This window comes from Acidovorax sp. NB1 (assembly GCF_005405905.1).
Lineage (GTDB): Bacteria > Pseudomonadota > Gammaproteobacteria > Burkholderiales > Burkholderiaceae_C > Acidovorax.
The window spans coordinates 165,143-222,149 of the sequence record NZ_BJHU01000057.1 but is presented as its reverse complement, the minus strand read 5'-3'; the positions used below and the strand labels follow the sequence as shown (position 1 = coordinate 222,149).

General features: G+C 66.0%; 49 protein-coding genes (2 of these 49 cut by a window edge). 23 read left to right on the top strand and 26 right to left on the bottom strand.

What is annotated here, in order from left to right; genetic code table 11:
- Positions 1 to 346: the 3' portion of a hypothetical protein gene (locus AvAM_RS23750; protein ID WP_249368352.1), read on the top strand. It extends 86 nt beyond the left edge of the window; only the last 346 of its 432 coding nucleotides appear in the window; its start codon lies off the left edge, out of view; the stop codon is at positions 344 to 346.
- 75 nt (positions 347 to 421) lie between these two features.
- Here the strand turns inward: AvAM_RS23750 and AvAM_RS23745 are convergent, their stop codons facing one another.
- Entirely contained in the window at positions 422 to 2,479 is a 2,058-nt protein-coding gene (locus tag AvAM_RS23745) for a DUF3482 domain-containing protein (RefSeq protein WP_137749366.1), read from the bottom strand.
- Between the two features lie 63 nt (positions 2,480 to 2,542).
- The gene (locus AvAM_RS23740) at positions 2,543 to 3,751 is read right to left on the bottom strand and encodes a murein transglycosylase A (RefSeq protein ID WP_375708169.1); all 1,209 of its coding nucleotides are present in this window, start codon (positions 3,749 to 3,751) and stop codon (positions 2,543 to 2,545) included.
- Here AvAM_RS23740 and AvAM_RS26080 point away from each other — a divergent pair.
- Complete coding sequence (locus AvAM_RS26080; RefSeq protein ID WP_283202047.1) at positions 3,699 to 3,827, top strand: hypothetical protein; 129 nt, start codon at positions 3,699 to 3,701, stop codon at positions 3,825 to 3,827. The genes AvAM_RS23740 and AvAM_RS26080 overlap by 53 nt on opposite strands.
- 86 nt (positions 3,828 to 3,913) lie before the next feature.
- Here the strand turns inward: AvAM_RS26080 and AvAM_RS23735 are convergent, their stop codons facing one another.
- The 4 genes from AvAM_RS23735 to AvAM_RS23720 are packed head-to-tail and all read right to left on the bottom strand — an operon-like array spanning position 3,914 to position 11,602.
- A complete protein-coding gene (locus AvAM_RS23735; RefSeq protein ID WP_137749364.1) occupies positions 3,914 to 4,543 on the bottom strand; it encodes a response regulator transcription factor in 630 nt (209 codons plus the stop codon).
- The gene (locus AvAM_RS23730; RefSeq protein WP_137749363.1) at positions 4,543 to 6,642 is read right to left on the bottom strand and encodes a nitrogen regulation protein NR(II); all 2,100 of its coding nucleotides are present in this window, start codon (positions 6,640 to 6,642) and stop codon (positions 4,543 to 4,545) included. The genes AvAM_RS23735 and AvAM_RS23730 overlap by 1 nt, the downstream gene beginning before the upstream one ends.
- On the bottom strand, positions 6,639 to 7,457 hold the full coding sequence (locus tag AvAM_RS23725) for a carbon-nitrogen hydrolase family protein (protein ID WP_137749362.1): 819 nt from the start codon (positions 7,455 to 7,457) through the stop codon (positions 6,639 to 6,641). Before AvAM_RS23725 ends, AvAM_RS23730 begins: the two co-directional genes overlap by 4 nt.
- A complete protein-coding gene (locus AvAM_RS23720; protein ID WP_137749361.1) occupies positions 7,454 to 11,602 on the bottom strand; it encodes a YhdP family protein in 4,149 nt (1,382 codons plus the stop codon). The genes AvAM_RS23725 and AvAM_RS23720 overlap by 4 nt, the downstream gene beginning before the upstream one ends.
- A 98-nt stretch (positions 11,603 to 11,700) precedes the next feature.
- On the opposite strand from AvAM_RS23720, the gene glnE reads away from it, so the two are divergent.
- From glnE to AvAM_RS23645, 15 genes are all read left to right on the top strand, one after another.
- Positions 11,701 to 14,457 carry a bifunctional [glutamate--ammonia ligase]-adenylyl-L-tyrosine phosphorylase/[glutamate--ammonia-ligase] adenylyltransferase gene (gene glnE, locus AvAM_RS23715; protein ID WP_137749360.1) on the top strand — a complete coding sequence of 919 codons (2,757 nt, stop codon included), beginning with the start codon at positions 11,701 to 11,703 and terminating at the stop codon, positions 14,455 to 14,457.
- Positions 14,458 to 14,574: 117 nt separating this feature from the next.
- Complete coding sequence (locus AvAM_RS23710; RefSeq protein ID WP_137749359.1) at positions 14,575 to 15,306, top strand: TetR/AcrR family transcriptional regulator; 732 nt, start codon at positions 14,575 to 14,577, stop codon at positions 15,304 to 15,306.
- Positions 15,303 to 16,739, top strand: coding sequence for an efflux transporter outer membrane subunit (locus tag AvAM_RS23705; protein WP_137749358.1), 1,437 nt, complete (start codon positions 15,303 to 15,305; stop codon positions 16,737 to 16,739). The genes AvAM_RS23710 and AvAM_RS23705 overlap by 4 nt, the downstream gene beginning before the upstream one ends.
- 72 nt (positions 16,740 to 16,811) lie before the next feature.
- The gene (locus AvAM_RS23700; protein ID WP_249368348.1) at positions 16,812 to 18,023 is read left to right on the top strand and encodes an efflux RND transporter periplasmic adaptor subunit; all 1,212 of its coding nucleotides are present in this window, start codon (positions 16,812 to 16,814) and stop codon (positions 18,021 to 18,023) included.
- Between the two features lie 11 nt (positions 18,024 to 18,034).
- Positions 18,035 to 21,154, top strand: a complete 3,120-nt coding sequence (locus tag AvAM_RS23695) for an efflux RND transporter permease subunit (RefSeq protein ID WP_137749357.1) — start codon at positions 18,035 to 18,037, stop codon at positions 21,152 to 21,154.
- Between the two features lie 109 nt (positions 21,155 to 21,263).
- The gene (locus tag AvAM_RS23690) at positions 21,264 to 22,475 is read left to right on the top strand and encodes an HD-GYP domain-containing protein (RefSeq protein ID WP_137749356.1); all 1,212 of its coding nucleotides are present in this window, start codon (positions 21,264 to 21,266) and stop codon (positions 22,473 to 22,475) included.
- A gap of 282 nt (positions 22,476 to 22,757) precedes the next feature.
- Positions 22,758 to 23,342, top strand: a complete 585-nt coding sequence (locus AvAM_RS23685) for a glutathione peroxidase (RefSeq protein WP_137749355.1) — start codon at positions 22,758 to 22,760, stop codon at positions 23,340 to 23,342.
- 244 nt (positions 23,343 to 23,586) lie between these two features.
- A complete protein-coding gene (locus AvAM_RS23680; protein WP_137749354.1) occupies positions 23,587 to 24,897 on the top strand; it encodes an NAD(P)/FAD-dependent oxidoreductase in 1,311 nt (436 codons plus the stop codon).
- A complete protein-coding gene (locus AvAM_RS23675) occupies positions 24,894 to 25,697 on the top strand; it encodes a DUF1365 domain-containing protein (protein ID WP_137749353.1) in 804 nt (267 codons plus the stop codon). The genes AvAM_RS23680 and AvAM_RS23675 overlap by 4 nt, the downstream gene beginning before the upstream one ends.
- A 26-nt stretch (positions 25,698 to 25,723) precedes the next feature.
- The gene (locus AvAM_RS23670) at positions 25,724 to 26,947 is read left to right on the top strand and encodes a cyclopropane-fatty-acyl-phospholipid synthase family protein (RefSeq protein ID WP_137749452.1); all 1,224 of its coding nucleotides are present in this window, start codon (positions 25,724 to 25,726) and stop codon (positions 26,945 to 26,947) included.
- A 71-nt stretch (positions 26,948 to 27,018) separates the two neighbouring features.
- Positions 27,019 to 27,540 (top strand): chalcone isomerase family protein, encoded by a 522-nt coding sequence (locus tag AvAM_RS23665; RefSeq protein ID WP_249368346.1) that lies wholly within the window; start codon positions 27,019 to 27,021, stop codon positions 27,538 to 27,540.
- Positions 27,537 to 28,829, top strand: a complete 1,293-nt coding sequence (locus tag AvAM_RS23660) for an MFS transporter (protein WP_137749351.1) — start codon at positions 27,537 to 27,539, stop codon at positions 28,827 to 28,829. The genes AvAM_RS23665 and AvAM_RS23660 overlap by 4 nt, the downstream gene beginning before the upstream one ends.
- Positions 28,830 to 28,849: 20 nt before the next feature.
- On the top strand, positions 28,850 to 29,389 hold the full coding sequence (locus AvAM_RS23655; RefSeq protein WP_171012386.1) for a DUF3833 domain-containing protein: 540 nt from the start codon (positions 28,850 to 28,852) through the stop codon (positions 29,387 to 29,389).
- Entirely contained in the window at positions 29,386 to 30,168 is a 783-nt protein-coding gene (locus AvAM_RS23650; RefSeq protein ID WP_137749349.1) for an SDR family oxidoreductase, read from the top strand. Before AvAM_RS23655 ends, AvAM_RS23650 begins: the two co-directional genes overlap by 4 nt.
- Before the next feature lie 6 nt (positions 30,169 to 30,174).
- Positions 30,175 to 30,630 (top strand): nuclear transport factor 2 family protein, encoded by a 456-nt coding sequence (locus AvAM_RS23645; RefSeq protein WP_137749348.1) that lies wholly within the window; start codon positions 30,175 to 30,177, stop codon positions 30,628 to 30,630.
- Positions 30,631 to 30,645: 15 nt separating this feature from the next.
- Here AvAM_RS23645 and AvAM_RS23640 read toward each other — a convergent pair whose 3' ends face one another.
- The 8 genes from AvAM_RS23640 to AvAM_RS23605 form a co-directional block, all read right to left on the bottom strand.
- Positions 30,646 to 31,551 carry a sugar phosphate isomerase/epimerase gene (locus tag AvAM_RS23640; protein ID WP_137749347.1) on the bottom strand — a complete coding sequence of 302 codons (906 nt, stop codon included), beginning with the start codon at positions 31,549 to 31,551 and terminating at the stop codon, positions 30,646 to 30,648.
- Positions 31,552 to 31,566: 15 nt separating this feature from the next.
- Complete coding sequence (locus tag AvAM_RS23635) at positions 31,567 to 32,466, bottom strand: VOC family protein (RefSeq protein WP_137749346.1); 900 nt, start codon at positions 32,464 to 32,466, stop codon at positions 31,567 to 31,569.
- Between the two features lie 37 nt (positions 32,467 to 32,503).
- Positions 32,504 to 33,364, bottom strand: coding sequence for a shikimate dehydrogenase (locus AvAM_RS23630; RefSeq protein ID WP_171012385.1), 861 nt, complete (start codon positions 33,362 to 33,364; stop codon positions 32,504 to 32,506).
- Positions 33,365 to 33,493: 129 nt separating this feature from the next.
- Positions 33,494 to 34,498 (bottom strand): TRAP transporter substrate-binding protein, encoded by a 1,005-nt coding sequence (locus AvAM_RS23625; RefSeq protein ID WP_137749344.1) that lies wholly within the window; start codon positions 34,496 to 34,498, stop codon positions 33,494 to 33,496.
- A 55-nt stretch (positions 34,499 to 34,553) separates the two neighbouring features.
- Positions 34,554 to 35,834, bottom strand: coding sequence for a TRAP transporter large permease (locus tag AvAM_RS23620; RefSeq protein WP_137749343.1), 1,281 nt, complete (start codon positions 35,832 to 35,834; stop codon positions 34,554 to 34,556).
- Between the two features lie 27 nt (positions 35,835 to 35,861).
- Entirely contained in the window at positions 35,862 to 36,446 is a 585-nt protein-coding gene (locus tag AvAM_RS23615; RefSeq protein ID WP_137749342.1) for a TRAP transporter small permease, read from the bottom strand.
- Positions 36,447 to 36,634: 188 nt separating this feature from the next.
- On the bottom strand, positions 36,635 to 37,351 hold the full coding sequence (locus AvAM_RS23610) for a TetR family transcriptional regulator (protein WP_137749341.1): 717 nt from the start codon (positions 37,349 to 37,351) through the stop codon (positions 36,635 to 36,637).
- A 67-nt stretch (positions 37,352 to 37,418) separates the two neighbouring features.
- Positions 37,419 to 38,033, bottom strand: a complete 615-nt coding sequence (locus tag AvAM_RS23605) for a glutathione S-transferase N-terminal domain-containing protein (protein WP_137749340.1) — start codon at positions 38,031 to 38,033, stop codon at positions 37,419 to 37,421.
- 131 nt (positions 38,034 to 38,164) lie between these two features.
- On the opposite strand from AvAM_RS23605, the gene purB reads away from it, so the two are divergent.
- Both purB and AvAM_RS23595 read left to right on the top strand, forming a co-directional pair.
- Positions 38,165 to 39,544, top strand: a complete 1,380-nt coding sequence (gene purB / locus AvAM_RS23600) for an adenylosuccinate lyase (RefSeq protein WP_137749339.1) — start codon at positions 38,165 to 38,167, stop codon at positions 39,542 to 39,544.
- A gap of 80 nt (positions 39,545 to 39,624) precedes the next feature.
- Entirely contained in the window at positions 39,625 to 40,185 is a 561-nt protein-coding gene (locus AvAM_RS23595; protein WP_137749338.1) for a YaeQ family protein, read from the top strand.
- A gap of 104 nt (positions 40,186 to 40,289) precedes the next feature.
- Here AvAM_RS23595 and AvAM_RS23590 read toward each other — a convergent pair whose 3' ends face one another.
- Positions 40,290 to 40,595, bottom strand: a complete 306-nt coding sequence (locus AvAM_RS23590; protein WP_137749337.1) for a DUF2007 domain-containing protein — start codon at positions 40,593 to 40,595, stop codon at positions 40,290 to 40,292.
- A 54-nt stretch (positions 40,596 to 40,649) separates the two neighbouring features.
- A complete protein-coding gene (locus AvAM_RS23585) occupies positions 40,650 to 41,084 on the bottom strand; it encodes a DUF3717 domain-containing protein (RefSeq protein WP_137749336.1) in 435 nt (144 codons plus the stop codon).
- 480 nt (positions 41,085 to 41,564) lie between these two features.
- On the opposite strand from AvAM_RS23585, the gene AvAM_RS23580 reads away from it, so the two are divergent.
- From AvAM_RS23580 to AvAM_RS23570, 3 genes are all read left to right on the top strand, one after another.
- Positions 41,565 to 42,317, top strand: coding sequence for a TerC family protein (locus AvAM_RS23580; protein ID WP_137749335.1), 753 nt, complete (start codon positions 41,565 to 41,567; stop codon positions 42,315 to 42,317).
- A gap of 67 nt (positions 42,318 to 42,384) precedes the next feature.
- Positions 42,385 to 42,852 (top strand): hypothetical protein, encoded by a 468-nt coding sequence (locus AvAM_RS23575; protein WP_137749334.1) that lies wholly within the window; start codon positions 42,385 to 42,387, stop codon positions 42,850 to 42,852.
- Between the two features lie 119 nt (positions 42,853 to 42,971).
- Positions 42,972 to 43,325 (top strand): phage holin family protein, encoded by a 354-nt coding sequence (locus AvAM_RS23570; RefSeq protein WP_137749333.1) that lies wholly within the window; start codon positions 42,972 to 42,974, stop codon positions 43,323 to 43,325.
- Here the strand turns inward: AvAM_RS23570 and AvAM_RS23565 are convergent.
- On the bottom strand, positions 43,293 to 44,753 hold the full coding sequence (locus AvAM_RS23565; protein WP_249368344.1) for a M48 family metalloprotease: 1,461 nt from the start codon (positions 44,751 to 44,753) through the stop codon (positions 43,293 to 43,295). The two genes, AvAM_RS23570 and AvAM_RS23565, sit on opposite strands and share 33 nt — an antisense overlap.
- Positions 44,754 to 44,947: 194 nt before the next feature.
- On the opposite strand from AvAM_RS23565, the gene moaC reads away from it, so the two are divergent.
- The gene (gene moaC, locus AvAM_RS23560; protein ID WP_137749331.1) at positions 44,948 to 45,445 is read left to right on the top strand and encodes a cyclic pyranopterin monophosphate synthase MoaC; all 498 of its coding nucleotides are present in this window, start codon (positions 44,948 to 44,950) and stop codon (positions 45,443 to 45,445) included.
- A gap of 1,138 nt (positions 45,446 to 46,583) precedes the next feature.
- Here moaC and tfpZ read toward each other — a convergent pair.
- The 9 genes from tfpZ to sucC form a co-directional block, all read right to left on the bottom strand.
- Positions 46,584 to 47,363: a TfpX/TfpZ family type IV pilin accessory protein gene (tfpZ, locus tag AvAM_RS23550; protein ID WP_137749330.1), complete on the bottom strand. Its 780-nt coding sequence runs from the start codon at positions 47,361 to 47,363 to the stop codon at positions 46,584 to 46,586.
- 50 nt (positions 47,364 to 47,413) lie between these two features.
- A complete protein-coding gene (locus tag AvAM_RS23545) occupies positions 47,414 to 47,935 on the bottom strand; it encodes a pilin (RefSeq protein WP_137749329.1) in 522 nt (173 codons plus the stop codon).
- 313 nt (positions 47,936 to 48,248) lie between these two features.
- Positions 48,249 to 49,034 (bottom strand): MBL fold metallo-hydrolase, encoded by a 786-nt coding sequence (locus AvAM_RS23540; RefSeq protein WP_137749328.1) that lies wholly within the window; start codon positions 49,032 to 49,034, stop codon positions 48,249 to 48,251.
- A gap of 37 nt (positions 49,035 to 49,071) precedes the next feature.
- Entirely contained in the window at positions 49,072 to 51,336 is a 2,265-nt protein-coding gene (locus tag AvAM_RS23535; RefSeq protein WP_137749327.1) for a CHASE2 domain-containing protein, read from the bottom strand.
- 82 nt (positions 51,337 to 51,418) lie between these two features.
- Entirely contained in the window at positions 51,419 to 52,069 is a 651-nt protein-coding gene (locus tag AvAM_RS23530) for an FHA domain-containing protein (protein WP_137749326.1), read from the bottom strand.
- Between the two features lie 41 nt (positions 52,070 to 52,110).
- Positions 52,111 to 52,899 (bottom strand): Stp1/IreP family PP2C-type Ser/Thr phosphatase, encoded by a 789-nt coding sequence (locus AvAM_RS23525; RefSeq protein ID WP_137749325.1) that lies wholly within the window; start codon positions 52,897 to 52,899, stop codon positions 52,111 to 52,113.
- Between the two features lie 17 nt (positions 52,900 to 52,916).
- Positions 52,917 to 55,511 (bottom strand): CHASE2 domain-containing serine/threonine-protein kinase, encoded by a 2,595-nt coding sequence (locus AvAM_RS23520; RefSeq protein ID WP_249368370.1) that lies wholly within the window; start codon positions 55,509 to 55,511, stop codon positions 52,917 to 52,919.
- A gap of 471 nt (positions 55,512 to 55,982) precedes the next feature.
- Positions 55,983 to 56,879, bottom strand: coding sequence for a succinate--CoA ligase subunit alpha (sucD, locus tag AvAM_RS23515; RefSeq protein WP_137749323.1), 897 nt, complete (start codon positions 56,877 to 56,879; stop codon positions 55,983 to 55,985).
- Between the two features lie 15 nt (positions 56,880 to 56,894).
- Positions 56,895 to 57,007: the 3' portion of an ADP-forming succinate--CoA ligase subunit beta gene (gene sucC, locus AvAM_RS23510; RefSeq protein ID WP_137749322.1), read on the bottom strand. It continues 1,048 nt past the right edge of the window; 113 of the gene's 1,161 nt are visible here — the last part of the coding sequence; its start codon lies beyond the right edge, outside the window; it ends in the stop codon at positions 56,895 to 56,897.

Here is a 57,007-nt window from a genome sequence, read left to right as displayed (position 1 = left end):
CGCTACCAAGATCGTGCTGCACACGCCCGCCGGTGAGAAGGCCGAAGACAGCTCGGGCCGCTGCACGCTGCAGTTCAAGGACGACCAGTTCGACTCCGTCTGCAAGACCTCCAGTGGCGTGTCCACCACCACCTACCGCTACCAGGTGGTGCGGCCGCAGGTGTATGCGGCCACCATGGCCAGCAGCAGCTTTCGCACCGAGATGGTGGGTTCGACCCGCGAGTACGAATACCGCATCGACGGCGACCGGCTGCGCACCGTGACCGTGCCCCCGGCCATGGCGTTTGCGGCGGCGGCTGCGGCCCCCCGCGTGGAGACCGAGGCGGCCCGGGTGGCCTGCCCCTGAGGGCAGTGATTCACTCCTGTTTTGATAGCTATCAGGGTAATACCATCAGGCGGTAGAGGCCAAAAAAGGCGATATTCAACCTGCCGATGAGCCTGTCGGTGAGCCTGCTGGGGCCGCGCCGCTCCCCTCGGCCACACAGCTGCGCTGCAGGATACCCATCAGCTCCGTGCGCAGCAGCGGCACCAGGGCCTGTGCATCGGCGCCGTCTTCCAGCGCGGCGGTCAGTGCGGTGCCGTGGGCGGCCACCGTGCCGGTGACCTCGGCGCGCCAGCGCGCAGCCCAGGGGTGGGCATCGTCCGGTGGCATGCGCTGCTGGTGGGCGATGGCGAGGTAGTGGCTGCAGGCCGCTTCGGCGGCGTGTTGCAGCAGGTCCTGCCGCCCTGCGTCCTTCTTTTGCAGCGATCGCACCACCCAGGCCGCGGTGCCGCCCAGCAGCGCGCCCAGGGCCGTGCCTGCGCCCAGGGTCAGGCCGCCCGTGCCCAGGTCGATCAGCGCGCCCGCCTTGGCCCCGGCGGCAGCGCCCGCAGCGGCCCCGGCCGAGGTGCCCAGGGCCAGGGCCGCTCCATCGAGGCGGCGTGGTGCGGTGGGCGGCGGGGCCAGGTGTGCCGCTGGTAGCGGGTGGGGGGCTGGCGTGGCGGGCTCGCCATGCAGGGCGCGCAGCGTGGCGTCCAGCGCGTGCACCTGCTCGGCATAGCGTGCGGCGGCATCGTCTGGCGGCAGGCGGGTGAGTGCGGCACAGGCGCGCAGGTGCTGCGCCAGCGCCAGCAGGGCCTGGCCAAAACGCTGCTCGTTGCGCTCCACCCAGGCGGCACACAGGCGGGCGAGGGCATGGTGGTGGGCGGGCAGGGCTGCGCTGAGCCGGTCAAACAGCGTGGGCTCCAGCACCCAGCTGGCGCCAAAGTCTTCCCAGCGCAGCACCACGCGGGGGGCGGCCTGCCAGGCGAGCGGGAGCGGGTCGGGGGTCCAGACCAGCACGGCATCCACGGGGGCGCTGGCATCGGCCACCCACTGCAGCCGGTCGCCCTGTGGGGTCTGCAGGCTGGCGCCCAGCAGCACCTGGGCTTGGGCTTGCGGGCCGTGCAGGCCGATCACCAGGTCGCCCGGCAGGCTGGCGCGCAGTGTGTCAAAGGCGGCGCCTTGTGGATCGATGTGGCCCTGCCACCGGTGTTCGCGCCAGCGTGCCCAGGCGGCCAGGGCCAGGCGCGGCAGCACCACGGCCAGCAGCAGCAAGCCCACGTACATCCCCACCCAGCGGCTGCCTGCGGCGCCGCCCCCACCTGCCATGCCCGCCACGCCGCTTTCGCCCGCAAAGTTCTGCGTGGCCGCGATCTCCTGCAGCGTGAAGGGCGCGAGGCCCAGCAGCAGGGTCAGCGGTGCAAACAGCACCGAGACAATAGCGTGCACCTGCGTGGCATCGAGAAAGGTGCTCTCCCAGCCAAACTGGTAGCGCACCACCAACCCGCGCAACAGCAGCGACAGCGCAATGCCCGCGCCCCAGGCAGCGGCGCACAGGTGCAGCACCCGCGCGGCGCGCTGTTGCAGCAGGTCGGCCGCATGGGCCCACCAGCGCTGGTGAAAGTCGGCCGCAATGCGCGCGGCCAGCCCGCGTCCCCGCTCGGCACGGCCAAAGGGGTTGCCCAGGGGGCGCAGCGCCTGCTGCAGCCATGCGCTGGGCTGCGAGGGCGGGCGCCATGCGCGCCAGGCGATCAGCAGGTAGACGGTGAGGTTCCAGGCCAGCACGGTGAGCAGCGGGGGTGAGAGCAGGTCCACCCGGTGCGCGTTGCTGATGCGGTCAATGGCCAGGCCCAGCAACAGCGCGGCCAGCGGCAGGCCACGCGCCACCCAGGGCCCCAGCCCGCCTGCGCCGGGCTGCTGGGTGTGTGGAGCGTGTAGGGCGTGCAGCGCAGCCACGGTGCTGTCGCGGCCGCTGGCGTGGTCGGCGATGGTGGTGGCGCGCTCCAGCATCACCTCGGCCACCCCCACGCGGGGCAGCCCGCGCGCCCGGGCTGCGGCCACGGCGCTGCGCGTGGCTTCCTGCAGCTCCACCGGGCTGACCAGGGTGTGCCGGGTGTCGGCCTGCTCGATGGCCTGGGCCAGCAGCAAGGTGCGCAGCTGGGGCTCGGTCACGCGCATGAACGCTCCTGATTTAATAGCTATCAGCGCTTGATGGTTGCGCGCAGAGGGGCATTTTGGGCACTACTTTGGCCACAGCGCCCACAGCCGCAGGTTCTGCTTGAGGCGCCCGGCAATGTCGCCCGCCTCGGGGCCCCAGCCGGTGAAGTAGTCGGCGCGCACCGCGCCCAGGATGGCGCTGCCCGTGTCCTGCGCCAGCACCATGCGGCTCAGTTGCACCTGCGGGCCGCTGGAGGCCAGCCACACGGGCGTGCCGTAGGGGATGCTCTGGCGGTCTACCGCGATGGAGCGGCCGGGCGTGAGCGGCACGCCCTGTGCGCCCTTGGGGCCAAAGCCCGCGTCCATGCCCACCAGGGGTTCTTCCTTGAAGAACACGTAGCGCGGGTTGGTCCACATCAGCTCGTTGGTGCGCTGGGGGTTGGCCGCCAGCCAGGCGCGGATGCCGGGCCAGGTGGCGTCGCGGGTGTAGCCCTGGTCCAGCAGCCAGCGGCCGATGCTCTGGTAGGGCTGGTCGTTGGTGCCCGCGTAGGCCACGCGCACGGTGGTGACGCTGCCGTCGGCCTCGGCAATGCGCAGCCGGCCCGAGCCCTGGATGTGCAGCACCATCGATTCGACCGGGTCGCGCAGCCAGGCGATGGCGCGGCCCGCGAGTGCGGCCTGGGCCTCGGGCAGGGTCTCGATCTGCTGGCGCGTGTACCAGGGCTTGCGTGCGCCAAAGCCTGCAGGCAGGCGGTAGACGGGCACGGTGAAGCCGTTGCCGGGCTGGCGCGCGGCGTCCATCATGGGTTCGTAGTAGGCGGTGAGCAGGCCCTCGGAATTGCCGTCGGTGGCCTCGACGCGGTAGGGCTGCAGGCGGGCGACGAGCCAGGCGCGCTGCTCGTCGGCGGTGGCAATGCTCAGCTGGCGCACGTCGCTGCACAGCGCGGTGAAGGGGGGCACGGGCCGCTCGCAGCTCTTGATCCAGGCGTTCCAGGCTTCGTGCAGTGCGTCATCGCCAAAACCCGGCAGCTCGGCCCAGCGCACGGGGACCCAGCGGCTTTTGGGCTGCGCCAGCGGCGGCGGCAGCGGGCCGGTGTCGCCGGGCAGCACCACGGTGCTGGCAGGCGGCGGGGGCGGGATGGCCCCGGGGCGGGAGGGGCTTGGGGCGGGCGGCGTGGAGCAGGCGGCCAGCGTTCCTACAATCAGCGCCGTCACAACAAGGCGCAGGGGGTTCAGGGTCATGGGGCTGATTTTGCTTGAAGCGCTGCTGGCGCTGGTGGTGCTGGTGGCCATCGTCTGGTGGACCATGTTTTCGGGCCGCAAGAAGGGCGAGCTGCCGAGCGACGACGCCAATCAGCCTCCCAAATAACTCATTTTTTGATAGCTTTAAAGCGCCACTGGATGCGCGGAGACGGCCTAAAAAGCTCTGAATCCGCAGTCCAGGACTGCTGACAGTCAGGCCGCTCCCCGCAGCAGGTTGGCCAGCTCCACGGCCGACTTCACCTGCATCTTGTCGAACACACGAGAGCGGTGCACTTCCACCGTGCGCACGCTGATGTCGAGCTGGTCGGCGATCAGCTTGTTGGGCAGGCCCGCCACCACCAGGTCCATCACATCGCGTTCGCGGTCGGTCAGCTCGGCCAGCCGCTCCTGCAGGCCGCTGCGTGCGCGCAGCTGGGTGAGGTGTTCGCTGGACTGGGCCAGGGCCTGTTCGATGCGATCCACCAGCGCGTTGTCGGAGAACGGCTTTTCGCAGAAGTCGAAGGCTCCGCGCTTGACGGTGTCCACCGCCGTGGGCACGTCGGCGTGGCCGGTGAGAAAAATCACCGGCATGGTGGCCAGGTCGCCGCGTGCGGCCAGCAGGTCGAACAGCGCCAGCCCGCTCATGCCGGGCATGCGCACGTCCAGCAGCAGGCAGCAGGGCTGGCGCTGGGCCGGGCGGCTTTGCAGCATGGCGTCAAAGGCCTCGGCGCTGTCGTAGGACTCGCTGGGCAGCCTGCGCGAGCGCAGCAGCCAGGCCAGGGCTTCGCGCACGCTGGCATCATCGTCCACGATGTACACGGTGGCGTTGGTGATGGGTTCCATCAGGGTCTTGAATCAGGTTGGGACGCAGGCAGCGTAAATGTGAACACCGTACCACGCGGCTCATGGGGCGCGAACCCGAGAAAACCACCGTGCTGCTCGATCACCGTGCGGCACATGCTCAGGCCCAGGCCCATGCCTTCGGGGCGGGTGGTGAAGAAGGGGGTGAAGAGCTTGGCGCCCACCTCGGGCGGGATGCCGGTGCCCTGGTCGGTCACCACAAATTCGATCCAGCCGCTGTGCTGGTTGGAGGCCGCGCGCCGCACCCGGATATCGAGCACGCGGGCGCGCACGGTGGGGTCGTCCATGGCCTGCATGGCATTGCGCGCCAGGTTCAGCAGCACCTGCTCGACCATGGTGCGGTCGCACAGCGTGGGGGGCAGGCCGGGCTCCACGGTGGTGTGCACGCGCACACCCAGCTTGCGCGCCTGCAGGCTCACCAGCGGCAGGATGGCGTCGAGCAGTTGCTGCGCGTAGACGGCCTCGCGCGCCTGGTCGCGGCGGCGCACGAAGTCGTGCACGCTCTTGATCACGCGGCCCGCACGTTCGGCCTGGCGCGCGATCTGGCGCATGGCCATGCGCACGTCGTCCAGCGCATCGGGGCCGGGCGGGGCTGCAGCGGTGCCGGCGGATGTGGTTGCGGATGCTGTGGCAAGCGCGGGTGTGGCTGGTTGCTCCAGCAGGTTCAGCGAACCGTTGGCATAGCTGGAGATGGCGGCTAGCGGCTGGTTCAGCTCGTGGCTGAGCAGCGAGGCCATCTCGCCCACCGTGGCCAGCCGGGCCGTGGCCTGCAGCCGCTCCTGCGAGGCGCGCGAGAGTTCTTCGACGCGGCGCTGCTCGCTGATGTCCAGGAAGGCGCTCATCCAGCCCGTGTGCTGCCCCTGGGCGTTGATGAGCGGCGCCTCGATGATGAGCACCGGGAAGCGCGTGCCGTCTTTGCGCATGAATTCAGACTCGAAGCCCTCGCGCGGTGGCATGGTGCCCGCAAAGCGGATGGCCTGGCGCTGCTGGTATTCCTCCACGCGCTCGGGCGGCCAGTACGGGGCCGACATGCTCAGGCCCAGCAGCTCCTGCGGGCTGAAGCCCACCATCTCGCAGAAGGCCGGGTTCACATAGGTGATGCGGCCCTCCAGGTCGCGTGCGCGCAGGCCGGTGACGAGCGAGTCCTCCATCGCCTTGCGAAAGGCCAGCGCGTCGGCCAGGTCGCGTTCGGCGCGCAGGCGGCGGCGGTTGTCGCGCACCAGCACCACCATCACCGTGACCAGCGCAATCGACATGGCCGTGACCAGCGCTGTGAGCACGTTGGGGAACACGCTGGGCGCGGTGTGCCAGCCATCCATGCGCAGCACCAGGGTGGCGCCGGGCAGGTCCAGCAGGTGCTGGGCGGTGAACATGCGCGAGCCCCGGCGGGCCGCGCCCATCACGGCCAGGCGGGTGCCGTCGGGTTCGGTGAACGATGCCTCCTGGCTGCGCGTGAGGTTGTGTGCCACCAGGTTCAGCAGGATGTCCTGCAGCCCGTAGGTGGCCACCAGGAACCCGGTGGTGCGCCCGCCTGCGGTCAGGGGCACACACAGTTCCATCATCTCGGAGCCCAGGCCGTCGCCGTGCGGCTGGAAGTAGCTGGTGGAATACGCCGGGCTGCCCAGGCGCCGGGCGTTGGTGCACGCAATGGTCAGGTCGGACTGGTTGCTGTCGCGCGCCCGCACATCCCAGGCCACGGGGCGGTAGGGCGACTGCACATGGGTGCGCAGCTTCAGGTGGGCGTCGCGCCATTCAATGCGCACCAGCTCGCGGCGGATACGCAGCAGCTCCGATGCCTCGACCTCCCAGGCCAACTGCCCCGGGGTGTCTGCGGGCAGGGCCTGCAGGCTTTGCAGGTTGTGCGTGAGGGCGGTGCGGATGTCGGACACCGCATCGGCCGCATCGCGCTCCAGCCGCGTCTGCACCTGGCTGGCTTCGTAGCGCCCCGCCAGCCACACCATGGTGGCCAGCATCGACACCACCAGCAGCACCAGCGCCGTCCACAGCGACCAGCGGCGCCAGGCACCACGCCAGCGCTGTAGCAGGGTGCGGGGGGGGCGCGGTGCGCGGGGCTCGGTCACGGCAGCACGCGGTGCGTCAGCGCGGGCAGCTGGGCGCGCACGGCGCGCAGCCGCTGGGCGTCGAGCACACCAGCCACGGTGCCGGGGCCTTGGTCCTGCTGCGCCAGCACGGTGCCCCAGGGGTCCACCAGCATGCTGTGGCCCCAGGTGTGACGCCCGTTCTCGTGCACGCCGCCCTGGGCGGGGGCTAGCACGTAGGCCAGGTTTTCGATGGCGCGGGCGCGCAGCAGCACCTCCCAATGCGCCTGCCCCGTGGTGTGGGTGAAGGCGCTGGGCACCAGCAGCAGGTCGGTCCCTGCGCGGGCATGGGCGCGGTACAGCTCGGGAAAGCGCAGGTCGTAGCACACCGACAGGCCCACGCGCCAGTGCTGGCCGTCGCGCGCCTGCAGGTCAAACTGCACCGGGGTGTTGCCCGCCTCGATCACACGGCCTTCGTCATAGACCTCGCGCCCGTTGTCGAAGTGGAACAGGTGGATCTTGTCGTAGCGCGCCACGCAGGCGCCACTGGGGTTGAAGACCAGCGTGGTGTTGCGCACGCGGTCGGGTGCCGTGGTCTGCAGGGGCAGGGTGCCGCCCACGATCCACATTTGCAGCGCACGTGCCGTGTCGGCCAGAAAGCGCTGGATCACCCCGTCGCCGTCGGCCTCGCGCAGCGCGAGCTTGTCGGTGTCCTTGTGGCCCATCACGCAGAAGTATTCGGGCAGCACAGCCAGCTCGGCGCCGCCCTGCGCGGCCTGCTCCAGCAGTACGCGGGCCGCGCGCAGGTTGTCGTCGCGCTGGGTGCCAGACACCATCTGGATGGCGGCTACTTTCATGAGGGCTCTCCGGTCTTGGGGGGGCTGCTGCGGGGCGCGGCGTCGGTGGCGGGGCTGGCATCGCGCGCGCGGCGTGGCACACGCACCACGCGGGGGTCTGCCCAGGTGCCGTCCACGCGGAACTCCTGCGTGGCGGCTTCGATGAGCGGGCCGCGCAGGAACACCTGGGCCAGGAAGCTGCCCAGCCCGATCACGGGGTTGATGGCCGTGGCCACCAGGGAGGCCGTCATGGCATTGATCTCGGGCACCACCACCACGCGCAGGTCCTGGGTTTCCTGGTCGATGTTGGCGTGGCCTTCCATCAGCACGGCGGCGTTCACGCCCTTCATCTGCAGGTTGTTGGTGGTGGCCACGCCTTGCTCGATGCGCAGGTCGCCGCGCACGAAGTCGAACGCAAAACCTTCGCTGAACACGTCGCGGAAGTCGAGCGTGAGCCGGCGCGGCAGCGACTGCAGGCTGAGCACGCCCAGCAGCTTGGCCAGGCCCGGGTCGGCCTTGAGGAACTGGCCGGACTCGATGTTGAGGTTGATCTGGCCGGTCATGCTGCGGTAGTCGGGGCTGAACGGTGCGCCGATCCAGGCCACCTGCCCTTCCATGCGGCCCTTGCCGCGCCGCACCACGTTGGCCATGCCCATGCGGCCCAGCAGGTCGCCCGAGTCACGGATGTCGAGCTTGAAATTGAGCACCGTGCGCCGCTCGGCCGCACGTGGTGTGGTACCTGCGGCATTGAGCACGGCCCAGTTGCCATTGGCTGTGAGGCTGGCTTCGGGCGCGGTGATGTTGAACTTGGCGAGGCGCCATTCGCGCTGAGCCCCTTCGCCGCCCCGGTTCTGGGCTTCCATCTCGACCCGGCCCAGCCGTTTGCCGCGCAGCTCGAAGTCGTCCACCACGATGTCGAGTGCAGGCAGTGTGCCGGGCTGCTCGTCCAGCAGGGATTCCACCTGCGTGACCTCGCTCTGTGGCATGTTCACGCGCGACAGGCGGGCGAACAGGCGGCCACTGCTGTTGTCGGGTGCGCCGGGCTGGCGGTATTCCAGGTAGCCATTGAGTTCGGTCGCGTCGAGGTTGGCGCGCCAGGTGGTGCCGTCGCGCAGCGCGCCCGCCACCACGTTGTGCAGGGTGCGGCCCTGCAGTGTCAGCTCGCGCGCGCGCAGCGCCAGGGTGGTGGGCAGATAGTCCTGCGCCACGGCGGGGCCGGTGGGGGTTGCGGCCGGGGCCGTGCGGGCTGCGGGCTCGGCCGTGGTGGCCTGGGTCAGCACATCCTCCCAGGCGTCCACGTCCACCTTGCCCTGGCTGATGTTGGCCGCCACACCTTGCACCGGCAGCGGGGCAGATTCCCCCCCGCTCAGCCCCAGGCCAATGGCGCCGCGCAGCACACGGGGCTGGGGCCCGCTCAGGTCGCGCAGGTAGGTGGCGGAACCCAGGGCGCCCAGGTCGAGGGTGATCTGGTCGCGCAGCGGCGGCGCCCCGTTGCCATTGCCGTTGGCAGCCAGGCCGGTGAGGGATTCGCGCGCCACCTGGCTCTCAAAGCGCAGGGGCAGGCTGCTGTCGGCAGGTTTGCCCAGCGGCGGCGGCAGTGCCAGCGCCAGGCCTTGCAGGGTGGTGCTTACCTGCAGCTCGGGCACACCCCGGCGGAACGCCAGGGCCAGGGTGTAGGGCGTGCTGCCGGTGGCGCGGCGGGCCAGTTGCGCCAGCATGCCCAGCTGCGGCGTCTGCTGCAGGCCCTCGGCGGTGGCCATGCCCTGGGCGCGCAACTGCACGGCCGATTCGGTGGCGGGCGCGTTGGGTGCCAGCGCCCGCATGCCGCCTTCAAGCCGCACATTGCCGCCCAGCGCCAGGGCCTGCACATTGGTCAGCGAGAACCCGGTTTCGCTGAACTGCACGGCGCCCCGCACCCGGCTCAGTGCGGGCGTGTCGGGGGTGATGCGCAGCTCGTTGCCCGCCAGCGTGACACTGCCTTGTACCTTGGACTTGTGGATGTCGCTGATGGGCAGACTCAGGCGCAGCTGGAAGTCGGCATTGCCCGTGCCACTGGCCTGGCCGAGGGCGTTGCCCGTCATGCCCCCCAGGGGCGAGGTGGTCATGAGCGTGAGCAGCTCGGCCAGCGGGCCGCGTGCGTCGGCATTCACCCCCACCACGGTATGCGCCAGGTCGGGGATCTTGGCGTCCACCTTGGACAGCCGCAGGCCCTTGCTGCCCGCAAAACCGCCGCTGGCGCCACGCACCATCATCGACGACCGCTCGAAGATCAGTTCGCCGCCCAGCTCCGTGAGCGCGGGCCAAGGCAGGGTGCCCGCAGGCTGCAGCGAGGGCGGCACATAGGCATAGGTCACATCCTTGACCCGCGCAGCGATGCGAAATTCGCCCAGCTTGGGGTCGTTGAACGGCAGGTCGTGCAGATCGCCCTTCACGCGGAACTGCACATTGCTGGCGGTGCCCGCCACGACGGCATCGCGCACATAGTGGCGCGACTCGGCGGGGATGGACAGGGGCAGGTAGCGGTGCACGCGCGTGCCGTCGGCGCGGTTCAGCGTGCCGGTGAGGTCAAGCACGCCCGGAAAGCGCGATTTGTGCGGCGCCTTGGCGGCATCGCTGGTGTGCCAGGTGGCGCGCGCCTCACCCTGGGCGTCGGCGTTGGCAAACTGCATATCGTTGGCCTGCACGGCAATGCGGCTGCCTTCGATTTGCCAGCGCAGGTCGGCGCTGAGCCGGTCCAGCGGCAACACGGGGTCTTCAAACACACCGGGCAACACCAGCGCCCCGGAGGCCATCGTGAGTGCCGCCTTGCCACCGGCCTGGGTCATGTCGATGTCCACCGTGGCGCCGCGCAAGCCCAGGTGGGTGGGGGCGGCATCCGTGGGGGCCCCGGCCAGCGCCAGGCCTCGGATGCGGCCCTTGACCTGGTACTGCTGCAGGCTGTCCAGCGGGCCTTTCCAGGTGGCCTGGATCTCATCGACCAGGCCCTGGGGTGCATAGGTGTGCACGGCATCGTGGGCCGTGGGCCCCAGGGGCAGGCGGCTGGCGATCTGCGCCAGCGCGGCCAGGTCCAGGCGGTCGGCGCGGAACTCGCCCTGCTCCGGGGCTTTGCCCGTAGCAGCGGTGTGGATAAGCCGCAGGTTTCCGCCGGGCCAGGTCAGGCCGTCATCGGTCTGGAACTGCAGACCCTGGGTGGAGAACTCGAACCCGCCGCTCAGCCGCCGCCCGCCCAGGCGCCCCTGGATGGAGGGCAACACCAGCGCCTGCAGGTCGGGGCTGAGGGTGGTGTTCACATCGGCCAGCGCCAAGTCGGCCGTGCCGCCCACCAGCTGCCCGCTGCGCACATCGGCCCAGGCGCGCAGCGCCCCACGGCCCTGCGCCACCGCAATGCCCACATCGGCATGGTGGCGCAGCTGCGAGACATCGACGCGCGTGAAATCGGCAAATACCTGGCCGTTCCAGTGTTTCCAGTTGCCATCGCGGGCGCGCAGCAGCGGTGCGCGGAACAGGCCCACCACCGTAAAGCGGTCGCCCCAGGCCGGTGGCGGGGTGGCATCCAGGCGCATGTGGTGGTGCCAGTTGCCGTTGCGCAGCAGCAGGTTGACCTTCTCCAGGGCGAGTTCGGGGGCGCCGCGCTGCTCGTCGGTCCAGCGCACGGTACCGTCCTGGATGAACACCTCGCCCTGCGAAAAAAGCCAGTCGGCCGCGTCATTGTTGTCGCCCTGGTTCTGGGCAAACTCCAGGCCCGCCACGTAGATGCGGCCATCGGCGGCGCGGCGCACATCCAGCTCCGGCCCCTGCACATACAGCTGCTCGAACCCGCCGTTGAGCAGGGAGCGTGGCGACAGTGCCACCACCACCCGGGGCAGCTGCAGGGCCGCGCGGCCTGCCGCGTCCAGCAGCGCTACGTTCGACAGCTCGATCGACGGCACCAGCCCTTCGGTGCTGGCCGTGATGGCACCGATCTGGACGGGAACCCCCAGAGCCCGTGCGGCATGCGCTTCCAGCTGTGGGCGGAAGTCCCCGATTCGCGGCACAATCCAGCCATGAAGGGCCCCCCACGCGATGGCCAGCAGCAGCCAGAAGGCCAGCAGCAGACCCAGTGACCACCGCGCAAAACCTGCCACTATTTTGAGCAGGCGTGAGGGGTGCGTGGTGGGATCGATCATGGTGGGATTGAATGTGGCAGGAATTATGACCCGCGGGCCTCGCGTGGGTTCACTACAAACTCAGTACGCAGCTTCGGGCTTCCCGTGCCTTACCCGCCATGAACGCACCGTCCTCTGACCCCCGTTGCAGCCAGCCTTTCCCTGCGGGGCCGCTGGCAGAACACTCGCGCTTCTACCAGCGCCTGCACCGCCGCTACGCAGGCGACCTGGGCCTGTTGCCGCCCGGTAACCCGGTGCTGGTCACCATGGAGCAGGCGTACGACGCGCTGCGCGCGCGGGGCTGCGACACCGGCACCGCCCTGCGCATGCTGCGCCAGCTGGTCATGGAGCGTCTCATCCAGCTCGACTGCGAAGCCCAGGCCCCGCTGGCCGACATCACCCGGGCCGTGACCGAGCTGGCCGAACTGGCCCTGGACCGCGCCTGCGCCCAGGCGCGCCGCGAACTCGACGAGCGCCATGGCGCGCCCTGTGGGCCCGACGGGCAGCCCGTGCAGCTCTGGATCATCGGCATGGGCAAGTTCGGCGCCCGCGAGCTGAATGTGTCCAGCGACATTGATCTGATCTATGTCTATGAGCACGACGGCGAAACGGCGGGCATGCCGGATGGCCGGGGCCGTATCTCCAACCACGAATACTTTGCGCGCGCCGTCAAGGCCATCTACAGCCTGGTGGGCGACACCACCGAACATGGTTTTGTGTTCCGCGTGGACCTGGCGCTGCGGCCCAATGGCAACTCGGGCCCGGCCTCGGTGTCCCTGGCGGCGCTGGAGGAATACCTGCAGATCCAGGGCCGCGAATGGGAGCGGTTTGCCTGGCTCAAGAGCCGGGTGGTGGCCCCGCGCGACTGCATTGGCCGCCCCGAGGTGCAGGCGCTGCGCGGGGTGGTGCTGCCTTTTGTGTTCCGCCGCTACCTGGACTACAGCGTGTTCGATGCGCTGCGCTCCCTGCACAGCCAGATCCGCGACCACGCGGCCAAGCGCAGCGCGGGCCACCCGGAGCGCGCCAACGACGTGAAGCTCTCGCGCGGCGGCATCCGCGAGATCGAATTCACCGTGCAGCTGTTGCAGGTGGTGCGCGGCGGGCAGTTCCCCGAGCTGCGCCGCCGCCCCACGCTCGATGCCTTGCAGCGGCTGGCCCATGCGGGCCTCATGCCCCAGGCAACGGCCGACGCGCTGGCGCAGGCCTATGTGTTCCTGCGCCGGGTGGAGCACCGTATCCAGTACCTGGACGACCAGCAGACCCATGTGCTGCCTACGCGCGACGACGACCTGGCCTGGATCGCCCAGACCCTGGGCTTCAAGGATTGCTGTGCGTTCTTGCACGAGCTGGACGCCCACCGCGAGCTGGTGGCGCAGGAGTTCGACACCCTGCTGGGTGGCGCGGGCAAAAAACAGTGCAACGGCGGTGGCTGTGGTGGCCCCCGTGCCGCCGCGCCCCCACCGCCCGAGCTGGAGGCCCTGCTGGAGCAACTGTCTGGCGGCTTTCGCGAGCGCGTGGCCGAATGGCGCAGCCATCCGCGTGTGGAAGGCCTGCGCGACGAGGCGCGCGCGCGCCTGTTCCGCCTGGTGCAGCGCACCGCGCAGTGGCTGAAAGAAGGCCGCGTGACCGAAGAAGCCTCCGTGCGGCTGGTCAACTGGCTCGAACCCTTGCTGCGCCGCGAGAGCTACCTGGCCCTGCTGCTGGAGCGCCCCTCGGTGCACGAACAGCTGCTGCACCTGCTGGGCGCGGCCAAGTGGCCCGCACGCTACCTGCTGCAGCACCCCGGCGTGATCGACGAACTGGTGGGCGACCACCTGCTGTCCGAGCGTTTTGTGGTGGCCGACTTCGAGCGCGAGCTGGGCATGCGCCTTGCCTCGCTGCGGTCCACCGGCGAAGACGACGACGAGACCCTGCTCAACCTGCTGCGCCGTGCGCAGCACGCCGAAACCTTCCGCACCCTGGCGCGCGATGTGGAGCGCCGCATCACCGTCGAGCAGGTGGCCGACGACCTCAGCGCCCTGGCCGACAGCGTGCTGCGCATCACCAGCCAGTGGTGCTGGAGCCGACTCAAGAACCGCCACCGCGACGAACCCCAGTTCGCCATCATTGGCTACGGCAAGCTGGGCGGCAAGGAGCTGGGCTATGGCAGCGATCTCGACATCGTGTTTGTGTTCGACGACGACGACGAGCGCGCGCCCGAGGTGTATGCGGCCTTTGTGCGCAAGCTCATCAACTGGCTCACTGTCAAGACCGGTGAGGGTGACCTGTACGAGATCGACACGGCCCTGCGGCCCAACGGAAACTCCGGCCTGCTGGTGACCAGCTTCGAGGCCTACGCCAACTACCAGCAGCAGCGCGGCAGCAACACCGCCTGGACCTGGGAACACCAGGCCATGACACGGGCGCGTTTTGTGATGGGCAGCGATGCCTTGCAGGCACGTTTTGACGCCGTGCGCGAAGCCGTGATCACCTCGTCCCGCGATCCGCTGGCCTTGCAGGGCGAGATCGTCACCATGCGCGAGCGGGTGCGCTCGGCCCACCCCACGCCTGCCGGGCGCTTCGATGTGAAACACAGCCCGGGTGGCATGGTGGACGCTGAGTTCGCCGTGCAGTACCTGGTGCTGTCGCAGTCGGCAGCCCACCCCGAACTGCGCGGCAACGTGGGCAACATTGCGCTGCTGCAGCGTGCCGAGCAAGTGGGGCTGCTGCCCGCCGGTGTGGGCGTGGCGGCCGCCGACGCCTACCGCGAACTGCGCCGGGTGCAGCATGTGGCGCGGCTGGACGAAGCCCCCACCCAGGTGACCCCGCCCGCGCTGCAGGCCGAGCGCGACGCGGTGCTGGCTCTGTGGCGGGCCGTGTTTGGCGCGGGGGCGTAGCGCCCTTTGAACAGCCGCTTGGCGGTGACAAATGGTTGCATCTTGGCGCAGCACCGCTTCATGAAAAATTCATTAATTCAAACAACTGTTTGAATTGTGGTGGTTTAATCCGGGGCCATGAGTTCCGGTGCCCATTCCATCATTCCTGCCTCCCAGCGCACGGCCCGCAGCGACGGCGAAGACACGCGCGCACGCCTGCTGCAGGCCGCGCTGCAGCTCTTTTCTGAAAAGGGCTTTGCCCAGACTTCCGTGCGCGCCATCGCCCAGGCGGCGGGCACCAATGTGGCGGCCATTGCCTACCACTTTGGCGACAAGGCGCAGCTCTACACCGCCACCTTCTACGAGCCCTTTGGCAGCGGCAGCGACCTGATCCCGGTGTTTGCCGACCCGGCCCTGGACCTGGCGGGCGCGCTGCGCCACTACTTCGCGGGTTTCCTGGAGCCCCTCAAGCACGATGACCTGGTGACGCAATCGCTGCGCCTGCATGTGCGCGAGCTGCTGGACCCTACCCATGTCTGGCCCGAACTCATCGAACGCGAGTGCCGTGCCCCCCACATGGCACTCATCCAGGTCCTGTGCCGACACATGGGTGTCTCGGTGGTGGACGACGATATGCACCGCCTCGCCTTCTCCCTGGCAGGTTTGATCATGCAGCTGTGGACACAGCGCGACCCCCTGCAGGCCATTGCGCCCCAGCTCGCGACAGCGGGGGCGGTGGACCAGTGGGTCGAGCGGCTCACCGGCTACGCATTGAGCATGGTGCACGGAGAAATCATCCGGCGGCAGGCCACACAAGGGCCTGTGCGCCGCGCTTCCAGGACTTCGCACAAGAAGGAATCCAACGCATGACATTGAGCATCACCCGCTCCCTCTGGGCCGCTTGCCTGCCCCTGGTTCTGGGCGCCTGCGCGGCTACCGCGCCGCCTGCCCAGGTGTCCGCAGCCCCGCCCGTGGCCTGGCAGGCCCCCCTGCCACACCAGGGCTCGCTGGGCGACATGGCCCGGTGGTGGACCCAGCTGCAAGACCCGCTGCTGGTGGAGCTGATCGACGCCGCCCAGGCCGTGAGCCCCGGCATCGCGCAGGCCCAGGCACGCCTGGCGCAGGCCCGCGCCACGCAGGTCAGCAGCCGCGCCGCGCTGCTGCCGTCGCTCGATGCGCAGGCCAGCGCGAGCCGGGGCCTCAACGAGCAACTGGCGCGTGTGGCCACCACGACCCAGGCCGGACTGCAGGCGAGCTGGGAGATCGATCTTTTCGGGGCCAACCGGGCCACCAAAACGGCCGCCGATGAGCGGCTGGCCGGTGCGCAGGCGCTGTGGCACGAGGCGCGCGTGAGCGTGGCGGCCGAGGTGGCACTGCAGGCCAGCAGCCTGCGCACCTGCCTCGCACAACTGCAGGTGGCGGAGCGCGATGCGCAGTCGCGGGGCGAGACCTCGCGCCTGTCCGGCCTGAGCGAACGTGCGGGCTTCACGGCGCCCGCCACGGCGGCCCTGGCACGTGCGAGTGCGGCCGAGGCCCAGGCCCGCGCATCGCAGCAGCGCATGCTGTGCGATGTGGACGTGAAGACCCTGGTGGCGCTCACGGGCTGGGAAGAGCCCACCCTGCGCACCCGCCTGGCCGCGCCCGTGGCTGCGGCACCCGACACGCTGTTTGCGATTGCTGCGCTGCCTGCCCAGGTGCTGGCCCAGCGTCCTGATGTGTACAACGCCGAGCGCGAAGTGGCCGCCGCCAGTGCCGAGGTGGGCAGCGCGCAGGCGCAGCGCTACCCGCGCCTGTCGCTCAGTGGCTCGGTGGGCAGTGCCTGGGTGCGCGCCAATGGCGTCACGACCGACCTGAACACCTGGACCATCGGCCCGCTGGCGCTGAGCGTGCCCTTGTTCGACGGTGGCCGACGCGCCGCGTTGACCGACGCCGCACAGGCCCGCTATGACGAGGCCGCGTCGCTGTACCGTGCCAAGGTGCGCCAGGCCGTGAGCGAGGTCGAGCAGGCGCTGGTGCGGCTGCAGAGCACGGCCGAGCGCAACGCCAGCGCGCGCACGGCGGCCGAGGGCTACCGCGCTTCGTTCGACGCGACCGAGGCCCGCTGGCGCGGCGGGCTGGCCAGCCTGGTGGAGCTGGAGGATGCGCGGCGCACCTCGCTCGCTGCCGAAAACGCGCTGGTCGCGCTGCAGCACGAACGCCAGGCCGCCTGGATTGCGCTGTACCGCGCCGCAGGCGGAGGATGGGACGGGCAGACGGCCGTCGCCACGGCCGCTCCCTCGGCGGCAGCCACCGCTGCACGCTGAACACAACCCCGGAGGCCTGGCCGATCGCCGACCTCCTTTTCCTGACACCGACTGGATGAACGGATAGACAACATGCCAAAGCAACGCTTTCAATTTTCTGCCACCGCCTTTGCCGTGATCGCCGCCTGTGTGCTGGCCACGGGGGGCGCCCTGGTGTACTCCGGCGCATCGCGCGCAGCCGATGAACCCAAGGCGGGCCAGCCCCGCCCCGCGCTCACGGTGAGCACGGCCCAGCCGCAGCGCACCGCCGTGCCGGTGCGCCTGGCCGCCAACGGCAATGTGGCTGCCTGGCAAGAGGCCAGCATCGGCGCCGAGAGCAATGGCCTGCGCCTGACCGATGTGCGCGTGAACGTGGGCGACGTGGTCAAGGCGGGCCAGGTGCTGGCCACCTTCTCGGCCGAGACCGTGCAAGCCGATGTGGCGCAGATGCGCGCGAGCCTGCTCGAAGCCCAGGCCAATGCGGCCGAGGCAGCGGCCAATGCCGACCGCGCGCGTTCGCTGCAGGCCACGGGCGCCTTGAGCCAGCAGCAGATCCAGCAATTCACCACCGCCGAGAAGACGGCCCAGGCGCGGGTGGAAGCGGCCCAGGCCACGCTGAACGCACAGCAGCTGCGCCTGAAGCACACCCAGGTGGTGGCGCCTGACAGCGGTGTGATCTCGGCCCGCACCGCCACGGTGGGCGCGGTGGTGGGCGCGGGCACCGAGCTGTTCCGCATGGTGCGCAAAGGCCGCCTGGAGTGGCGTGCCGAAGTCACATCGACCGAGCTGCGCCGCATCGCCCCGGGCGCCAAGGTCAGCGTGACGGCGGCCAGCGGCGCCACGGCCGAAGGCACGGTGCGCATGGTTGCGCCCACGGTGGACCCGCAGACGCGCAATGCGCTGGTGTATGTGGACCTGCCCGCCAATGCCGACTTCCGCGCGGGCATGTTTGCGCGCGGCGAATTTGCGCTGGGCACCAGCGATGCACTCACCGTGCCGCAGGAGGCGCTGGTGGTGCGCGATGGCTTCTCGTATGTGTTTGTGGTGGGGGCCGACCAGCGCGTGCAGCAGCGCAAGGTGCAGGCGGGCCGCCGCGTGGCCGACCGGGTGGAAGTGCTCACCGGCCTGGACGCCAACGCCTCGGTGGCCGTGCGCGGCGCGGGCTTCCTCAACGATGGCGATCTGGTGCGTGTGGCTGCCGCCCCCGCAGCCCCAGGCGCGGCTGTGCAGACATCGGCAGTCGAAAGTTCAAAGCAAAAACAGCCTTCACCGCGCGATGGTAAAGCGCTGAATGCTACTAATTGAGGAGCATCAGGATGAATCTATCCACCTGGTCCATCAAGAACCCGATACCGGCGCTGATGCTGTTTGTGCTGCTGACCTTCGGCGGCCTGCTGTCCTTCAACGCGATGAAGGTGCAGAACTTTCCCGACATCGACCTGCCCACGATCTCGGTGACCGTGGCGCTGCCGGGTGCCTCCCCTGCGCAGCTCGAAAACGACGTGGCGCGCAAGGTCGAGAACAGCATTGCCACGCTGCAGGGCCTCAAGCACATCTACACCAAGGTGCAGGATGGTGGGGCCACCATCACCGCCGAGTTCCGGCTGGAGAAGCCCACGCAGGAGGCGCTCGATGATGTGCGCTCGGCCGTGGCGCGTGTGCGCGGCGAGCTGCCGGGCGATGTGCGCGATCCCATCGTGACCAAGATGGACCTGGCCGCCCAGCCCGTGCTGGCGTTCACCATCGCCTCGACCCGCATGGACGACGAGGCGCTGTCGTGGTTTGTGGACGATGCCGTGGCCAAGAAGCTGCTCACCGTGCGCGGTGTGGGTGCGGTCACCCGCGTGGGCGGCGTGCAGCGCGAGGTGCATGTGGCGCTGGACCCGGTCAAGCTGCAGGCCCTGGGCGCCACTGCGGCCGATGTGTCGCGCCAGCTGCGCCAGGTGCAGACCGAAAGCGCCGGGGGCCGCACCGACCTGGGCGGCAGCGAGCAGCCCGTGCGCACGCTGGCCACCGTGCAGTCGGCGCAGGAACTGGCGGGCCTCACGCTCGCGCTGTCCGATGGCCGCCATGTTCGATTGGACCAGGTGGCCACGGTGTCCGACACCATTGCCGAGCCGCGCGCTCTGGCGTTGCTCAACGGCAAGCCCGTGGTGGGCTTTGAGGTGGCGCGCAGCAAGGGCGCGAGCGAGGTCGAGGTGGGCTCCGCCGTGCAGCTGGCGCTGCAGGAGATGCGTGACCAGCACCCGGACCTCAGCATCACCGAGGCCTTCAACTTCGTGTTGCCGGTGCAGGAGGAGTACGACGGCTCCATGCACCTGCTGTATGAAGGCGCGCTGCTGGCCGTGCTGGTGGTGTGGCTGTTCCTGCGCGACTGGCGCGCCACGTTCGTCTCGGCCGTGGCGCTGCCGCTGTCGGTGATCCCGGCGTTCATCGGCATGTACTGGCTGGGTTTTTCCATCAACGTGATCACGCTGCTGGCCATGTCGCTGGTAGTGGGCATCCTGGTGGACGACGCCATCGTGGAGGTCGAGAACATCGTGCGCCACCTGCGCATGGGCAAGACGCCCTACCAGGCGGCCATGGAAGCCGCCGACGAAATTGGCCTGGCCGTGGTGGCCACCACCTTCACGCTGATCGCCGTGTTTTTGCCCACGGCCTTCATGAGCGGCATTGCGGGCAAGTTCTTCAAGCAGTTTGGCTGGACGGCGTCGCTCGCGGTGTTTGCCAGCCTGGTGGTGGCGCGCCTGCTCACGCCCATGATGGCGGCGTACATCCTCAAGCCCATCGTGGGCGAGCACAAGGACCCGCGCTGGATGACGACCTACCTGCGCTGGGCGGCCTGGTGCATCAAGCACCGCTGGATCACCTTCCTGGGCACGGCGGCGTTCTTCATCGGCTCGCTGGCGCTGATTCCGCTGCTGCCCACGGGCTTCATCCCGCCGGACGACAACTCGCAGACCCAGGTGTACCTGGAGCTGCCCCCCGGCGCCACGCTGTCGCAGACCCGCGCCGTGGCCGAGGACGCGCGCGAGCGCATCGCCCGGGTGGACCATGTGAAGAGCGTCTACACCACCATTGGCGGCGGCACCGCCGGGGGCGACCCGTTCATGGGCAGTTCCAACGCCGAAACGCGCAAGGCCACGCTCACCATCCTGCTGGCCGAGCGCGGCGACCGCCCGCGCAAGCAGGGCATCGAGAACCAGATCCGCGCCGCGCTGGAGACCCTGCCCGGCGTGCGCAGCAAGGTGGGCCTGGGCGGCTCGGGCGAAAAATACGTGCTGGTGCTCACGGGCGACGACCCGCAGGCGCTGACCACGGCGGCGCTCGCGGTCGAGAAGGACTTGCGCACCATTCCCGGCCTGGGCAGCGTGTCCTCGACCGCGAGCCTGATCCGTTCGGAGATCGCCGTGCGCCCCGACTTCGCGCGTGCCGCCGACCTGGGCGTGACCAGCAGCGCCATTGCCGAGACTTTGCGCATCGCCACCGTGGGCGACTACGACGTCTCGCTGCCCAAGCTCAACCTGGCCTCGCGCCAGGTGCCCATCGTGGTCAAGCTGCAGGACGATGCGCGCAAGGACCTCGCGCTGCTGGAGCGCCTGCCGGTGCAGGGCAGCAAGGGCCCGGTCATGCTCGGCCAGGTGGCCACGCTGGAGTTCAGCGGCGGCCCGGCCGTGGTGGACCGCTACGACCGCGCGCGCAATGTGAACTTTGAGATCGAACTCTCGGGCCAGCCCCTGGGCGATGTGACCAAGGCCGTCGCGGCCCTGCCCTCCATCCAGAACCTGCCGCCGGGTGTGCGCCAGATCACCATCGGCGATGCCGAGATGATGGGCGAGCTGTTTGCGAGCTTCGGCCTGGCCATGCTCACGGGCGTGCTGTGCATCTACATCGTGCTGGTGCTGCTGTTCAAGGACTTCCTGCACCCGGTCACCATCCTGGCCGCGCTGCCGCTGTCGCTGGGGGGCGCGTTTGTGGGGCTGCTGGTGGCGCAGAAGAGCTTCTCTATGCCCTCGCTCATCGGGCTCATCATGCTCATGGGCATTGCGACCAAGAACTCCATCCTGCTGGTGGAGTACGCCATCCTGGCGCGGCGCGAGCATGGCATGACGCGCTTCGAGGCACTCATCGACGCCTGCCACAAGCGTGCGCGGCCCATCATCATGACCACGCTGGCCATGGGCGCGGGCATGCTGCCCATCGCCATTGGCTTTGGCGCGGCGGATGCGAGCTTCCGCTCGCCGATGGCAGTGGCGGTGATCGGAGGGCTCATCACCTCCACGCTGCTGAGCCTGCTGGTGATTCCGCCGGTGTTCACCAGCGTGGACGACCTGGGCCAGTGGTTCGGGCGTATGCTGCGCCGGTTGCGGGGGCGGCACCCGGCGCATCCGCCAGCGGTGCCACCCACACCAGACGCACCACCTGCCACCCATTGAAAGCAGGCGCTTACATTCTGGAGGACTCTTTCGGCCGAAAAGCCGGGAAATCACCCGGTAGGCCAAGGCTTTGGCGGGGTGGGATGCGTTAGATAATGTAACGAGCACCATGAACCTCGTCAGCCTCAACATCGAATCCATCCAGCTCGGCCACCCGCTGCCTTTTGTGCTGCGGGGCTCCGATGGCGCTCTGCTGGCCCAGAAGGGCTATGTGATCCGCACCCGGGAGGAGCTAGCGAAGATGGTGGCCCGGGGCCGCCAGCTGTGTGTGGACACCGACGAGTCGGGCGGTAGCCACCGCGCCTACCTGGCCCAGTTGCAGCGCATGCTGATGGCCGACACCAATCTGGGCGAAATCGCCTCGATGAAGATGACGGCCGCCGAGGAGTCCGCGAGCCGGGACCGTGCAGCCGCAGCCCGGGCCCAGGCAGACTGGCCCGAGCTGCAACTGCGCGCCACGCAGCTGCTGCGTTCGCCCTCGCCCAGCGACTTTGGCGGGCGCTTCCAGGCGCTGCACGATGAGCTGGTGCGTCACTGCGAGCAGACGCCCGACGCCACCCTGCTGGCGCTGATCTACCTGTCGGCCCAGGAGACCCGCATGTACAGCGCCACGCATTCGATGCTGGTGAGCTGTGTGTGCATGGTGGTGGCGCGCGAGATGCTGCGCTGGCCCAGCGGCCGGGTACGGCAGGTGGGGCATGCCGCCCTCAGCATGAACATTGCCATGACCGAGCTGCAGGACCAGCTGACCCAGCAGACCCACCCACTGACCGCCGCCCAGATCGCGGCGGTGGAGGACCATGCCGCGCGTTCCGAGGCGCTCCTGCGCCACCTGGGCGTGGCTGACCCCGTGTGGCTGGAGGCCGTGCGCTGCCACCACCACCGCACCCCCGGCCCGCTCGACAAAAAGACCGAAGCCCAGCAGATGGCGCGCCTGGTGCAACGCGCCGACATCTTCGGTGCCCGCCTGGCGCCCCGCGCCGCCCGCTGGCCTATGCCGGTCACGGCGGCCATGCAGGCCAGCTACTACGACGAAGAGCAACAGGCCGACGAAGCCGGTGCCGCACTGGTCAAGACCCTGGGGGTGTACCCGCCCGGCGCCTTTGTGCGGCTGGCAAGCCGCGAAGTGGGTGTGGTCATCCGCCGGGGCACCACCGCCACCACGCCCAAGGTGGCCGTGGTTACCAACCGCGACGGCATGCCCACGGGCGAGCCCATCCCGCGCGACACGGGCATGCCGCCCTGGAAGATCACCGGTGTGGTGGCCTTCAAGGACGTGCGGGTCAAGCTCTCGCTGGACCGCCTGCTGCAGATGGTCTGACCGCAGGCCGCACCCCGGGTGTGGCCTGCCGTTTCTCCCCTCCTTTCCCTTTTTCCCCTGGTCTGCCTGCCGGCCTTGTGCCTTGCAGGCATGGCCTGCGTGCGCCTGCCCGGGGGCTGGGTGCAGGGCGGCGGGCGGAGTCATCCATGCCGCCATGTCGGAAATCTGAATCCAAACGCAGGAGTACTGCGTATACCGTTCAGTACAAATAAAAACTCATGTGGACAAAAAATAATGAAGCGGTTAAATTGCCCCCATCGACCGCCTGCTGCACATCACACCATGAACACACTGTCTCGTCGCTTCTCTCTGGCCGCTCTGCTGGCGGCAGGGCTGTTGCTGGCGCCCGCCGCCCAGGCGGCCGATGCGCCCGCCAGCTGCCCGGCCACGTTGCAGCACAGCTTTCTGCGCCTGCAGGATGAAAAGCCCCAGTCGCTGTGCCAGTACAGCGGAAAAGTGGTGCTGGTAGTCAACACGGCCAGCTTCTGTGGCTTTACCGGCCAGTACAAGGGGTTGGAGGAGCTGTATGCGCGCTACAAGGACAAGGGCCTGGTGGTGCTGGGCTTCCCGTCCAACGACTTCGCCCAGGAAAAAGGCAGCAACAAGGAAATCGCGGACTTCTGCGAAAGCACCTTCGGGGTGAAATTTCCGATGTTCGCCAAGAGCAGCGTGAAAGGCCCCGAGGCCTCGCCGCTGTTCCAGCAGTTGGCGCAGCTCTCGGGCACGGCGCCGCGCTGGAACTTCCACAAATACCTGCTGGGGCGCGACGGCCAGCTGGTGGACAACTACTCCAGCCTGACCGGGCCCGACAACAAGGGTCTGGTGCGGGCGATCGAGCAACAACTGGCCCGGCCCGTTCCCCGGTGAGCGCCATGGCTTCTTTACGTTTCTTTAAAAAAAATCCAGACGTACTCTGGAACTTCGCGCAGATGGCCGCACTCTATCCATTGCGCAAGACGATTGCGCGGCGTACAGTTTTAACGTTGCGAAGCCTTTCGGGCCCCCGGGTTCCGACTGACCTCCTGGAGCGCTTCTCCTCCCTCCCTCTCTTATTCGTTTCGGGACGCTTCGCAACCTTTTTATTCCAGGCGCCGGCCAGAGGGGGCCGGCCATGAAAATCGCCATCATCGGCTCCGGCATCTCTGGGCTGTCGGTCGCGCATCAGCTGCGTGGCCAAGCGGACATCACACTGTTTGAAGCGGGCGACTACTTCGGGGGGCACACCCACACCGTGGATGTCACCTTGCCCGATGCGTCTGGCACCCCTGTCACCCACGGCGTGGACACCGGCTTTCTGGTGTTTAACGAGCGCACCTATCCGAACCTGATCCGCCTGCTGGCCGAGCTGGGCGTGAAGACGGCCAAATCCGACATGTCGTTCTCGGTGCAAGTGCCCGCAGCCCTGGGCGTCGGCAGAGCCCTGGAATGGAGCGGCACCAACCTCAGCACCGTGTTTGCCCAGCGCTCCAACCTGGTCAACCAGCGTTTTCTGGGCATGCTGCGCGACCTGCTGCGCTTCAACAAGCTCTGCACGCGCATTGCCGAGCAGCAGGCCGAGGCGGCTCTGGCACAGCCGCTCTCGGACTTCTTGCGCGAGCACCGCTTTGGCGACGCGTTCCGCGACTGGTACTTCTTGCCCATGCTGGGCTGCATCTGGAGCTGCCCCACCGACCAGATGCTGAAGTTCCCCGTGGCCACCATGATCCGGTTCTGCCACAACCATGGCCTGATCCAGGTGAGCAACCGGCCGCAGTGGTGGACGGTGTCCGGCGGCGCGCGCCACTATGTGGACAAGATCGTGGCGGGCATTGCCGACAAGCGCCTGAACACCCCCGTGCGCCGCATCGAGCGCGATGCCGCCGGTGTGCGCGTGGTGACCGCAGGCCATACCGAACACTTTGACAAGGTGGTGCTGGCCACGCACTCCGACCAGTCGCTCGCGCTGCTGGCCCAGCCCACGACCCAGGAGCGCGCCGTGCTCGGCGCCATCCGCTACCAGGCCAACCGCGCGGTGCTGCACACCGATACGTCTGTGCTACCCCAGCGCCGCGCCGCTTGGGCCGCCTGGAACTACGAGCGCGCCCCGCAGCGCAGCCGCGAGTCTGCCCGCGTGTGCCTGCACTACCTCATCAACCAGCTGCAGCCCGTGCCTTTTGCGCAGCCCGTGGTGGTGTCGCTGAACCCGGTGCGCGACATTGCGCCCGAGCACGTGATCGGCAGCTACGAATACGCCCACCCGGTGTTCGACATGACCGCCATCCGCGCGCAGCAGCAGGTGGGCAAGCTGCAAGGGCAGCAGCACACCTGGTTCTGCGGAGCCTGGACGGGCTACGGCTTCCACGAAGACGGGCTGAAATCCGGCCTGGCCGTGGCCGAGCAATTGCGGGCAGCCCTGCCAGCCCCTTTGGCGGAGGCTGCGTGAGCCACGCCCCGGCCGCCCCCGCAGCGCCCCTCATCGGCTTCGGCCAGGTGCGCCACACGCGGCTGCGGCCCCGGCGGCATGCATTTGCCTACCCCACTTTTTTCCTCATGCTGCCGATGCGCGGCCTGAGCGGCGCACACACCAGCACACACACACCGCTGGCGGTGAACCGCAGCGGCGCCATCAGCTTCCATGACGTGGACCACGGCGACGGACGCAGCGCCGCGCAGGGCGGTGCGCTGGCCTGGCTGGACGAGCTGCTGCGCACCGAAGGCATCACCGACGCCACCGGCGAGGTCTGGCTGCACTGCTACCCGCGCGTGCTGGGCTACACCTTCAAGCCTGTGAGCTTCTGGTACTGCCACCGCGCGGACGGCCCCCTGCGTGCCATCGTGGTCGAGGTGAACAACACCTTTGGCGAGCGCCATTGCTACCTGCTGGACGCGCCGCAGTACGGCGTGGAACAGCAGGCGCGCAAGGTGTTCCATGTGTCGCCGTTCTGCGCGGTGAGTGGCGGCTACCGCTTCCGCTTCATGCGCACCGAAGTTGGTGCGCAGGATGCTGGCCGTACCGTGGTCCGCATTGACCACGACGACGACACCGGCCCCCTCATCCAGACCAGCGTGAGCGGCACCTTGCAAGCCATCACCCCACAGACCCTGCGCCAGGCGCTCTGGGGCTACCCCGCCATGACGCTGGCCATCATTGCCCGCATTCACTGGCACGCGCTGCAGCTGTGGCTCAAGCGCGTGCGTTTCCACCGCAAGCCCGAGGCGCCTGCATCCATCGTGACCCGCTGATTTCCATGACGAACGAGAACGCCGCCATGAACTCCACCACCGCCCCCCGCACCGCGCTGGCCCTGCCCGCAGGCACCCCCGCTGCCGCCCGCACGGCGCTCAAGCTGCTGCAGCGCCTGCAGCACGGCCACCTCACGGTGCAGCTGCCCGATGGCACGTTGCAGCACTTCGGGCACGGCGATGGCCCCTCGGCCGCCATCACGCTCAAGAACTGGAACGTGTGCAGTGCCGCACTCAAGTCCGGCGACATCGGCTTTGCCGAGAGCTACATCGCGGGTGACTGGACCACGCCGCACCTCACCGACCTGCTCAAGCTTTTCATCGCCAACCGCCAGCAGGTGGAAGGCGTGATCTACGGCACCTGGGCGGGCCGGCTGCTGTACCGCATCAAGCACCTGCTCAACCGCAACACCCGCACCAACAGCCAGAAGAACATCCACGCCCACTACGACCTGGGCAATGCGTTCTACGAACTCTGGCTGGACGATACGATGAATTACTCGTCCGCCTGGTTTGAGGGCGATGCGGGCGGCGACATGCGCAAGGCCCAACATGCCAAGGTGCGCCGCGCCCTGCGCATGGCGGGGGTGGAGCCAGGCTCCCGGGTGCTGGAGATCGGCTGCGGCTGGGGCGCGCTGGCCGAGATGGCGACTTTCGAATTCGGCGCCGACCTCACAGGCGTGACGCTCTCCACCGAACAGCTCGCATTTGCGCAAAAGCGCATGGCGCAGCAGGGGGTGGCTGAGCGTGCCGACCTGCGCCTGCAGGACTACCGCGACATCCAGGACGGCCCTTACGACGCTATCTGCTCCATCGAGATGGTCGAGGCCGTGGGCCGCGAATACTGGCCCACCTACTTCCAGTCGGTGAACCGCCTGCTCAAACCCGGTGGCAAGGCCTGCATCCAGAGCATCGTCATCGACGACAGCCTGTTCGAGCGCTACATCAGCTCCACCGACTTCATCCAGCAGTACATCTTCCCTGGCGGCTGCCTGCCCTGCCCGCGCGAGTTCCGCCGCGAGGCCGAGGCGGCGGGCCTGCGCGTGGTGGACGAGTTCGCGTTTGGCCAGGACTACGCCGAAACCCTCAAGCGCTGGCGCGAGCGCTTCCTGGCGCAGCGCACACAGATCTTGCAGCTGGGGTTTGATGAGCGTTTCATGCACATCTGGGAGTTCTACCTGGCCTACTGCGAGGCAGCGTTCGCCATGCGCAATATCGACCTGGTGCAGTACACCCTGGTGAAAGCATGATTGCTATAAAAAACATAGCTATTGGCGCTTTGCTAGCAGGCGCAGAGGCTGTTTTTTTCTCAAATTTTGCAATGGCGCAGGGGACGGAAGGGGTAGCGAGCGCGTCGCCTGGCGCCAGCGCACCGCTGGCGGGCGCGCGCCTGGTGGGTCAAGGCACGATGCGCTTCCTGGGTTTTGAGGTGTACCGCGCGCGCCTGTGGGCCCAGCCCGGTTTTGACGCCGACCAGTACAGCGCCCACCCGCTGGCGCTGGAGCTGACCTACCAGCGCAACTTCACGGCCGAGGCGATTGCCAAACGCTCCATCGAAGAGATGCGCCGCGTGGGCAGCTTCACGCCGCAGCAGGCCACCCGCTGGCAGCAGGCACTGCAGGCGGCCTTGCCGGACGTGAAGCCCGGCGACCGCCTGCTGGGCCTGTACCAGCCCGGCGCAGGCGCCGTCTTCAAGATGGGCGGCCGCGTGGTGGGCGAGGTGGCCGATGCCGAGTTCTCGCGCCTGTTCTTCGGCATCTGGCTGTCGCCCCAGACCTCCGAGCCCGGGCTGCGGCAGCAGCTGATCGCGGCCACCCGCACCGCAGGCCAGGGCCCGCAATGACCACCACCACGCCCATGCGCGCCGGCCACGGCCTGGCCTATGGGCTGCTGGGCCTGCCGCTGGCGTTTGTGGCGCTGCCGCTGTATGTGCTGCTGCCCAACCACTACGCCCGCGAATTTGGCATGCCGCTGGCCACGCTGGGCGCCGTGCTGCTGGCGGCGCGGCTGTTCGATGCCTTCATCGACCCGCTGCTGGGTCGCCTTGCCGACTACCTGTTTGGCCGCTCGGTGCGTTCGGTGCTGGCGGTTGGCGCGGTGTCGGCCACGGTGCTGGCACTGGGGCTGACCAGCCTGTTCTTCCCCCTGGCGCGCGGGGCCGATGCGCTCGTCGCCTGGGCGCTGGTGGCGCTGCTCATCACTTACACCGCCTACAGCCAGCTCAGCATTGCGCACCAGTCCTGGGGCGCGCGCCTGGGCGGTGACGAACTGCAGCGCAGCCGCATCGTGGCCTGGCGCGAAGGGGCCGCGCTGATGGGTGTGGTGCTGGCCTCGGTGTTGCCTGCGCTGCTGGGCCTGCCGGTGATGCTCAGCGTGTTTGCCCTCGCCCTGCTGCTGGGCTGGTGGTGCTGGGCGCGCGCCCCGCGCCCCACAGGCCACGCGGGTGCCGTGGCGGGTGTGTACCGCCCTCCCCACCGTGCCAGCCTGTGGCGTCCCTGGGGACGGCCTGCCTTCCGCCGCCTGCTGGTGGTGTTCATGCTCAACGGCATTGCCAGTGCCATCCCGGCCACGCTGGTGCTGTTTTTCATCCAGGACCGCCTGCAGGCACCGCCCGCGCAGGAGCCGATGTTTCTGGCGGTCTATTTCGTCTGTGCGGCGCTGTCCATTCCGCTGTGGCTGCGTGCCGTGGCGCGCTGGGGCCTCGCGCGCACCTGGCTGGCGGGCATGCTGCTGGCGATTGCCGTGTTTGTGTGGACTGCGTTCCTCGGGCGCGGCGACATGCTGCCCTTCCTGGTGGTCTGCGCGCTGTCGGGCGTGGCACTGGGCACGGACCTGGCCCTGCCCAGCGCCCTGCTGGCGGGCGTGATTGCCGCCGAGGGCGACAGCGGCCAGCACGAGGGGGCGTATTTTGGCTGGTGGAACTTTGCCACCAAGCTCAACCTGGCTTTGGCCGCAGGCCTCGCGCTGCCGCTGCTGGGCTGGTGGGGCTACACCCCCGGCACACGCAGCGAAGCAGGCCTGCAGACCCTGGGCTGGGCTTATGCCGTGTTGCCTTGCGCGCTCAAGCTGCTGGCAGCGGGGGCGCTGTATGGGCTGGTGCTTCGGCCTGCGCGCGGCGTGGCCAGTGCCTGATTTTTCAAGGGATGCTCAACATGCAAAGACGCCTTCTTCTCTCCGCCGCCGTGGCCGCACCTATGGTCCTGTCGGGCTGCGCCAGCCAGAGCATTGACGGCTACGCCAGCGAAAAACCCGTGCTGGACCTGGCCCAGTATTTCAACGGCAAGATCGACGCGTACGGCATCTTCCAGGACCGCAGCGGCCAGATCGTCAAACGCTTCACCGTGGTGATGGACTGCACCTGGAAGGGCAACGAGGGCGTGCTGGACGAGGCCTTCACCTATTCCGACGGCACCACGCAGCGCCGCATCTGGCGGCTGACCAAACACGCCGACGGCCGCTACACCGGCACCGCCGACGATGTGGTGGGCACGGCCAACGGCCAGACGCGCGGCAACGCCTTCCGCTGGAACTACACGCTGGCCCTGCCCGTGGATGGCAAGGTCTACAACGTGGACCTGGACGACTGGATGTACCTCATCGACGACCGCGTGATGCTCAACCGCGCGACCATGAGCAAGTTCGGCGTGCGGCTGGGCGAAATCACCCTGTCCTTCACCAAGCGCGCACCATGAAACTCAACCCACCCTTGCGCGACTGGAAGGGCCGCCGGGCCTGGCTCATCGGGGCCAGCAGCGGCATAGGCCGGGCCACGGCGGCAGCGCTGCACGCGCGCGGCGCGCAGGTCATCGTCTCGGCCCGGAGCAGCGATGCGCTGAACGCCTTTGTGGTGCAGCACCCCGGCAGCACGGCGCTGGCTTTTGACACGGCCGAACCGGCCCAGGTGCAAGCCGCCGCCGCGCAGGTGCTGGCGGATGGCGCGCCCGACCTGGTGTGCTACTGCGCGGGCTACTACCGCGACATGCGCGCCACCGATTTCGACCTGACCGTGATGCTGCGCCACGAGCAGATCAACTACAACGGCGCACTGCATGTGCTGGCCGCCGTGCTGCCCGCCATGCTCGCCGCCGCGCAGGCAGGGCGGCCGGGGCATGTGAGCCTGATCAGCAGCGTGGCGGGGTTCCGGGGCCTGCCCAAGAGCCTGGCCTACGGGCCCACCAAGGCCGCGCTCATCAACCTGGCCGAGGCGCTGTACCTGGACCTGCACGACCTGGGCCTGGGCGTGAGCGTGATCAACCCGGGCTTTGTGGCCACGCCGCTCACGGCGGGCAACGACTTCACCATGCCTGCGCTCATCTCCCCCGAAGCGGCGGCCGATGAGATCCTGCAAGGCTGGGCTCGGGGGCAGTTCGACATCCACTTTCCCAAGCGCTTCACGCGTGTGATGAAGCTGCTGCGCTTATTGCCGTACCGGTGGTACTTTCCGGCGGTTCGCAAGTTCACGGGACTCTGAGTTTCCATGCAGCCTCCTTACACCGCCCCCGCCACCGAAGAAGCCGTCAAGCGCGTCATTGCGTTTTTTGAGAACCTGTCGCCCGCCGATGTGGCGACCATCGGCCAGTTCTACGCGCCCCAGGCGCGCTTCAAAGACCCGTTCAACGAGGTGGTGGGCGTGCCTGCCATCCAGGGCATCTTTGCCCACATGTTCGAGGCACTGGAGCAGCCGCGTTTTGTGGTCACGGGCCGCGTGGTGCAGGGGCAGCAGTGCTTTTTGACCTGGGACTTTTTGTTCGCGTTCAAAGACTTCCACAAGGGCGTGACGCAGACGGTGCGTGGCGCCTCGCACCTGGTGCTGGACGCCCAAGGCCAAGTGACCTTGCACCGCGACTACTGGGATGCCGCCGAAGAGCTGTACGAGAAGCTGCCCGTGGTGGGCGCGCTGATGCGCTGGCTCAAGAAGCGCGCCAATAGCTGACGGTCCGGGCCTTCATCAGCCCACCGCACGGATGCGCGGATGCCCCGGCAGCGGCACCGCGCGCCGCAGCACGCCTTCGGCCAGCCACAGCGCACTGTTCCACGCCCGTTGCGCCACATAGGGCAGCGGCAGCTGTTGGTAGTCGTCGTTGAAGACTTCAAAGCTGTAGTCGCCCTGGTAGCCCATGCCATCCAGCGTGCGCACCAGCTCGGCCAGCGCCTGGCTGTGTACGCCCTCGCCGGGAAACACGCGAAAGTGCCGCGCAGTCTCGATGCGCTCCTGCACCGTGCGCGTTTCCTGCCACATGAAGTCCGACAGCTGCACGAGGTAGATCTTGGCCGGGTCCACGTCCTCCAGCGCCGAGAGTGGCGTGCTGGTGGCGAACTGGTGGTACGAATCGATGGCCAGGCCCAGGTTGGGGCAGTCGGCCTGCTCCACAGCCGCCCAGGCCTGGTGCACCTCGTTGATGTGGCGGCCCCACGAGAGGCCTTCAAATGCCACGCGGATGCCGTGCGGCAGCGCCAGCAGGGCCAGCTTGCGCAGGTCGCGCGCAATGGCATCGGCGTCGGCCGTGGCGTGTGACGAGGTGGAGCTGCAGGCCAGCAGCACGGGCGCGCCCAGGTCGCGCGCCATCAGGATCATCTGCTTGGCAATGTCCACCTTGTAGCTGTGCAGGTGGCCTGAGAGGCCTTCAAAATCGCGCAGCACCTGAAAGCCCGTCACGCGCAGGCTGCTGTTGCGCACGGCGTGCACGGCGGCTTCGATGCCCTCAGGGTGGCCCACGATGTCGCGCGCGGCCAGCATGATCTGGCCAAAACCTGCGGCCTTGACGGCGGCGAGCTTGGCCTCCAGTGGCCCAGCCAGGCTGATGGTGTCCATGCCGAAATCGGCGACGTTGCGTTGCATGGTGGATCGGCGCATGGGCGGTCTCCAGGCTCAGCGGGCGTCGAGCACCAGCTCAAAGCTGGGCGAGGCCGCATCGGCGCGCGTGAGGGCGCCGCGCGTGCCGGTGTGCACGCCCGTGGGCGACTCCACAAACTCCACGCCCCGCGCACGCAATGCCTGCACGGTGGCCAGCACGTCGGGCGTGCCAAAGGCCACGCGCTGCAGCAGCTCCTCGGGGTCGGCATCCAGCGCATCGACCTGCGGCTCAATCAGTTGCCAGTGCAAAGTGCCGCACGGGCTGGACAGGATGCGGCCGTGGGTGAGCACGCCAAACGACTGGTTGGGCGCCAGCTCGGCAAAGCCGAACAGCTCGCTGTAGAAGTGGATCCAGTCCGCCGCGCGCCCCAGGCCGATGTACTGCACCACGCCGAACAGGTGCAGGCCCTGCAGCGCGGGCGGGCGCGGGTGGACGGTGGGGATGGGCACAAAGTCAACGTCGTAGATGGAGAACTCTTTCCAGCGGTCCACAAAGTAGATGCGGCTTGCGCCCACGCCGTGGATGGCGGGGATGTTCAGCTCCATCACCTCGACCTCGGTGTGCACGGCCCAGGCGCCCAGCTCCAGCACGCGGCGAAACGCTGCGGCGGCATTGCCGACACGGAATGCGACGGCGGCCAGCACGGGGGCTTCGGTGAGCGCGGGCGGCGCATGCAGGCCCGTGCGCTCGGAATCCTGGTGTGCGTTGACGATGATGTTCATGTCGCCCTGGCGGTACAGCAGCACCTCGCGCGAGCGGTGGCGCGCCACGGGCTGAAGACCCATGCGCTCCAGCGCCTGGCCCAGCGCTTGCGGGCGGCTGGTGGCGTATTCGATGAACTCCACGCCCTGCAAGCCCAGGGGGTTGGGCAGTTCGCCCAGCGCTTCGCGGGCGGCCATCATCGGGGTGCTCATGGGTGGGGCTCCTTGTTCGTTGCGGTGGGCGGAGGCATCAGCGGGTGCTGACCAGGCGGCGGAAATGCGCGTCCATGCGTGCGGCATCGGGCGCCTCGCCGGTGAACAGCTCGAACGCGCCCACGGCTTGGCCCACGGCCATGCCGCCGCCGTCCGACACGCGGCAGCCCAGTGCGCGCGCGGCCTGCACCAGCGCGGTGTCGAGCGGGAAATACACCACCTCTGACACCCACATCGCGGGCCTCAGCAGCGCAACGTCCAGCGGCAGGCCGGGCAGCTTGTCCATGCCCGTGGGCGTGGCGTGGATCAGGCCGGTGGCTTGTGCCATGGCCGTTTGGATGTCAACTGCTTCGGCCCGGACTCCGTAGAGTGCGTTCACGTCGGCCGCCAGTTGCGCTGCGCGCTCGGGCTGTGCATCGACAATGCTCAGGTGCTCGGCGCCCAGGCGCAGCACGGCATGGGCAATCGCAGCGCCCGCGCCACCCGCACCCAGCAGCACCACGCGGCGCAGGTCAGCACCGGGCAGCGCGCGGGTAAAGCCCCAGGCCCAGCCCGATCCGTCGGTGTTGTGCCCCACCAGTTGTCCGCCCTGGATGACCACGGTGTTCACGGCGCCCATCGCGCGCGCTTCTTCGGACAGGCTGTCGAGGTGCGGGATCACGGCCTGCTTGCAGGGGTAGGTCACGTTGCAGCCGGCGTAGCCCATGATGCGCGCCGCTGACAACAACGTGGGCAGATGCTCCACCGAGGAGGCCGAGCGGTCCAGGTCAATGAGCTGGTAGTGCAGGCGCATGCCGTGGTGGCGTGCTTCTTCTTCGTGCAGCGCGGGCGACAGCGACTTCTGGATGCCGGCACCGATCAGTCCGATCAGCACCTTGCGGAGGCTAGTGGAAGGCATGGTGGACGTAGGTGTGGTGACCGGGGGATCAAGCAGCTGGGTGCTCATGGGGCAGGCGGGAGACGGGGTGAATGCACGGCCGGTCGTGGCCAGGCCATTGGCAGCCGTGCGGGGAGGGCAGCGTGGGGCTTACTTGCCGCCGCGCAGCTTGGCCAGCGTGGCGTAGACCTCTTTCACCGTCTCAGCGCCCACTTTTTCGCTGTGCTTTTCGACCACGGGTTTCACCTTGGCGCGCAGCTTGTCCAGCTCGGCAGGCGAGAACTCGGACACCTGCATGCCGGTCTTCTTGAGGTCTTCCAGCGCCACATTGGCCTGCACGCGCGACACACCGCGCTGGAAGGTTGTGGCCTCGGCCATGGCGTCGGTAAGCGCCTTTTGGTCAGCAGGGTTCAGGCTGTCCCAGAACTTCTTGCTCACGATCACGGCCTGGGGGTTGTACATGTGGCGCGTCACGGTCAGGTACTTCTGCACCTCCGCAAACTTGGACGACAGGATGGTGGAAAACGGGTTCTCCTGGCCGTCCACGGCCTTCTGCTCCATGGCCGTGTACAGCTCAGGGAAGGGCATCGGCACGGCATTGGCGCCCAGCGCGTTGAACATGTCGATGTAGATGGGCGACTGGATCACGCGGATCTTGAGGCCTGCAATGTCTTCAGCCTTGGTGATGGGGCGCTTGCTGTTGGTGAGGTTGCGAAAGCCCAGCTCCCAATAACCCAGGCCCACCAGGTTCTTGGCCTGCAGCTTGTCGAGCAGCTTCTTGCCGAAGGGACCATCCGTCACGGCATCGGCCTCTTGGGGCGTAGCGAACAGGAAGGGGAAGTCGTAGATGCCGAATTCCTTGGCCTGGGCCGACAGAATGCCCGCGTTGAGCACCGTCATCTCCACCGTGCCACCTTGCAGCGCCGACACGGTCTGCAGGTCGCCGCCCAGCGTGCCGCCAGGGAAGAGCTTCACGGCAATGCGGCCGTTGGTCTTGGCCGCCACCAGGTCGGCAAACTTCTGCGCGCCCTGGGCTTGCGGGTGGTCCTTCTGGTTCTGGAAGGCGAACTTGATGGTGCGCTCCTGCGCGTGCGCAGCGGGCAGCAGCGATGCGGCGACGAGGGCCGTGGCGAGCAGGGTTTTGAGCAGCTTCATGGGATGGTCTCCTTGGTTTTTGGGCAGGCAGAAACGGTAGGCGCGAGAGGGAGGGTCAGCCCCCCAGCAGGCGCAAGGGCACGAGAACGATGGACGGGAACAGAACCAGCAGGAACATAACGATGAACTGCGCCACCATGAACGGCATGACACCCCGGGTGACCTGCGACATGGAAATGCGGCCCACCCCGGCCACCACATTGAGCACGGTGCCCACGGGTGGTGTGATGAGGCCAATGGCGTTGTTGATGATGAACAGCACGCCAAAGTAGACCGGGTCGATGCCCGCAGCCTTCACCACCGGCATCAACACGGGAGTGAGGATGAGGATGGTGGGTGTCATGTCCATCGCGGTACCCACCACCATCACCAGCACCATGATGGCGATCAGCAGCAGCGTCTGGTTGCCCATGAAAGGCTCCAGCATGCCGATGACAGCGGACGGAAGATCGGCCACGGTGATGAGCCAGGCCGACACCATGGCAGCCGCGACCAGGAACATGACCACGGCACTGGTGCGTGCGGAAGTCTGGAAGATCTCCACCAGCTGGCGCAGGGTCAGCTCGCGGTACACCACCATCGCGACAAACAGCGAGTAGACGGCGGCCACCACGGCGGCTTCTGTCGGCGTGAACACCCCCATGCGCAGGCCCACCAGGATGATGATGGGCAGGCCCAGTGCCCACACGGCCTCGCGCAGCGCCAGCAGCAGCTCGCCGCGCGTGGCGCGCTTCGGTGGCGCCACATCCTCGCGGCGCACGAGCCACCACCATGTCCCGGCCAACGAGAGCCCCAACAGTACGCCCGGCACAATGCCCGCCAGGAACAGCTTGCTGATGGACACGTTGGCGGCCACACCAAAGATCACAAAACCGATGGACGGCGGGATGACCGGAGCGATGATCCCGGCGGAGGCAATCAGGCCTGCCGACCGCTCCTTGTTGTGCCCAGCCGCCACCATCATCGGCAGCAGGAGCGACGCCAAGGCCGCCGCATCCGCCACGGCCGAGCCGGACACAGCTGCCAGGATCACAGCCGCCATGATGGCCACATAGCCCAGGCCACCGGGGACATGGCCCACCATGGTGAGCGCCAGCTTCACGATGCGCTTGGACAGCCCCCCCACATTCATGATCTCGCCCGCCAGCATGAAGAAAGGCACGGCCAGCAGCGGAAAACTGTCCGCGCCGTTGATCACGTTCTGCGCCAGGATTTGTGCGTCGAACAGGTCCAGATGCCACATCAGCGCCACACCGCAGATCAGCAGCGCGTAAGCGATGGGGACGCCGATCGCCATGGCAAGCAAAAGGGAGCCCAGGAAGATGGTGACGGTCATGGTGCGCGTTCCAGTGCAAAAGGGGGATCAGCGGCGCGGGCCTGCCGAGGGAGGGGTTGCACTGGCGTCTTCCGTGCGGTGTTGCAGCGCTGCGAGTTCTTCGCTTTCCTGCACCATGACCAGTTCGTTTTCGCTCAGCGGCACAAAGAGTGTGCGCAGCAGATCACGCAGCAGGATGGCAATGGCGGACCCGCCCATGAGCACACCGCTGGCGTAGAAGATGCCCACCGATGCCCCCGTGACCGGTGCTTCGGTGTCGGCATTGATCACCATCTGCGCCCAGCTGCCCTTGAGCAGCAGCCAGGAGACATACAGCATGGCGATCTGTGCGAGAACCAGGCAGACCTTCTTGCCCGCCGCAGGCAGGCGGGACACCAGCACATCGGTGCCCAGGTGTCCATGCTCCCGCAAAGCCACCACGGCTCCCATGAAGGTCAGCCACACGAACAACCAGCGCGACAGCTCTTCGGACACCGTAATGCCCGAATTCACGGTGTAGCGCAACACCACGTTGCCAAACACCAGCACCACCATGATGGCCAGGCACAGGCCGGAAAGCATGTCGAGTGCGCGGGTGTATCGCCCGAGCCAGCGGTCGGCCAGTGCAAACATGGTGTCTCCAGTCGTTATCGGTTGCTGTTCTTAAATTTTGTACGAACTGGTTAGTATTTGATCTAGGTGCAAACCCTGCATGCGTGGTCATGGCAGGGCGCCGCCACGCCAGGGGCGCACGCAGGGTGCCGACGAAGGGGGGGATGACTGTGTGGCGCGGGCGTCGGTGCGCGCACGCGCCAGGCGGATCAGGGCCGCAGGAAGCGCACGATCATCTCGATGATCGATTCACGGCGTTGCGCCGTGGCGGCGGGGGTGTCGAGCGAGCGCTTGAAGATCGCGCCAAAGGTGTGGCGGTTGGCCACATTGAAAAAACACAGGGCCGAGATCGACATGTGCAGATCGACCGGATCCACATCCGGACGAAAAACCCCCGCAGCCACGCCACGCTGGTACACGTCACGCACGGCATGGATGACCGGGATGTTGAGTTCCTGGATGGTGGTGGACTGGCTGATGAACTCGCCCCGGTGCATGTTCTCGTTCATCACCAGGCGGATGAAGTCGGGGTTGGCGAGCTGGTAGTCCACCGTGAAACCCACCAGGGTGCGCAGGGCCTGCTCGGGCGCGAGGTCTTCGAGGTGCAGTTCCGACTCAATGCGCCGGATGCGCCGGTAGGCATCCTCCAGCACCGCCACATACAGACCTTCCTTGCTACCGAAGTAGTAGTAGATCATGCGTTTGCTGGTGCTGGTCAGCGCGGCAATCTCATCGATGCGCGCCCCAGCCAGGCCCTTGTCGGCAAACTCGGCCGTGGCCACCTGCAAGATGTTGGCCATCGTGCGGTCGGGGTCGTTGATGCGCACGCGGTCGGCCCCTGGGGTGGACGCAGCATCACGGGCGGCACGCTGCCGCGTAGCCCGTGTGCCAGATGCCTTCGAAGAGTTTTGAACCATTTCGTTCATAAGCACCCGAGCATACGGCAAGCCCGCCGTGGGGGCTTTACCCAACCTGGGCTGCCATGCTGGCCGCTCAGGACGGTTTGGTGTCGGCGAAGCTCGGGCGCAGCATCAGCTTGTCGAGCAGCTTGCCCAGGTTGGGGTACTCGCTGCGCCAAGCTATCTCGGGAAAGCGGAACTCCAGCCAGCCGAGGGCGCAGCCCACGGCGATGTCGGACAGGCTCAGGTGAATGCCACTGCAGTAGGGCTTGTCGCCCAGGCCCTGGCTCATGGACTTGAGCCCGTCGTTCACCTTGATCAACTGGCGGTCAATCCAGGCCTGGCTGCGTTCGCTGTCCTTGCGGTGGGCCCAGGTGGCTTCCAGGCGGGCCAGGATGCCGGCATCCATCACGCCGTCGGCCAGGGCTTCCCAGGTCTTGACCTCGGCACGTTCGCGGCCTTGCGACGGGATCAGTTTGCCCACGGGCGAGAGGGTGTCCAGGTATTCGACGATCACGCGCGAGTCAAAAACGGCTTCGCCGCCTTCCATGACCAGGCAGGGCACCTTGCCCAGCGGGTTGGAGGTGGCAATGTGGGTGTCGTCTGCCCAGACGTTTTCTTGCACGAACTGGTAGTCGAGCTTTTTCTCAGCCATCACGATACGTACCTTGCGCACGTAAGGGCTGGTGGTGGCTCCGATCAATTTCATGGTGTGTCTTCCAGTGCGCGGGGATGCTGAACAATTCGGGTTTGATTCTATCGACAGCGACCCGGCATGAGGCTGACTGATGCGCCGCCCCCACAAACCCCGCCGACCCACCCCGCCTACAATTGCGCGCCATGAGCCTGTCTACCATCACTGCCCTGTCGCCGCTTGACGGCCGTTACGCCACTAAACTTGCTGCCCTGCGCCCGATCATGAGCGAGCATGGCTACATGCACCGCCGCGTGCAGGTGGAGGTGGCCTGGTTCATTGCGCTCTCGGATGCGGGTTTTGCTGAATTCAAGCCCCTCACCACAGGAGCGCGCGCTTACTTGCTGGGCCTGGTCAAGAACTTCTCCGAAGCCGATGCCGCCGCCATCAAGGAAATCGAAAAGACCACCAACCACGACGTGAAGGCGGTCGAATACTGGATCAAGAGCAAGTTCGAAGCCCGCCCCGAGCTGGAAAAGGCCTCCGAATTCGTGCACTTTGCCTGCACCAGCGAAGACATCAACAACACCAGCCACGCGCTGCAACTGCGCTCCGGCCGCGACCAGGTCGTGCTGCCGGGCCTGGACCGCATCGTGCTCAAGCTGCGCGAAATGGCGCACGCCTTTGCCGACGTGCCCATGCTCAGCCGCACCCACGGCCAGACCGCCAGCCCCACCACCGTGGGCAAGGAAATGGCCAACGTGGTGATGCGCCTGCAGACGGCCTGCGAGAAGATCGCCGCCGTCAAGATCATGGGCAAGATGAACGGCGCCGTGGGGAACTACAACGCCCACCTGTCTGCCTGGCCCGAGTTTGACTGGGAAGCCTTCAGCAAGAAGGTCATCGAAACGCCCGAGCCCCTGGGCCTGGGCCTGACCTTCCAGCCCTACTCGATCCAGATCGAGCCGCACGACTACATGGCCGAGCTGTTCGACGCCGTGGCCCGTGCCAACACCATCCTGATCGATCTGTCGCGCGACATCTGGGGCTATGTAAGCCTGGGCTACTTCAAGCAGCGCCTGAAGGCCGGCGAGATCGGTTCGAGCACCATGCCGCACAAGGTCAACCCCATCGACTTCGAGAACGCCGAAGGCAACCTGGGCTTGGCCAATGCGCTGCTCAAGCACCTGTCCGAAAAGCTGCCTGTCAGCCGCTGGCAGCGTGACCTGACCGACAGCACCGTGCTGCGCAACATGGGCGTGGCCCTGGGCTACGCCACGCTGGCCTATGCCTCGCTGCTCACCGGCCTGAACAAGCTCGAAATCAACGAAGAAAACCTGGCCGAAGACCTGGACGCCGCGTGGGAAGTGCTGGCCGAGCCCATCCAGACCGTGATGCGCCGTTTTGGCGTTCAGGGCGCCTACGAAAAGCTCAAGGAAGTGACCCGTGGCAAGACCGTGACGGCCGAGGCGCTGCACGGCCTGATCCAGTCACTGGAGATTCCCCAGGCTGAAAAGGACCGCCTGCTGGCCATGACGCCCGGCAGCTATGTGGGCAAGGCAGCCGAGTTGGCACGCCGGGTCTGACCGCAGCTTTTTCAAGCTTCTTTGGCCGCTAGCGCTTGTCTGTCAAGCACTAGCGGCTATCTATTTTGTAGCGAGGCTGCATGGCCATCAAATCCACCATCTTCAAGGCGAACCTTCAGATCGCCGACATCGACCATGGCTACTACGCTGACCATGCGCTTACCCTGGCACGCCACCCCAGCGAGACGGACGAGCGCATGATGGTCCGGCTGGCCGCCTTGGCCATCCAGGCGCACCAGCTCAACGACCTGTGCAACGGCGACGGCACGCTGGCGTTTGGCGCGGGCCTGTCGGACCCGGATGACCCGGATGCATCGCTCACCGACTTCACCGGACGCAAGCGCGTGTGGGTCGAAGTGGGCCAGCCCGAGGACAAGCCGCTGACCAAGGCCTGCAGCAAGGCCGACTCCGTGATCGTCTACTGCTTCAACCACGCTTCGGAAATCTGGTGGAAGGGCATCGAAAGCAAGCTCTCGCGCCTGGACAAGCTGCAGGTCTGGCGCATTCCCACCGAGGCATCCCAGGCCCTGGCCCAGCTGGCCGAGCGCAGCATGCAGCTGCAGGCCACGGTGCAGGAGGGGGCCATCACACTGAGCAGCACCCAGGGCAGTGTGCATGTGGAGCCTGTGCGCTGGAAGTAGATTCTTGAGTAAAAAAGGCCGTTTCCGCCTGATAGGTATACCTTTTTAGCTATCAAATCAGGAGTGATTGGTTAGCTGTCTGCCCGCCCAGACGTGAGCGGGCCTCAGTCGCGTGGCATGAGTGCGCCACACTGCCAGCACTGTTCGAAGCCACCTTCCACAATTTCGCCGCAGCGGCAGGCCCAGTGGCGCTGGGGCAGGGTCTGCAATTCCTGCAACAGGGCGCGTGCGCGGGTGGCGTGTTCTTCGCAATCCAGCCAGATCTCGGGCAGGCACTGGTCGGGCGGCAGGTGCCCCGCAGCGGCACCCAGGTATTGCCGCTGTACCGACGCCGCCATACCCGCCTCACAGAGCAGGTCGGCCCACAGCGTGGCGATGGCAATGTTCGGGGCTTGGGTCAGGCGCAGCATGGCTCCACCATAGCGGCTGCGGGGGGCGGCGTACAGCCCCCGTCCTTGCTGGTTTCAGGGCGCGGGCGCTTGTGGCGCTGAGGCGCCCTCGGCAGCACGCTCAGCATAACGATTGAAGCGCCACGCAGAATGTTCCATGGTGATGCGGCGCCACACCACCCGCTTTTCAGCAGGGCTCAGGGACGGCCAGTGCTGCACTTCTTCGAAGGTGCGGCCGCAGCCTTTGCACAGATCGTCTCCCTGGCTGGTGGAGCAGATGGCGATGCAGGGGGTGTCGGGGGTGGTGTCGTACCAGACCAGCCATGCGGCCAGCGCGTGGGCAGGCAGGTCGTTTTCGTCGATAGTGGTCTGGCGGTGGTAGACCATCAGCGCATACGCTTCCCCCAGGGCCTCGATCTCGGGCGCCAGTGCAACGCCGTCCGGCGACGGCGCGCGGTGGCGCCAGTGGTTGATGGCGGCTTCGATGTCGGTGATGTGGATGGCGGCCATGAAGGGGCGGGACACAAGGGGGCTGGATCATAGCCGCCCGGGCGTGGTATGCGGGCTGTGGTGTTATCTGCCCCATCCCCTGCGCGCCACGACGGACATACGCAGTAACCACAACATGCCGACCCTTGCGTGGCTGCGCTGGCGATGTTCCAATCGAAGGCTCGAAGGGGAGTAGCTCCCGACTTGCATTGCAGCGGGGCCACGCCCTCGTGTTCGCAGTGCAGGGCATCGGATTCGTCGTCAATACGAAGCATTGCTTCCGGCGTTCCGGGTTCCACGCACATGTCCATGTGCGGAACTGAGCAAGACCTTTGATGGGCCCGCTGTGGGCTGATCAAGGCTGCCTCTTCGTGCGCCGCGCCCCCGCCGCGTGGCTGCAAGTCCCTGATCCTCCGACCGCAGGCCCTCTATCCCTGGGATGGACTCGGCGCTACAGTGGCGGCGAGATCCTCCCTTCGCGCTACTGATACAGAGGAATTTATGGACTTTTTGGCATCGCCCGAATTCTGGCTCGCACTGGGCCAGATCATCATCATCGACATCCTGCTGGGTGGCGATAACGCTGTGGTCATTGCGCTGGCTTGCCGCAAGCTGCCCCCTGCACAGCGCACCAAGGGCATCATCTGGGGCACGGCCGGTGCCATTGTGCTGCGCGTGATCCTGATCGCGTTTGCGATGACGCTACTGGCGCTGCCCTTCCTCAAGTTTGTGGGCGCGATCCTGCTGGTGTGGATTGGTGTCAAGCTGCTGGCCCCGGATGAAGAAGGCCATGGCGACGTGCAGGGCAGCGACAAGCTGCTGGCGGCCATCAAGACCATCATCGTGGCCGACCTGGTGATGAGCGTGGACAACGTGATCGCCATTGCCGGTGCTGCGCAGAACGCGGGCGAACACCAGTTCCTGCTGGTGGTGCTGGGCCTGTTGATCTCCATCCCGATCATCGTCTGGGGCAGCCAGTTGGTCATCAAGCTCATGGAGCGTTTCCCGATGATCATCACGCTGGGCGGCATGCTGCTGGGCTGGATCGCGGGTGGCATGCTGGTCACTGACCCTGCCCTGGCCAACCCTGACAAGTGGCAGTGGATGCTGAAGATGCCGCTGGACGCTTCTGGCGATGTGCTCGACACGGTCAAGTACGGTGCCAGCGTGGCCGGTGCGTTGCTGGTGCTGGCGGCTGGGAAGTTCATTCTTTCGCGCCGAGGCGCTGCGGCACCTGCCGAACAGCAGCACTGATCTGATCGATGGCCCCGCAGGTGTGTTCCTTGCACACCGGGGCCTTGTGGCTTACACAGGAGGTGGTATGGACAGAGTCATCGTGTACGTGGACGACGCAGCGTATGCCCAGCAGGTGCTAGCGCCCCTGTTTGCCCGTGCGCCGATGGCGCAGACCCAGTGGGTGCTGGTGGCCTGTGCGCCGCGCATGACCCACCGCATCAGCAAATGGGTCAGCCACAGCGCCCGTGAAAACTGGCGCACCAAGTGGGCAGACAAGCTGTTTGCCCAGATTCTCCCCGTCCTGCGGGCCCCCGCGAACAGCGTGACCACCGTGGTTGCCAAGGGGCCCTTGGTGGAGCTGACGGAGCAGTTGCAGGCCGCCCAACCCTCTGCCGCCCAGGTCGTGGATGCCCGCCGCCCCAAGTCGGAAGCCCCAGAGGACGGGGCGCAAGGCCAGGCGACGGGCCGCCGCTGGCCCACCCCCAGGCCGGGCACCCTGATGGGCAGCTTGCTTACCGGTTTTGGCACCCTGTGGGTGCTGGCGCTGGAGTGACCGGGCGCCATGGTGCGCCACAAGGACACGCCTGCCTCTCGTGGGTCGGGCGATAGGTGATCAAAAAAGGGCCTGTAGGGCCCTTTTTCTTGCCCGCTGGCCGGTGCTATTCTTTGGCCATGAAACTTCTTCTCAAATGGCTGCTCAGCGCAGCCGCGCTGTTGTTCGTGGCGTACATCTACAGTGGCGTCGAGGTGAAAAGCTTTTCCTCGGCGTTGATCGCGGCCTTCGTGATCGGCTTGTTCAATGTGGTCCTGCGGCCGGTGCTGGTGGTGCTGACACTGCCGGTCACCATCGTGACCGTGGGGCTCTTCTTGTTCGTCATCAACGCACTGATGTTCTGGGCAGCCGCCAGCGTGCTTGACGGCTTCCATGTCACCGGGTTTGGCGCAGCCCTGTTGGGCTCGCTCATTTACTCTGTGTTGGGCGTACTGATCGAATCAGCGCTCGGCGGCCTGTTCACGAAGAAGTGACTCCATGGCGCGCAGCCGGGTGTCGATGATGGACGCTTCAATGTGGTCCGCCGCCGCACCACCACGGCGGGCCATATCCTGGCCTGCCTTGAACCGGTCCACCGCCGCAGCGTAGTCATACCGCGCAGCATGGGCCTCGGCCTCCGCGCGGATGGCGCGCAGGCCCTGGTTCTGGGCTTGCCACAATGCAGCCAGCAGGAGCCATGCGCTGGCGTCTTTGGGATGGCTGGACACCCAGGTTTGCAGTGGACCCGTTCCCGTGGCTGCCTGGCCGGCCTTGAGCAAGGCTTGGCTGCGCAGCAACAGCTCCGGCCTGCGCGTGCTGGCGCCCTGGGCTTCTGGCAGTGCGGCCATCGCCGCTGCTGCATCGCCAGTGGTCAGCTCGATCTCTGCACGCAACAAGCGCACAAGGCGCAGCGCGGCAGGGTCGGACTGGACCAGTGCTTCGAGCTTCAGCGCGGTAGATCGCGCGCCCCCCATGTCACGCAGCTGCAGGCCCCCGAGGGCAGCGGCGTACAACGCTGCCGCGCGTCGCTGCAGCGGCTGGCCAGCGAACCCGATGCCCTGGGGCTCATTGACCCATTGGCGCAAGGTGTCCACCCCGGGGTTGGAGAGCACCCGCGCGCGGGCGGCCACTAAAGCATGGTCCAAGGAGGTGGGTGCGGTTGGGCCTGAACTGCTGCCAGGCGGATTGCGCGATTGCATGTCTGCCATGCGCTCGCTGGTCAATGGATGGCTGCGCAGATAGGGCCACGAGCCATTGTCATTGAGCCGATTGGCCTGCTGCAGCTTGTCAAACATGCTCACAAAGCCTTGGGGCGCAAACCCCGCCGGTGCCATCAGCCCGTAGCCGATGCGGTCCGCCTCGCGCTCCATGTCGCGCGAGAAGTTGAGCTGGTTCTGCATCGCCAGGGCCTGCCCTCCCACCACCAGGGCTTGCGTGGCGCCAGGGTTCTTGCTGGCGGCCAGCGCGCCCAGCACCAGTGCGCCCAGCAGCAGTGGGGTCTGTTTGCTCTGCTGCGTGATCAGGCGTGAGATGTGGCGCTGGGTGACATGGCTGAGTTCGTGGGCGAGCACGGATGCGAGTTCATCGCGTGTTGTTACCACCCCCACCAGGCCCAGGTGCACCCCCAGGTAACCGCCAGGCAACGCAAACGCGTTCACCGTGCGATCCCGCCCCAGCAGGATCTCCCAAGCGAAGCGCTCGTCCAGCTCGCCAGAAAGTTCACCCCGCGCCTTGGCTGCAGCCATCAGCGGCTGCCATATGCCCTGCACATAGTCTGCAATGACGGGGTCGTCGATATAGTCGGGATCCCTGTACAGCTCCCGGATGATGCGATCGCCCAGGCGACGCTCGGCGCTGGTGGTGAGGTCGCTGCTTTCGCCTAGCGTAGGCAGCGGGGACTGCGCATTGGCTGGTAGTACCAACCATATTGCTATAAATAATATAGCAATATGAGCCCGTCTGACGCGCACAAAGGGCGAAAAAAGACAGAAATCAGCAAGAAGATGGTGCCGGGGCAAGACGGCAAGCCCCCGTGGCCAAAAGCAGTTCCGCATGTCCGTATGATGCCCTGAGCCGCCGATTGTTTCGCAACAACTCCTACTACCAGTACTCCGCTATGTCCTCTCTCACCCATTTCGACGCCCAAGGCCAAGCCCATATGGTGGATGTGGGCGCTAAACCCGCCACCCACCGCATCGCAGTGGCGACCGGCCGTATCGAGATGCAGCCGGCAACGCTTGCCATCATAGAAAGCGGCACAGCCAAAAAAGGAGACGTGCTTGGCATCGCGCGCATCGCGGGCATCATGGCCGCGAAGAAGACAAGTGAATTGATTCCACTATGCCACCCCCTGGCGCTGACCCGGGTGGCTGTGGAATTCGAGTTACTACATGCCGACAGTGCGGTTCAATGCACTGCTACCGTGGAGACCATGGGGCCGACCGGGGTCGAAATGGAGGCGTTGACGGCAGTGCAGGTTGTTTTGCTAACTGTTTTTGATATGTGCAAAGCGGTTGATAGAGGTATGGCGATTCATGGTGTCCGCGTGACGGAGAAGAGTGGTGGAAAGTCTGGTACGTGGCGAGCGAGTGATAGTGGGCGATCTCAATTCTGAAGTGCAACCCCACCATTGAGACTCTGTGAATGGTAGCGCCCTGGCGCTGCGCAATGGCCTGCATGAACTGCTGAAATGCTTTGTACGGCGATTTTCAGTCTAGCGTCTGGCGAGGCCGGTTGTTCATCAGATCGGCAATGGAGTCCGAGGCCTCTTGATCATGTGTGCCCAGATCCGTACCCTTGGGTAGGAACTGGCGCAGCAACCCACTCGTGTTCTCGCAACTGCCCCGCTGCCAGGGGCTGTACGGATCACAGAAGTACGCCCGCATGCCCGCGTGGCTTGGGCCAACTCCCGATGGCGCGCCATTTCCTTGCCCTGGTCGTAGCTGAGCGTCTGGCGCAAGGGCTGCGCCACTTGGCTGAGCTTGACCGTGAAGGCGGCCAATGCCGACTCGGCCGTGGCATCGGGCATAAGGCGCAGCAGCACACCGGGCGCGTGCTGCGCTCGACCAGCACACCCACGGCAGACTGATTGTTGGCGCCCTTGATCAAATCACCCTCCCAATGCCCTGGCATCAGCCAATCGTTGACTTCGGGGGGGGCGCACGTGGATGCTGACCATCTCGGGAAGCTACCCACAACGCTCTTGTCCTGCCGGGCGAGGGCGACACCGCTGCGGCCCCAGCGCGATCAACTTTTTCGTCAGCTCCCTACGGGGATCGGTGTAGATGGCGTTGTAGATCGACTCATGGTGCGCACGCTGGCTGGGGTCATCGGGATGCATATTCCGCAGTGTGTAGGCAATCTGCTGGGGCGACCAACGCTACAGCAAAAGATCACATGCCACAGCGCAACCTTGTGGGTGCAGCTTAGGCCGTGGTCGTGCGGCAACGCGACGGGCTTCACAGGCGGCCTCGGCGGGTTTGAAGGCACAACCCTGGGCAGCGCAGCCATTGCGTGCCAGCCCGCGGCAGACGGCGTTGGGACTGTGCCCGAGCAGGTGGGCGATGGATCGTTGGCTCAGACCCTACTGGACAAGTGACCCCAGGGTCAGTCGATCCCCTGGCTGCAAGTGCGTGTGTCGTGAAGTCATCTGTGCAATTTACCTGGGGTTCAGGTGTTGCACTTCAGAATTGAGACCACCGGGTGTTAGATGGAATGCTGCGAGCTAATTCTGAATGGCCGGAGCTTGTTGATTAAAAACCATCATAGGGTAGAAAGCCAAGAATGGCGGCATTTTTTTTACTAACTAGAACCACCCATGATGTGCTTTTTCTGGATTGCATCGGGAGCCAGTTGATTTCCTCTTTTGTTGCATCGATATTTTTTAATATTAACTCAATTGATTCTTTGCTTTCCGGATATTTTTTTATCAAAGCATCGATCGTGTGTGATTTTTTTAAAATCAAATCTCTTTGATTTTCATAAGACTCCCATCGATCTGGTCTAAAGACAGGTTCTAAGCCAGAAATTGAGAGTGATACCTGATCCAAGTAGTCCGGGTCATCTGGTTGTGCAACTCGAATTGCTATCGCTGCTGGCCCAGTCCAGCTTGGGTTTGAAATTGATGAGGGCTTTTGTGAGATTGAATTATTTTCCAGATCGGCAAAAGATATTACTCTAAATCTATCTAGCTCGTAAGCAAGATAAACTGGCCGAGCGAGTGCCATTGTGTAAATTCCATATGCGAGCGCTACAATTTGTAGTATCGCCACCAATGAAAAATCTAGCATCAATTCTCTGCGGGATTTCTTGGGGCTAAAGATGACCAATGTTAGTAGTGGGCCACAGGCTACATCGACACCTACAATTAATAGAAACAAACCACTACCCCCTAGCATGTCAAGATAGGGTTGCGGATACCATATGAGAAAGACAATGATCGCAGCTACAGACGCCACAAGACTGGAAATTGCCACGTGAAAAAAGAATGCACGTAATGCGGCGTTAATTCTGTCTTTGAGAATTATTTTCATAAATAAAAAAGGAGCGCCTGAGCGCTCCTTTTTGATCTCTGTCGAAGCTATTAACGGCACTCGCCAGGAGCCAAGCGGGCGGGTATCGTACCTGCAGTGCCAATCAAGGTGCCAACAGCGCCGGCGGCGCGGCAACGCCACTTAATAGGCTCGGCTGGTGGGGAGAATACACCCGTACCGACCGGGAGAACTACTGGAGCCGCTTGAGTTCCCGTGTACGGATTCAGTGTAAGCAAATTGGTTGCTGCAGGCTGCACACGAGCTGTGTAGTTGATCGAGATCACTCCAGTTGCAGGGGCAATGGTCAAGTTCAGGACGTTTGCAGTTGGCTGGAAGGCAACCACATTGAACCCCGTGTTGTACCCAGTCGCAACCGCAACATCTGCACCGCGTGCCGCAAACTCGGCAACATTCAGCTTTGCAGCTGCCGACAAGGCCAAGCCTTCCGTAACACGCGCACGGATTGTGTAGTCCTGGTAGGCTGGCAGGGCCACGGCTGCAAGAATACCGATGATCGCAACCACGATCATCAGCTCAATCAGGGTAAACCCCTTTTGGATATAGCGTTTCATGAAAAACTCCTTAGGAAAGTTGCAAATGCGCGTTTGCTATGCAATCCGCGTGCCTGCTTGGCCTAGCTGCCGCTGTTGTCCTCAGAAATGTCTTGCAGAGCCTGGGTGAGAGTAGAAACTGCTCTTCTGCGCGGGGCTCAATGGAACGAAGTCAAGCGCTTGACGAACAAACATCAGCAAAAAGACTTGCTCTTCAACATTGTTCACCAACCGGTGCAGAGGTTGGTGTTTGAGCGGACTGCGTTGCATCAGAAAAGCCCATTTTTCCCTTTGGTGGTTACATTTTTGTCAGCCAGTATTGTCAAGCCGACTCTCACACTTCCAGTGTTTGACCAGCGCTCAGCCACCGAATGTCGTGTGGGCCCAGGGAGCCAGTGAGGCGATCTAGCTGCCGAATCTCCTCCATGATGAGTTCGGTTTCCGAAGGCTTGGTGTGTGTGATGTAGATGGGATAGCGGTTCGCCGGGCGGATATGCGCCAGTTCCTGGGCCAGGGTGTCGGGTGACAGATGCAGGCTGCGGCGCGCAAGATCGCGTTCGCGGTTGCTGAAGGCGGTTTCTATGACGAGGTAGGCTACGGGCAGCGTGTTAACGCGGTCCCAGAAGGCCTGGTTGCGTTCGGTGTCGCCACTGAACACCCACCAGCCCGCGTCTCCGCGTACGGCGAAGCCTACGGCAGGGACGGTGTGGCGCGCAGGGAGAACTTCGATTTCGGTGCCGTCTATCGCCAGCAACTCGCCGGTCGCAAAGGCTTGGTACTGAAGGAATGGCGATGCTTGCGATGGGATCGTGCTGAAGTCTGGCCAAATCACATTGTTGAACACGTGCGTCTGGAGTGCTGCGATCGTGGCGGGCAAGGCATGGACCTGCAAGGGGCTGCGGCGCAAGGACGATACCGCGTCCAGCATCAGGGGCAGTGCGGCGATATGGTCGAGATGCGAGTGGGTGAGCAGGACATGGTCAATTCGGCCCATTTCCTCCAGCGTAAGGTCGCCCACGCCGGTGCCCGCATCGATAAGGATGCGGTCTCCAATCAAGAAGGACGTCGTGCGACAGTCCTTGGCGATGGCACCGGAGCAACCCAGCACGCGAACCTGCATGTGAAGCCTTCCCGCTGTTGTTTGGTTGCCTATCTATTTACTTGGTGTCGAAGTTGGTGGCGCTGTCCCACTCCGGGTTGAAGGGCAACAACCGGAGGCTCGCCACGCGTTCGGCGTACAGCGCGTGCAGCACGGCGTTGGGCTCGAACTCTCGCAACTGAGTCAACAATGCATCACATTGTGCCCATTCCTGCGCAACATAGGCTGCTAGAAATTGCGTCCACACTTCCAGCTCTTCCGCTTGGCGATGGGGCACCTGCCCCAGTTTGCCCAAGGGTTGGTAGATGGGAACAGCCTGGGCTTTGCCTTTGACGCGCACGCGGTCCATCTGCTGCCAGACAAACTGAGGGGCCAGTGACTGGGCACTTTCACTTACCACAATGGCAGTGCCGTAGTGTTTGGACAGGCCCTCCAGCCGCGATCCCAGGTTCACGGCATCGCCGATGACCGTGTAGGCGCGCCGGATGTCCGAGCCCATGTCGCCCACGCACATGACGCCCGTGTTGAGCCCGATGCCTACTCCGATTTCAGGCAGGCCACGCTGCCGGTGGTCGGCATTGATCTGCCCGATGGCCTGGGCCATTTCCATCGCTGCCGATACCGCCAGGTGGGCGTGGTCCGGAGTGGCAACGGGGGCACCCCAAAATGCCATCACGCAGTCGCCCATGTATTTGTCAATGGTTCCCCGGTGACTTCGGATGATGTGGGTGAGTTTGCTGAACACCTCGTTGAGCAACGCCTGCAGCTGCAGTGGCTCCATGCGCTCCGACATCGCCGTGAAGCCACGCATGTCACAGAACATCACGGTCAACTCGCGGTTGGTCGCTTGCATGCTGTAGTGCTCGGGCTGCTTCACCATCTCGGCCACCAGCTCGGGTGGCACATACGCGCTGAACAGGGTGGCCAGTTCACGCTTGGAGCGGCTCTCCACAAAGTAGCCATACGCCATGTTGAGTGCAAACGCCAGCAGCGCCATCACGACTGCCGTGGCGAGTGGTAAAGCGAGTCCGTGGGCAAGATACAGCCAAAGGTTGACGCTCACCAGCGCGGTCACCACGCCCCCGCTCAGCAGCACTGCTGCGGATGCCGATAGCAGGGGCAGTGCAATGGCCAGCAGCAGCCCGGCGCACAGCAGCTGCAAGGCATCAAAGCCAATGGCGTAGTCGGGCCGCACGATATTCTTGCCGTCCAGAAAGGCTGAAAGCACATTGGCATGCGCTTCCACTCCCGGATAGGTTCGGCCGACGGGGGTCACCCGCAGGTCCAGCAGCCCGGGCGCTGTGGAGCCCACCAGCACCAACCGGTCTTTGAGTTGGCCTGGTGGCAGTTTGCCTTCCAGGACATCCGAGGCAGAGACATACCGGAAGGAGCCACCCCGGGCGTCACCCGGACCTCGGTAAGGGATGAGGGTTGCCAGCTGATCATCCACCGGCAGCGCGAGGGAGCGGCCATCGGCGCGTAGCACGATGCTTTGCAAGGCGTCGTGCGTGCCGCTGGGGATCGGATTGGCGAAGCCCGGGTGAATGTCGGGTGAGCCAATCACGGCGCGGAACATGGCCAGGGCCAGTGATTCGTAGTACTGCCCCTGGTACTCGGCCAGCAGCGGGAGGGAGCGCACAACGCCGTCCTCGTCGGTGATCGAATTGAAGAACCCGGCAGCGGGTGCGGCGTTCGCAAGACTCTCGATGTTGCTGCTATAGCCCTTCCACGACGTGGCGATCAGTGGCAAGCCGCGCAAGCGGTCCAGCGGCAGCGCTGGAGGGGGCAACGCCCCCTTGGTGATGCCGTCCCGGTCGCTGCCCGAGAGGTAGTAGCCAAGGACCACAGGGCGGCCCTGCAGAGACTGCGCAAACAGTGCGTCGTAGTTCAGCGACGGGGCAAGACGTGCAAGTTGTTCCTGGAACCCGGGTTGCTCGCGCAATGCGCCTTGCGCCAGCTCGCGCAGTGTGGAGAGCCCCGAGCTTTCATCTGCTTCTGCAAACACGACATCGAAACCCAGCACCGACACCTGTTGCCGTTCGAACAGTTCGCGCGTCAGGGCAGCCAGCTTGTCGCGCCTCCATGGCCATTGGCCGACCTGGCCCAGGCTCTTTTCATCGATGTCGATGATGACGATGCGCTCGTCCAGCGTGCGGGGCATGGTGACCCGCAGGCGCGTGTCGTAGATGATGTTGTCCAGCCGTTCCAGCACCTGCAAGTGCAGCACATCGGCAATGTGCAGCAGCGCAAAGACCAGCGGGATCAGGGTGACAGCGATACGCCGCCAGCGGCGCAGGAACAGGTGCGATAGCTGCTGTCGCATGGTCCTGGCCGCATGGAGTGGAAAGGTGTGCGGTAACAGCACTGTTGTAGCAGCCGTGAAGGCTCCACACCAGCGCTAGCCCTCAGACCTGTTCGAATTGCATCTCGGTGCCCGCCAGTTCCAGCCGGTCGCCATGCTTGAGAGGCACGGGGGATGTTCCGATCGAGGCGCCATTAAGCAGAGGTGTTTCGGGGCCCTCCACGTGGGCCAGCACAAATCCCTGGTGGCGTTTGGTGATGGAGGCCACGGCAACGCCAGGTTTGCCGATGGTCGTCACCACCTTCTGCAGGGACACTTCGCGCCCGGCAGCTGCACCCGACATGACGCGGATCACTGCGGAGATGGGCATGGGGGCGGGCGCCGTGGGGGTCGGCCGCGCAGCCGCGCCCATGGGGGGAACCATGCCCGGCTTGAAGATCATGGTTTTCTCGAAGTTCTGGCCTTCGGCTTCCTGCAGGAAGCGGATCTTGTATTTGCCAACTTCAATGGTGTCGCCGTTGCGCAGCTCCTGGCGCTTAACGGCTTTGGCATTCACATAGGTGCCGTTGGTGCTGCCCAGGTCTTCGATCTCGACCTCATGTTCGGCCATGTGGATCACGGCATGCTCACCGCTCACGGCAAGGTTGTCGATCACGATGTCGTTGTACGGGCGTCGGCCGAGCGTGGTCCGCTCCTTGGTCAGTTGCACTTCCTTGATGACGACCCCGTCGATTGAAACGATCATTCTCGGCATGATCCACTCCTGATGTGATGAATTGTTGTGGTTTGGGCCATTCAAGCGGCCCCTAGCAATCGGGACATAAGGCCGCGCTTCTTGCCTCCCGCAGCGGCCTGCACCAGCAGCACGCTCACGTTATCACGGCCGCCGTTCGCGTTGGCTGTGTCGATGAGCAATGTGGCTTTTTCTTCCAGGGCGAGTGGCGCTCGCACCATTTCCGCGAGATCGGCATCGGTCACCATGTCAGTGAGCCCGTCCGAACACAAAAGAAAGAGGTCGTTGGCGGCCACCTGGAACTCGTTGACCTCCATCATGACGTTGGGCTCCACGCCCAGAGCGCGGGTCACCAGGTTGCGGTTGGAGGACTGTGCCGCCTGTTGGGCCGTGAGCAGGCCCGCATCGATCTGTTCCTGCAGCCACGAATGGTCCCGCGTAATTTGCTGCAACGTGCCATCCCGCAGCCTATAGCACCGCGAATCGCCGATGTGCCCAAGGATCAGGCGGCTGCCGTGGAACACGGCCACCACCAGGGTGGTGCCCATACCGGCGTATTGGGGGTTCGACAGCGATGCACCCAGGATGGCGTGATTGGCGTTTTCCACGCAGATTTCCAGTGCGCGGCGCACATCGGTGGACTGTGGGGTGGTGCCTGCCTGGGCCAGCCAGCGGGCCATCTCGGTACGGATGAAGGTAGTGGCCATGCCGCTGGCCACCTCGCCTGCGTTGTAGCCGCCCATCCCGTCGGCAAGTATGGCGACCTGCGCTTCGCGATCGACCGCCACCGCATCTTCGTTGTTGCTGCGCACCCGGCCCTTGTCGGTCCGTGCGAAAAATTCATAGGTCATGGATGTGTGGGCTAGCGTCATGGGGCGCCTGAAACGGGCGGGGCTGACGCTCCCCGCACAGCGGGGGGATCCATCACGGTTTCCTGAAAATCCGTCATCTCATGCCCTGTTGCATCGCGGTCCGCATCATAGACCACTGTTTCGGGCGTGGGCAGGCCATGGGCGCCAGCTGTTCCGGCGGCAGCCTGCCGCAGATCGGCGGCACACTGGCGGCCTGTCTGATAGCGTGCTTCAGGGCGCTTTTGCAGCGCCAGCGCCACTACCCTGGCAATGGCGGGGGAGAGGTCGGGGCGCAATTCGCGGATATCAGGCGCATCCACGCTGGCGATCTTGTGCATCAACTCCGTCATGGAGGCGCCGCGCAGAGGAAGGGTGCCCGTCAGTAGCTGGAACAGCGAGATGCCCAGCGAATACAGGTCCGACCGGCCATCCACCTTCTTCCCGGCGAGCTGTTCGGGAGACATGAAGCTGGGGGTGCCCAGCACCAGCCCTGTGCGGGTCTTGCTGGAGTCGGTGATGCGTGCAATGCCAAAGTCCGTCACCTTCACCGCATGGGTGGCGCTGTCGTACATGATGTTGGCGGGCTTGATGTCGCGGTGCACCACATGGTGGGCATGGGCATAGTCCAGCGCATCCGCCACGCAGGCGGCAATCGACAGCACCGTGGGCACGGGCAGCAGGTGCTCCTTTGCGCAGGCATAGGCCAGGTCCCGGCCTTTGAGGAATTCCATGGCGATGTAGGCCAGGTCATGCTCTTCGCCCGCATCGAAGATGGTCACGATGTGCGGGTGTTGCAGGCGCCCTGCCGTCTCGGCCTCGCGGAAGAACCGGGCCCGTGCATCAATCAGCGCATCGCCCTCGAACTCCTGGCCCAGGGCCAGTGTTTTGATGGCCACCACGCGCCCGATCTTGGGATCCCGGCCCAGGTAAACGATGCCCATGGCCCCTTTGCCGATTTCCCGGTCGATCTGGTAGCGCCCCAGCATGGGCATGCCCAGCGTGGCGTCACCAGGCAGCCGTGGGCTGGCGGCACCACCGCCACTAATGGGAGGCACGGACGCGGGCTGGCTGCTGGGGCCGCTGCGGTCGGCCTTGGCGCGTGCCCGTTTGTAGCGGCTGCGGGTGTCTTTGTACTGCTTGTTGTGCCGCAGGATGTGTTCATAGACGGCTTTGGCTTTGGCGAAGTTGCGCTTGCGCTCAAAGTCCTCGGCCAGGTGGTACAGGTTGTCCAGCAGAGCGTCGCTTGCAGGGACTTTGCGCAGCCGCTCGAACGCCATGTCCAGTTGGCCCTGCCCGTGCAGCGCCAGGCCCATCATCCGGTCCGCCTCTGCGGCCTCCGTCGAATGTGGGCGGCCCTGACCGTTTCTCAACCCGAGTAGCACGCCAGCAGCCACCCCAGCGGCGAGCCCCAAGGCGGGCAGTGTCAGCGCCACCCACAGGCCCGCATAGCGCAGCAACACCCACTCGACAGCTACGAAGGCCAGCACCAGCGCCGCGCCAATACCCAGTGCGATGGGGGGGCGGCAGCGGTGGGCGAGCAGCACCACGTACGCCAGCGCTGCTGCCGCAGCCAACCCGGAGGTCCAGGCGGCCCAGCCAGGCTCTTGCACGCCGAGACCCAGCCGGATGGAGGAAATGGTGTGGGCGAGCGCGTCAACAGGGTGCTGCGGGCCCAGTCGCTCCGGTGGAATAAGCTTCCCTGCAAGCACATCGGAAGTGCTCCCCACCAGCACGATCTTGTCTTTGAAGTTGCCAGCGGGTGTTTTGCCGTCAAGCACGCTGGCAAAGGAATGGGTTGGGAACGCCGGGGCGTCGCCCGCCGCTGTCTGTATCCGAGGGCGCATCACCGCAGTGGCATCCGTCGGTATGTACAGGCCACCCAGGCGCAGACCAGGAGGCACCTCCTGGGTGCTCAAATCGCTCATCCCCAGGTGGAGGCTGTGCTGGGCGGCGAGCAGGGCCAATGCAGGAATCCCGGCGTTGTCGTACCGCAAGAGCAGGGGCGCGCGCCGAATTTTGCCGTCGTCGTCGGCCTCCGAAAACAGGTGGCCCACGGCAGCGGCCGATGTTCCAAGTGCGCCCATCGGGTGCTGCGCTGCCTGGACGGGGCTGGCGTAGGCGCCTGGGTCGGGCAGCGCGCTGCGGCGCACATAGGACGGAAGCGCTGCAGGCGTGCCCGTGAGTGCATAACGCGAAGCCAGGAGCACATTGCCCGCGCGCTGCATGGCACCGGCCAGGCGTGTGTCCGTGTCGAGCGCCCGGTCGGCTTCTGCGGCAAGGCGGCCGAGTTCGGTGGCCAGCGGGCCGGTGTCCCCGGAGGCTGCCAGCACTTCCCTGATCTTGCGCACATGGCCCAGGCCCTGGTCGCTTTGTGACTCTGTGAAGTCGGTAGTGAGAACAATGGTCTTGGCCCCGCTGGCAGCCAGTTGATCGACCAGCCGGGCATGGGTGTCGCGGGACCAGGGCCAGGGGCCCAGTGCCGACAGGCTCGCGCCGTCGATGTTGACGACGGCGATTTCAGGCAGAGGGGCTGGGGCGGAGACGCGGGTCGCCGCGTCGTACAGCACAAGGTCCAGTCGTTGCGAGACACCGGCAACGGCGCACAAGGCCACGACCGCCAGTCCCGCCAATGCGCTCCAAAAGCCGTCGGTACGCCATATGTCAAGCCGTCGTGCCGAGGATTTTCTGCCCACTTGCTGTTGTTCCGCTCAGGTATTGAGTGGCGTTTCAAGCAATAACCGCGCCCAGGTCGTGAGAGGTAGATTCAGGCGAATTTCAGCAGCAAAGCAGGCGATGGCCCTTCGTCCCGTGCCGTTCTTGTCGGGGGCGGGCCTCCATCCTGGATGGGGGAAGTGCCATTTTTGTCACACGGTGCGAGACGGGTATGCCGCCTGGTGATTCGTGCGGGGGCCTTTGATGGGGCACAAGGCCGGCGATCACTGGCTCCGGGAGAAGCCCCCGAGCTGGCGAAGAGAATAAAAAAGCGCCCGGAACCTGGGTTCCGGGCGCTTGGGGCACTGCAAATTCGCCCATCTGGCAGGGCCACGCGGTGCGCATGGCCGTTGCTGCAGGCGAAACGCGGTTTACTTGAGCTGGGCTTTGAGCAGCTTGCCCAGTTCCGAAGGGTTGCGGGTGATGATGAAACCCGACTCTTCCATGATGGCCAGCTTGGCATCGGCCGTGTCGGCACCGCCAGAGATCAGCGCGCCGGCGTGGCCCATGCGCTTGCCGGGAGGCGCCGTGACGCCAGCGATGAAGCCCACGATAGGCTTCTTCATGTTGGCCTTGCACCATTGGGCGGCTTCGGCTTCGTCAGGACCGCCGATTTCGCCGATCATGATCACGGCATCGGTGTCTGGATCGTCGTTGAATGCCTTCATCACGTCGATGTGCTTCAAGCCATTGATGGGGTCGCCACCAATGCCTACGGCGCTCGACTGGCCCAGGCCCACTTCGGTCAGCATGGCCACGGCTTCGTACGTCAGCGTGCCCGAACGGCTCACCACGCCGATACGGCCCTTGCGGTGGATGTGACCGGGCATGATGCCGATCTTGATTTCTTCAGGCGTGATCAGGCCGGGGCAGTTGGGGCCCAGCAGAAGGGTCTTCTTGCCGCCGGCGGCTTCCTTAGCCTTCATCTTGTTGCGCACTTCCAGCATGTCGCGCACTGGGATGCCTTCGGTGATGCAGATGGCCAGGTCCAGGTCGGCTTCCACAGCTTCCCAGATCGCGGCAGCAGCGCCTGCTGGAGGCACGTAGATCACCGACACGGTGGCGCCGGTCTGGTGAGCGGCTTCCTTGACGGAGGCGTAGATCGGGATGTTGAAGATGGACTCGCCAGCCTTCTTGGGGTTCACGCCCGCCACGAAGGCGTTCTTGCCGTTCGCGTATTCCTGGCACTTCTCGGTGTGGAACTGGCCCGTCTTGCCCGTGATGCCCTGGGTGATGACCTTGGTGTCTTTGTTGATGTAGATCGACATGTGTGTTCTCCGGGCTTACTTGACGGCAGCAACGATCTTGGTCGCAGCTTCGGCCATGGTGTCTGCGGCGATGATGGGCAGGCCGGACTCGGCCAGCATCTTCTTGCCCAGCTCTTCGTTCGTGCCCT

What these genes read in the sequence shown, in the direction of transcription:
- AvAM_RS23745 (WP_137749366.1), bottom strand. Translation starts at nt 2,479, where the DNA reads ATGCGCGTGACCGAGCCCCAGCTGCGCACCTTGCTGCTGGCCCAGGCC.
- AvAM_RS26080 (WP_283202047.1), top strand. Translation starts at nt 3,699, where the DNA reads ATGGGGCTGATTTTGCTTGAAGCGCTGCTGGCGCTGGTGGTGCTGGTG.
- AvAM_RS23740 (WP_375708169.1), bottom strand. Translation starts at nt 3,751, where the DNA reads ATGGCCACCAGCACCACCAGCGCCAGCAGCGCTTCAAGCAAAATCAGC.
- AvAM_RS23735 (WP_137749364.1), bottom strand. Translation starts at nt 4,543, where the DNA reads ATGGAACCCATCACCAACGCCACCGTGTACATCGTGGACGATGATGCC.
- AvAM_RS23725 (WP_137749362.1), bottom strand. Translation starts at nt 7,457, where the DNA reads ATGAAAGTAGCCGCCATCCAGATGGTGTCTGGCACCCAGCGCGACGAC.
- AvAM_RS23720 (WP_137749361.1), bottom strand. Translation starts at nt 11,602, where the DNA reads ATGATCGATCCCACCACGCACCCCTCACGCCTGCTCAAAATAGTGGCA.
- glnE (WP_137749360.1), top strand. Translation starts at nt 11,701, where the DNA reads ATGAACGCACCGTCCTCTGACCCCCGTTGCAGCCAGCCTTTCCCTGCG.
- AvAM_RS23710 (WP_137749359.1), top strand. Translation starts at nt 14,575, where the DNA reads ATGAGTTCCGGTGCCCATTCCATCATTCCTGCCTCCCAGCGCACGGCC.
- AvAM_RS23705 (WP_137749358.1), top strand. Translation starts at nt 15,303, where the DNA reads ATGACATTGAGCATCACCCGCTCCCTCTGGGCCGCTTGCCTGCCCCTG.
- AvAM_RS23700 (WP_249368348.1), top strand. Translation starts at nt 16,812, where the DNA reads ATGCCAAAGCAACGCTTTCAATTTTCTGCCACCGCCTTTGCCGTGATC.
- AvAM_RS23695 (WP_137749357.1), top strand. Translation starts at nt 18,035, where the DNA reads ATGAATCTATCCACCTGGTCCATCAAGAACCCGATACCGGCGCTGATG.
- AvAM_RS23690 (WP_137749356.1), top strand. Translation starts at nt 21,264, where the DNA reads ATGAACCTCGTCAGCCTCAACATCGAATCCATCCAGCTCGGCCACCCG.
- AvAM_RS23685 (WP_137749355.1), top strand. Translation starts at nt 22,758, where the DNA reads ATGAACACACTGTCTCGTCGCTTCTCTCTGGCCGCTCTGCTGGCGGCA.
- AvAM_RS23680 (WP_137749354.1), top strand. Translation starts at nt 23,587, where the DNA reads ATGAAAATCGCCATCATCGGCTCCGGCATCTCTGGGCTGTCGGTCGCG.
- AvAM_RS23670 (WP_137749452.1), top strand. Translation starts at nt 25,724, where the DNA reads ATGAACTCCACCACCGCCCCCCGCACCGCGCTGGCCCTGCCCGCAGGC.
- AvAM_RS23665 (WP_249368346.1), top strand. Translation starts at nt 27,019, where the DNA reads ATGGCGCAGGGGACGGAAGGGGTAGCGAGCGCGTCGCCTGGCGCCAGC.
- AvAM_RS23660 (WP_137749351.1), top strand. Translation starts at nt 27,537, where the DNA reads ATGACCACCACCACGCCCATGCGCGCCGGCCACGGCCTGGCCTATGGG.
- AvAM_RS23655 (WP_171012386.1), top strand. Translation starts at nt 28,850, where the DNA reads ATGCAAAGACGCCTTCTTCTCTCCGCCGCCGTGGCCGCACCTATGGTC.
- AvAM_RS23650 (WP_137749349.1), top strand. Translation starts at nt 29,386, where the DNA reads ATGAAACTCAACCCACCCTTGCGCGACTGGAAGGGCCGCCGGGCCTGG.
- AvAM_RS23645 (WP_137749348.1), top strand. Translation starts at nt 30,175, where the DNA reads ATGCAGCCTCCTTACACCGCCCCCGCCACCGAAGAAGCCGTCAAGCGC.
- AvAM_RS23640 (WP_137749347.1), bottom strand. Translation starts at nt 31,551, where the DNA reads ATGCGCCGATCCACCATGCAACGCAACGTCGCCGATTTCGGCATGGAC.
- AvAM_RS23635 (WP_137749346.1), bottom strand. Translation starts at nt 32,466, where the DNA reads ATGAGCACCCCGATGATGGCCGCCCGCGAAGCGCTGGGCGAACTGCCC.
- AvAM_RS23630 (WP_171012385.1), bottom strand. Translation starts at nt 33,364, where the DNA reads ATGCCTTCCACTAGCCTCCGCAAGGTGCTGATCGGACTGATCGGTGCC.
- AvAM_RS23625 (WP_137749344.1), bottom strand. Translation starts at nt 34,498, where the DNA reads ATGAAGCTGCTCAAAACCCTGCTCGCCACGGCCCTCGTCGCCGCATCG.
- AvAM_RS23620 (WP_137749343.1), bottom strand. Translation starts at nt 35,834, where the DNA reads ATGACCGTCACCATCTTCCTGGGCTCCCTTTTGCTTGCCATGGCGATC.
- AvAM_RS23615 (WP_137749342.1), bottom strand. Translation starts at nt 36,446, where the DNA reads ATGTTTGCACTGGCCGACCGCTGGCTCGGGCGATACACCCGCGCACTC.
- AvAM_RS23610 (WP_137749341.1), bottom strand. Translation starts at nt 37,351, where the DNA reads ATGAACGAAATGGTTCAAAACTCTTCGAAGGCATCTGGCACACGGGCT.
- AvAM_RS23605 (WP_137749340.1), bottom strand. Translation starts at nt 38,033, where the DNA reads ATGAAATTGATCGGAGCCACCACCAGCCCTTACGTGCGCAAGGTACGT.
- purB (WP_137749339.1), top strand. Translation starts at nt 38,165, where the DNA reads ATGAGCCTGTCTACCATCACTGCCCTGTCGCCGCTTGACGGCCGTTAC.
- AvAM_RS23595 (WP_137749338.1), top strand. Translation starts at nt 39,625, where the DNA reads ATGGCCATCAAATCCACCATCTTCAAGGCGAACCTTCAGATCGCCGAC.
- AvAM_RS23590 (WP_137749337.1), bottom strand. Translation starts at nt 40,595, where the DNA reads ATGCTGCGCCTGACCCAAGCCCCGAACATTGCCATCGCCACGCTGTGG.
- AvAM_RS23585 (WP_137749336.1), bottom strand. Translation starts at nt 41,084, where the DNA reads ATGGCCGCCATCCACATCACCGACATCGAAGCCGCCATCAACCACTGG.
- AvAM_RS23580 (WP_137749335.1), top strand. Translation starts at nt 41,565, where the DNA reads ATGGACTTTTTGGCATCGCCCGAATTCTGGCTCGCACTGGGCCAGATC.
- AvAM_RS23575 (WP_137749334.1), top strand. Translation starts at nt 42,385, where the DNA reads ATGGACAGAGTCATCGTGTACGTGGACGACGCAGCGTATGCCCAGCAG.
- AvAM_RS23570 (WP_137749333.1), top strand. Translation starts at nt 42,972, where the DNA reads ATGAAACTTCTTCTCAAATGGCTGCTCAGCGCAGCCGCGCTGTTGTTC.
- moaC (WP_137749331.1), top strand. Translation starts at nt 44,948, where the DNA reads ATGTCCTCTCTCACCCATTTCGACGCCCAAGGCCAAGCCCATATGGTG.
- tfpZ (WP_137749330.1), bottom strand. Translation starts at nt 47,363, where the DNA reads ATGAAAATAATTCTCAAAGACAGAATTAACGCCGCATTACGTGCATTC.
- AvAM_RS23545 (WP_137749329.1), bottom strand. Translation starts at nt 47,935, where the DNA reads ATGAAACGCTATATCCAAAAGGGGTTTACCCTGATTGAGCTGATGATC.
- AvAM_RS23540 (WP_137749328.1), bottom strand. Translation starts at nt 49,034, where the DNA reads ATGCAGGTTCGCGTGCTGGGTTGCTCCGGTGCCATCGCCAAGGACTGT.
- AvAM_RS23535 (WP_137749327.1), bottom strand. Translation starts at nt 51,336, where the DNA reads ATGCGACAGCAGCTATCGCACCTGTTCCTGCGCCGCTGGCGGCGTATC.
- AvAM_RS23530 (WP_137749326.1), bottom strand. Translation starts at nt 52,069, where the DNA reads ATGCCGAGAATGATCGTTTCAATCGACGGGGTCGTCATCAAGGAAGTG.
- AvAM_RS23525 (WP_137749325.1), bottom strand. Translation starts at nt 52,899, where the DNA reads ATGACCTATGAATTTTTCGCACGGACCGACAAGGGCCGGGTGCGCAGC.
- sucD (WP_137749323.1), bottom strand. Translation starts at nt 56,879, where the DNA reads ATGTCGATCTACATCAACAAAGACACCAAGGTCATCACCCAGGGCATC.